The following is a 41,177-nucleotide window of genomic DNA, read 5'->3' on the forward strand; positions in this document are numbered from 1 at the left end:
CAGCGGTGGGGCTGGGTTGGAGTCTGGGTTGGAGTCTGGGTTGGAGGCAAGCCGGCGCCGAAAAGAAAAAGCCCCCTGACGAGTCAGGGGGCTTTCAAATACTGGCGGAGAGGGTGGGATTCGAACCCACGGTACGGGGATACCGTACGCCTGATTTCGAGTCAGGTACATTCGACCACTCTGCCACCTCTCCGTGGCTGGATTCCGTAACGGCGGTTGTCCCTGTCTTTGCAGGTTCCTTTTCTTGCCCGGGCTTCGGGTTTGAAAAAGGTCTTGAAAGACCCAGGCTTTCCGCGATTAGATCCCTGGTCGGAAGGATCTACGTTGTCGGAGCAGCGAAGCCCGCAATTATACATAGATTTTTTTGTTTGTGTAGCCCCTCCTGTGAATCGAGGATGCAGTATGGGAAAAGACGGCGTCCTGGCCGTGCGCGCGGCGTCTTGTCGCCCTGGCAAGGCGGGTCTTGCCGGGCGCGGCTACACTTGACGCCTCGCTTCACCGTCCGCCTCTCGCGCCAGATCACAGGAGAATTCCCATGCTCAAAGGAAAAGTCGCAGTCGTCACCGGTTCCACCAGCGGCATTGGCCTCGGCATCGCCAGCGCGCTCGCCCAGCAGGGCGCCGATATCGTCCTGAACGGCTTCGGCGACGCCGCCGAGATCGAGAAGGTTCGCGCCGGGCTGGCCAGCCAGCATGGCGTGCGCGTCGTGTACGACGGCGCCGACCTGTCCAAGGGCGAGGCCGTGCGCGGCCTGATCGACAACGCGGTGCGCCAGCTCGGTCGCATCGACATCCTGGTCAACAACGCCGGCATCCAGCACACCGCGCCGATCGAGGACTTCCCGGTCGAGAAGTGGGACGCCATCATCGCGCTGAACCTGTCGGCCGTGTTCCACGGCACCGCCGCCGCGCTGCCGTACATGAAGAAGCAGGGCTTCGGCCGCATCATCAACATCGCCTCGGCCCACGGGCTGGTGGCCTCGGCCTTCAAGTCGGCCTATGTCGCCGCCAAGCACGGCGTGGTCGGCTTCACCAAGGTCACCGCGCTGGAAACCGCCGGCCAGGGCATCACGGCCAACGCCATCTGCCCGGGCTGGGTGCGCACCCCGCTGGTCGAGAAGCAGATCACCGCGCTGGCCGAGAAGAACGGCGTGGATCAGGAAGCCGCCGCCCGCGAACTGCTCAGCGAAAAGCAGCCCTCGCTGCAATTCGTCACGCCGGAACAGCTGGGCGGCACCGCCGTCTTCCTGGCGTCCGACGCCGCCGCGCAGATCACCGGCACCACCATTTCCGTCGACGGCGGCTGGACCGCGCGCTGATATCAGGTAGGAACTCCGCTCATGCTGTTTTTGCTTTCCCCCGCCAAGAAACTGGACTACGACTCGCCGCTGCACGTCGAGACGCATACCCAGCCCCTGTTCGTCGATCAGGCCGCCGGCCTGATCAAGGTGCTCAAAACCAAGTCCGCCGACGACATTTCCGCGCTGATGAGCCTGAGCCCGGCGCTGTCCGAGCTCAATGTGCAGCGCTACGCCAGCTGGAAGCGCAGCTTCACCCAGGCCAATTCGCGCCAGGCGGTGCTGGCCTTCAATGGCGATGTGTATGAGGGGCTGGACGCGTCCTCGCTGTCGGCCAAGCAGCTGGACTGGGCGCAGGAACACGTGGCCATCCTCAGCGGCCTGTACGGCGTGTTGCGTCCGCTGGACCTGATGCAGCCCTATCGCCTGGAAATGGGCACGCGCCTGGAAACGCCGAAGGGCAAGACGCTGTACGACTACTGGGGCAGTTCGATCGCGCAGTACCTGAACGAACGCCAGGAAGGCCAGAAGTCGCCGGTCATCGTCAACCTGGCGTCCGAGGAGTACTTCAAGTCCGTGGACCTGAAGGCGCTCAAGGCGCGGGTGGTGCAGTGCGTGTTCCAGGATTGGAAGAACGGCACCTGGAAAATCATCAGCTTCCACGCCAAGCGGGCGCGCGGCCTGATGGCGCGCTACGCCATCCTGCACAAGGTCGCCAAGCCCGAAGGGCTGCAGGGCTTCGACCTGGAGGGTTACGCCTACGACGCGTCGGCCTCGTCGGACGACAAGCTGGTGTTCCGGCGCAAGCTCTGAGCCTCTGGCTTGCTGTCGTGAAAATGGCCGCCTTCGGGGCGGCCATTTTCTTGCGGCGTCGCGATCCTGGCGGGACGCGCCGCCCGCTCAGGCCGGCGCCGCCGCGCCCGGCGCGTGCGCCGGCTCGTCCAGCGCCAGCAATTCCTGGCGGATCATGTGGCTGGCCTTGATCATTTGCTTGAGCGGATACGCCAGCGCCGCCTGCTCGCCGTCGGTGTCGAACTGAGTCGGCAGGACCGGCGCAGGCCCTTGCATCCGGCTTTCGTCCAGCAGCCGGGCCATGCCGTCCAGCGCCTCGCGCACCGGCGCGGGCGTTTGCGGCAGCGCCGCCAGGGTCGGGATGGCGGCCGTGATCTGCGAGGCCAGCACATGGTTCTGGATCAGCAGGTTGTTCAGCTCGGGCACGTTGACCTGATGCGACTTGGGTTCGCTCATCATGCGGTAGAACGCCTCGGCGAAATTGCTGAAGGCGATGTGCACGTTCTTGCGCGCCAGCCGCCAGGCGAGGTCGGCGTCGGCGATGGCCGGGGCCTGGCCGTCCCTGGCCGCGTCAGGCGCGGGATCGGCCGGCGCCTGCATCGCGTCGGCGTAGCGCATGCCCGCCAGCAGGTACTCGCGGTTGGCGCGCGTGGCTGCCGCCGCCAGCGGCTTGAGATAGCGGGCCTCCCACCAGGGCAGGATGTAGCTGCACACCAGCGCCAGCGCGCAGCCGATCAGCGTGTCGATGGCGCGTTCGCCGATCACCGACATGGACACCGTGCCAGGAGAAACGAAGTGGAACACCAGCACCACGAACAGCGTGTTGAAGATGGCGCTGGCCATGTAGTTCAGCTGCACCAGGCTGTTGCCCATGATGCAGGCGGCCAGCAGCACGGCGAACAGGATCTCGGGGCTGTCGGTCAGGTTGAACAGCAGCAGGGCGCAAACGCAGCCGATGACGGTGCCGGTCAGGCGCCAGCCATTGCGCTGCCGGGTCAGCGCGAAGCCCGGTTTCATGATGATCACGATGGTCAGCATGATCCAGTAGTTGTGCGCTGAAAATGCCGGCGACAGCCAGCGGCTGGCCAGCGTCATCGCCAGCGCCGCCGCCGCCGTCACGCGCAGCGCGTAGCGGAAGTGCGGCGAATCCAGGCGCAGGTTGCTGGTCAAGAGGCCGAAGCGGAATTCCTGGCGCGAGATGAAGCGCGTGAGCGACTTGCTGATGCGCAGCACATCGGTGGGCTTGGCGTCGGGCGAGGCGGCGGTGTGGTCGGCCAGCCGGTCGACGATGCGGGTGGAATTGCGCAGGCGGCGCAGCACCTGGATGATCAGCGCCAGCATTTCCGGCTCGCGTTCGCCGAAGCCCTGTTGCTTGAGCTGCTCGATCTCGTACTCGATGGCGCGCAGCTCGGCCTTGGCGCTGCTGCGGTACTGCACCTTGCGACCGCGCGACACGTCCAGCGCGATGCGGTTCAGTTCCAGCGACATCTTCACCAGCGCGTCGCGCATGAAGATCAGGCAGTCGTTGCCGGCCAGCGCGCGCCGCAGCGCGGCGTAGTCGGTGTGCGTGGCCACCAGCGTGTCCAGCAGCTGCAGCATGTCCACGAACATGTTCCAGATCATCACGCGCTGGCGGTCGCCCAGGCCCTTGCCGCGCGGCAGGGCGCGCAGCACCATGTCGCGCGCCGCCTGGTGTTTTTCCGTCATGACGGACTGGCTCTGGATCAGCGCGCGATAGGCGTCGTCCAGGTCCGCGGTCGCGTCGTAGAAGGCGGCGCGCGCGGCCACGTAGTCGGCGGTGGCGAACAACGCCACCGACATGGCCTGCTGTTCCTCGCGCAGCCAGAACAGTCGCGAGAAGCCCAGGCTGAACGCCACGTAGAACAGCGCGCCGCCCAGCGTCGCGGCGGCATGGGCCAGGACCTGGTCGGGCTCCAGCGGCGAATGCATGGTCAGCGTCATGAGCAGCAGGGCGGCGAAGCCGATCAGGCCGCCGCGCTTGCCGAAGACGGTGAACATGGAAAAGACGAAGCACTGGGCGATGACCGCCAGCCAGATCAGTACAGGGTGCGTGGACGCCAGCCCGGTGATGATGACGGTCAGCGTGCCCAGCAAGGCGCCGCCGAGCATTTCGTTGGTGCGGTGGCGTTGCGGACCGCCGGGCTGGTCGATGATGGCCAGGCATTGCGCGCCGAAGGTGGCCACCAGTCCCGTGGCGTAGTGGCCGAACAGTCCGCCCAGCACCAGCACCGGCAACAGCATGCCTATCGCCTGGCGCACCCCTCCGAAAAAGTAGTGGCTGTAGAGGAAGCGGCGAATGCTGGCAATGCGCAAATCCATGGGCGAGCGGCGTGCGGGCTGATTGATGCGACAAGTATAGAGAGCGGCGGGCTTTTCGGGGCCGGATTACTGCGCCAGATTGTTGCCGCGATGGCGCTTTGACGTCGCTTTGGCGGCGGTTCGGATTTGGTTCCTGGTCCGGGTTTGGGGGCCGAGGCAGGACAAGTCCGAGCCGGATTCCGAAATGATGCGGGACCACAATATGGACCTCAAAGGACCAGCATGTGGACCTGCGGTAGCGGCCCGCCCGCGCCGCAAAATCCGGGGTCGGATCTTCCGCGATACCTGGGCGCAACACCGCGCCACGCATGATTTGCTACGGATGACGCAATGCGGTAGAGTCGTTGCCTTGCGCTGGCCTGCCTATCCGAAGCCGGCGCGTTGAGGCGGATTTTCTGGACCACCTTCCAGGATCTTCCGCAGCAGTTACACCTGCCGTTGGCCGCGCCACAAGCGTGTGTTGCCAAGGCTTCCATTTCGACCTCCAGCGTCCCCAAGGGGCGTTCGCGCTGCGTTCTGTCGAACGTATGCCGGGTCGGCAAGGTGTCCGGGTGGCGTGGCTCCGTGAGCCGCAAAGCGCCGGATCATGTTGTCGCAGCCGGTATGGGTTCAGTTGCCGCCGTATCCGGGCGGGCAGCAGGCAGGGTTAGCAGGGCCGGTTTTGAAAGGAATGACAACATGGAACTGAATGGCGCCGATATCGTCGTGCGCTGCCTGGCCGAAGAAGGCGTGGAACACGTTTTCGGCTACCCCGGCGGCGCTGTGCTTTACATCTACGACGCGATTTTCAAGCAAGACAAATTCCAGCATATCCTGGTCCGCCATGAGCAGGCCGCCGTGCATGCCGCCGACGCGTATTCGCGCTCGTCGCAGAAGGTCGGCGTCTGCATCGTGACCAGCGGCCCCGGCGTGACCAACGCGGTCACCGGCATCGCCACTGCCTACATGGACTCGATCCCGATGGTCATCATCAGCGGTCAGGTTCCCACGGCGGCGATCGGCGAGGACGCCTTCCAGGAATGCGACACCGTCGGCATCACGCGTCCCTGCGTCAAGCACAACTTCCTGGTGCGCGACGTCAAGGATCTGGCCGAGACCATGCGCCGCGCGTTCTACATCGCGCGCACCGGCCGTCCCGGCCCGGTGCTGGTCGACATCCCCAAGGACGTCACCGTCGCGCAGTGCAAGTACGCGCCGCCCAAGGGCGAGATCACGATGCGCTCCTACGCGCCCGTCAACAAGGGGCACCAGGGGCAGATCAAGAAGGCCGTGCAGATGCTGCTGGCCGCCGAACGTCCGATGATCTACACCGGCGGCGGCGTGATCCTGTCCAACGCCGCGCCCGAGCTGAACAGGCTCGTGACGCAGCTGGGCGCGCCCTGCACCAGCACGCTGATGGGCCTGGGCGGCTATCCCGCCAGCAGCGGCCAGTTCGTGGGCATGCCCGGCATGCACGGCACGTATGAAGCCAACATGGCGATGCAGCACTGCGACGTGCTGCTGGCCATCGGCGCGCGCTTCGACGACCGCGTGATCGGCAATCCCAAGCATTTCGCCCAGAACGCCCGCAAGATCATCCATATCGACATCGATCCCTCGTCGATCTCCAAGCGCGTGCGCGTGGACGTGCCCATCGTCGGCAACGTCAAGGACGTGCTGGCCGATCTGAGCGCTCAGTACGAGGCGGCCGCCGCCGAGCACAAGCCGGCCTCCATCACGAAATGGTGGGAGCAGGTCGAGACCTGGCGCGGCAAGGAATGCCTGAAGTACGCGGGCTCGGACGAAGTCATCAAGCCGCAGTACGTGGTGGAAAAGCTCTGGGAAGTGACCGGCGGCGACGCCTTCGTCACCTCCGATGTGGGCCAGCACCAGATGTGGGCGGCGCAGTACTACAAGTTCGACAAGCCGCGTCGCTGGATCAACTCCGGCGGCCTGGGCACCATGGGCGTGGGCCTGCCGTACGCCATGGGCGTGCAGATGGCCAATCCGGGCCAGGAGATCGCCGTCATCACCGGCGAAGCCTCGATCCAGATGAACATCCAGGAACTGTCGACCTGCGCGCAGTACCGCCTGACGCCCAAGATCGTCTGCCTGAACAACCGCTTTCTGGGCATGGTCCGGCAGTGGCAGCAGATCGACTACGGCTCGCGCTACTCCGAGTCGTACATGGATTCGCTGCCCGACTTCGTCAAGGTGGCCGAGGCCTATGGCCACGTGGGCCTGCGCATCGAGCGCCCGGCCGACGTCGAGCCGGCGCTGCGCGAAGCGTTCAAGAAGCACAAGGACCGCCTGGTCTTCCTGGACTTCATCACCGACCGCACCGAGAACGTGTGGCCCATGGTGAAGGCCGGCCGCGGGCTGACCGAAATGCTGCTCGGCTCTGAAGACCTGTAAGGAGGCCAACATGAAGCATGTGATTTCCGTCCTCCTCGAGAACGAGCCCGGCGCGCTGTCGCGCGTGGTGGGGCTGTTCTCCGCGCGGGGCTACAACATCGAGACGCTGACCGTCGCGCCGACCGAGGACGCCACGCTGTCGCGCATGACTATCGTCACCACCGGCTCGGATGAAATCATCGAGCAGATCACCAAGCACCTGAACCGCCTGGTGGACGTGGTGAAGGTGGTCGACCTGACCGAAGGCTCGCACATCGAGCGCGAGCTGATGCTGGTCAAGGTGCGGGCGGTGGGCAAGGAACGCGAGGAAATGAAGCGCATGGCCGACATCTTCCGCGGCCGCATCATCGACGTGACCGACAAGTCCTACACCATCGAACTCACCGGGGTGCAGGAAAAGGTACAGGCCTTCCTCGAGGCCCTGGACCGCAGCGCCATCCTGGAAACCGTGCGCACCGGCGTGTCCGGCATCGGCCGCGGCGAACGGATCTTGAAGATCTGAGGCCGGGATTTCCCGGCCGCACCCTGCAACTGAATCAATCGAATATCCACATACTGGAATCTGGAGCACAACATGAAAGTTTTCTACGACAAAGACTGCGATCTCTCCCTCGTCAAAGGCAAGACCGTTGCCATCATCGGCTACGGCTCGCAAGGCCACGCGCACGCGCAGAACCTGCATGACTCGGGCGTGAAGGTCGTCGTCGGCCTGCGCAAGGGCGGCGCCTCGTGGAACAAGGCCGCCAGCGCCGGCCTGGACGTCAAGGAAGTCGCCGACGCCGTCAAGTCCGCCGACATCGTCATGATGCTGCTGCCCGACGAGAACATCGCCTCGGTCTACAACAAGGAAGTGCACGCCAACATCAAGGCCGGCGCCGCGCTGGCCTTCGCCCACGGCTTCAACGTGCACTACGGCCAGGTCGTGCCGCGCGAAGACATCGACGTCATCATGATCGCGCCGAAGGCCCCGGGCCACACCGTGCGCAACACCTACAAGCAGGGCGGCGGCGTGCCGCACCTGGTGGCCGTGTACCAGGACAAGTCCGGCGCCGCGCGCGACGTGGCCCTGTCCTACGCCAGCGCCAACGGCGGCGGCCGCGCCGGCATCATCGAGACCAACTTCCGCGAAGAAACCGAAACCGACCTGTTCGGCGAACAGGCCGTGCTGTGCGGCGGTACCGTCGAACTGATCAAGGCCGGCTTCGATACGCTGGTGGAAGCCGGCTACGCGCCCGAAATGGCCTACTTCGAGTGCCTGCACGAGCTGAAGCTGATCGTCGACCTGATCTACGAAGGCGGCATCGCCAACATGAACTACTCGATCTCGAACAACGCCGAATTCGGCGAATACGAGACCGGCCCGAAGATCGTCACGGACGACACCCGCGCCGCCATGCGCCAGTGCCTGACGGACATCCAGAACGGCGAGTACGCCAAGCGCTTCATCCTGGAAAACGCCGCCGGCGCCCCGACGCTGACCTCGCGCCGCCGCATCAACGCGGAATCGCAGATCGAGCAGGTGGGCGGCAAGCTGCGCGCCATGATGCCCTGGATCGCCGCCAACAAGCTGGTGGACAAGTCCAAGAACTGATGCCCGCCAGGGCGCCGGGCCTGGCCTGCGAGGGCATGCCGCTTTTCTTTTTCCCCGCGGGCGATGCACGCCCGCGCCACGCCGGCGCGTAAGGCCGTCCGGCCCGCAAGCGGGGCCAGATGGGTTAACCTTTCGATCTGTCCGCCGCAAGTTTTCCAGACCATGCCCAATTTCTCCATGCGCGATTCCGAGAACCGCCATCGCAGCATCTACCTGCTGCCCAACGCGTTCACCACCGCGGCCCTGTTCGCGGGCTTCTACGCCGTCGTGCAGGCCATGAACAACCGCTTCGAGGTCGCCGCCATCGCCATTTTCGTGGCCATGGTGCTGGACGGCATGGACGGTCGCGTGGCGCGCCTGACCAATACCCAGTCCGCCTTCGGCGAGCAGTACGACTCGCTGTCCGACATGACCTCGTTCGGCGTGGCGCCAGCGCTGGTCATGTACGAATGGATTCTGAACGACCTGGGCCGCTGGGGCTGGCTGGCCGCGTTCGTCTACGTGGCGGGGGCCGCGCTGCGGCTGGCGCGCTTCAACACCAATATCGCCGTGGTCGACAAGCGCTACTTCCAGGGCCTGCCCAGCCCCGCCGCCGCCGCGCTGGTGGCCGGCTTCGTCTGGCTGGCCGTGGACAACAAGCTGCCCATCCATGACAGCGTGATGGCCTGGGTCGCATTCACCGTGACCATGTACGCCGGCATCTCGATGGTGTCGAACGCGCCGTTCTTCAGCGGCAAGAGCTTCGCCCTGGGCCGCAGCGTGCCGTTCTGGGGCATCCTGCTGGTGGTGGCCGTGTTCGTGTTCGTCTCCAGCGATCCGCCGGTGGTGCTGTTCGGCCTGTTCGTGCTGTACGGCCTGTCGGGCTGGATCATCTGGGCGCTGCGCTGGAACCGCGCGCGTCGCTTGCAGCAGGAACGGCGCGGGCAGGGGTCGTGACATCATTGCTGGGATGCAATTGAAAAACCCGCCGTTGGGCGGGTTTTTTCATGGCCGAGGCATTCAGCGCCACATGAACCTGTCTTCGTCGTACATCGGATCCGGCCCGGGATGGAAATGCGTCACGCCCGAACCGTCGCGGCCCATGTACACGTACATCAGCGAATTCCAGACGCTGTTTTCCTTGTAGCGATAGGACCAGACCACTTCGCGCTTCTCGCCCAGGCCTGCTTCATCGATCCTGGCCGGCGGGCCGAATTCGCAGCGCACCCGGTCCGGACTCCAGGTTCCGGTCTCCAGCACTTTGAAGTGCGGGTCGGTCAGCAGCGGCAGCACCTTGTCCACCCGGCCGTCGGCGCCGACATTGGCGCCCCAGGCGTACTGGCCCATGGGCTGCTGCGTCCAGATGACACGCCGGCCGCCGTTGGCCTGCGGGCATTCGAAGTTGGGCCGGCCGAACTGGGCCTGCACGTCGGCCAGCGGCGTGCCAGGCGCGACCTGGGCCAGGTTGGCGCAGGCCGACAGGGCCAGCAGGGCGCCCGCCGCCAGGGCGATGCGGGCCGTTTTGTAATGAAGTGTCATATTTTGCTCCCCTCGAAGGCGGAAGGGCGCCCCTGGGGCGCCAGTAGGGCAATTCTATCGAATCAGCTATAATCGTCGGGCTTTATCCAGGCATCCGTTTCGCATGATGCCGAATCGCGCCGGCGGCAGCGGCGGCGGGCCAGGCCAAGAGCCAGGTTCCACCAGCCTCTGCAGGCAGCAGTGAGAAAGCGAATACGCCAATCCGGTCCGCGATTTTTTTCCCAACCACGTCAGGGCGCCTCGGCCCTGTCGCATGTCCGAAGAGGTCATAAATGTCTGTTGCTGACATCAAGAAAGCCGATATCGTTGCGCAATTCCAACGCGCTCAAGGCGACACCGGTTCCCCCGAAGTTCAGGTGGCTCTGCTCACCGCCCGTATCAACGAACTGACTGGTCACTTCAAGGAACACATGAAGGACCATCACTCGCGCCGTGGTCTGCTGCGTATGGTCAGCCGCCGCCGCAAGCTGCTCGACTACCTCAAGGGCCGCAATCCCGATTCGTACCGCGCTCTGATCGAAAAACTCGGTCTGCGCAAGTGATCGACGGGGCTGGCTCCCCATGACGCAACCGTGGCCGGTGCGACTCTTGTCGCGGCGGCCACGGTTTTTCATTTGTAAGGAATAACCGTCATGTTCAATAAAGTGACTAAATCGTTCCAGTACGGCCAGCACACGGTCGTCCTGGAAACCGGCGAGATCGCTCGCCAGGCCTCCGGCGCCGTCGTGGTGTCGATCGAGGACACCGTGGTCCTGGCGACCGTCGTGGCCTCCAAGAAGGCCAAGCCGGGTCAGACCTTCTTCCCGCTGACCGTCGACTACATCGAGAAAACCTACGCCGCCGGCCGCATCCCGGGCGGCTTCTTCAAGCGCGAAGGCAAGCCGTCCGAAAAGGAAACGCTGACCTCCCGCCTGATCGACCGTCCCCTGCGTCCGCTGTTCCCCGAAGACTTCTATAACGAAGTCCAGGTGGTCATCCACACGCTGTCGGTCAACCCTGAAATCGACCCCGACATCGCCGCCATGATCGGCGCCTCGGCCGCGCTGGCCATCTCGGGCATCCCGTTCAACGGCCCGATCGGCGCCGCGCGCGTGGGCTACATCGATGGCCAGTACGCCATCAACCCGACCGCCTCGCAGCTGAAGTCCTCCAAGCTGGACCTGGTGGTCGCCGGCACCGAGAACGCCGTGCTGATGGTGGAATCGGAAGCCGACCAGCTGTCCGAGGAAGTCATGCTCGGCGGCGTGGTCTACGGCCACCAGCAGATGCAGGCCGTCATCAACGCCATCCATGACCTGGTCAAGGACGCCGGCAAGCCCGAGTGGGACTGGCAGGCTCCGGCCAAGGACGAGGCCCTGATCGCCGCCGTCACCGCCGCCGCCCAGCCCGGCCTGAACGCCGCCTACCAGGTCCGCGAAAAGCAGGCCCGCACGACGCAGCTGCGCGAAGTCTACGCCAACGTGTCGGCCACGCTGAACGCCGCCGCCGCCGAGAAGGGCGAGCCGGCGCCTGACGCCGTCACCGTCGACAACATCCTGTTCTCGCTGGAATCCGCCATCGTGCGCGGCCAGATCCTGAACGGCGAGCCGCGCATCGACGGCCGCGACACCCGCACCGTGCGCCCGATCAGCGTGCGCCTGGGCGTGCTGCCGCGCGCTCACGGCAGCGCCCTGTTCACCCGCGGCGAAACCCAGGCGCTGGTCGTGGCCACGCTGGGCACCAAGCAGGACGAGCAGATCATCGACGCGCTCATGGGCGAGTACCGCGACCGCTTCATGATGCACTACAACATGCCTCCGTTCGCCACCGGCGAAACCGGTCGCATCGGCGTGCCCAAGCGCCGCGAAATCGGCCACGGTCGCCTGGCCAAGCGCGCGCTGATCCCGCTGCTGCCGGCCCCGGAAGACTTCCAGTACACCATCCGCCTCGTCTCGGAAATCACCGAGTCCAACGGCTCCTCGTCGATGGCTTCGGTCTGCGGCGGTTCGCTGGCCATGATGGACGCCGGCGTGCCGGTCAAGGACCACGTCGCCGGCGTGGCGATGGGCCTGATCCTGGACGGCGGCAAGTTCGCCGTGCTGACCGACATCCTGGGCGATGAAGATCATCTGGGCGACATGGACTTCAAGGTCGCGGGCACCGAGAACGGCGTCACGGCCCTGCAGATGGACATCAAGATCCAGGGCATCACCAAGGAAATCATGCAGGTGGCGCTGGCCCAGGCCCGCGAAGGCCGCCTGCACATCCTGGGCAAGATGAAGGAAGCGCTGGACGGTTCGCGCGGCGAGCTGTCGGCTTTCGCTCCGCGCATGCTGACCATCAAGATCAACCCCGAGAAGATCCGCGACGTGATCGGCAAGGGCGGCGCCACCATCCGCGCGCTGACCGAAGAGACCGGCACGCAGATCGACATCTCCGACGACGGCACGATCGTGATCGCCAGCGTCGACGAAGCGCAGGCCAAGGAAGCCCAGCGCCGCATCGTCGAGCTGACCGCCGACGTGGAAGTGGGCCAGGTCTATGAAGGCGCCGTGCTGCGCCTGCTGGACTTCGGCGCCATCGTCCAGGTGCTGCCGGGCCGCGACGGCCTGCTGCACATCTCGGAGATCGCCAACTACCGCATCGCCAACATCAACGATGTGCTGAAGGTCGGCCAGCAAGTCCGCGTCAAGGTCATCGAGGCCGACGACAAGGGCCGCCTGCGCCTGTCCATCAAGGCCATCGGTGGCATCGAGCAGCAGCAGGCCGCTGCCGAAGCCGCTCCGCAAGCCGAGGCGCAGCCCGAATAAGGCTTGCGCATACGCTGGAGCATGGCGCCGCGCTGAACCGACATCAGATCCTTGAGTCGTCAGAGGCGCGGGGCCGAAAACCCGGATCCGGTATTACACCGGATCCGGGTTTTTTATTGGGTTTCGTCCGTTGACGGGTCCAGCTGTCGCAGCGCCGCCACCGTTACCGGCTTGACGGGCGCCCGCGCCGTGAATGCGCCCAGCTCCGCCACGTCCTTGCCGCGCGTCTGCGCCAGCAGCTGCGCCACGCCATGCTGGCAATAGCGCCCCTGGCAATACCCCATTCCGCTGCGGCAGGCCAGCTTGACGCTGTTGACGTCGCAGGCGTGCGGATTGTCGGCCAGGAATGCGTGTATGGCGCCGGCCGTGACTTCCTCGCAGCGGCAGAGGGTCGTATCCGGCGTCGCCAATCGGGCCAGCGCGTCCAGGCGAGGTTCGAAGAACCGCTGCACGGCGTGGCTGAAATGCAGCGCGCGTTGCCTGGCGCGCTGTGCCTGGCGCAAGCGCGAAGTCAGAGAAGCGGAGCCTGGGCCGCGCAGGTCCAGCGTGGCCTGCAAGGCGGCGATGCGGCCTTCGATCGCGGCCAGTTCGGCGCCGCCGACGCCGGCGGGTTCGCCGGCCACGAAAATGCGCGATTGGCTCGTGCGCATCTGCTCATCATGCACGACGGTCCAGCCGCCTTCGGCCGGCTTCCATTGCATGGCGCAACCGGCCTGGCGGGCCAGCTCGGAGGAGGCCAGCAAGCCATAGCCGACAACCAGCGTGTCGGCCTCGAGCGATCTTTCGCTGCCCGCCACGGGTTCCCACATTGGCGTGACGCGGCTCAGCGTGACGCGCTGCACCTGTTGCTCTCCCTCGGCGCGCGTGATCAGCGTGCCGAAGCGTATCGGCACGCGCTGGCGCCGCAGGTTCAGCAGCGCGCGGGCGGCCTCTTTCAGCGGCGCGAAATGTCCGGGCAGGGCGCGCCAGTGCGACAGCATGTCGGCGAGTCCTGGCGCCGGGCGGGCGAAGGCGACTTCGGCCACCTGCGCGCCGGACTTGAGCAGCAGATCGGCCACCAGCAGCAGCAAGGGATGAGAGCCGGCCAGGACGAAGCGCTGGCCGGGACGCAGGAACTGACTCTTCATCAAGGTTTGGACGCCGCCGGCTGACATCACGCCCGGCAGCGTCCAGCCCGGGAAGGCGACCGGCAGGTCATAGGCGCCGGTGGCGATGAGCAGGGCGGCGCCGTCGATCAAGGCGGCGCCGTCGTCGCGGCTGATGGCGACCCGGACGCCGGGATGCGCCGTCGTGCGAAACACTCCCCAGGCCGTCGTGCCGAACCGCCACTGCACCTGGCTCGACCGGCGGGCGGCGTCGAGCATCGGCTTGCCGAAGGGATTGCTTTCAAAAGCGCTGTTTGGCGGGCCTTGGAACGCGGCCGGGGGCTGTCTGAATATCTGGCCGCCGAGGTCGTGCTGTTCATCGATGACCACCACGCGCAGGCCTTGTTCGGCGGCGGTCAGCGCCGCCGATACGCCGGCCGGGCCCGCGCCGATGATGATGAGGTCAAAGCCCGCGCTTTGCCGGCCCGGCGCGCTGGCGAGTGCTTCAGGCCTCATGGGTGGGTACCTCTATGCGCATGCCTTCCTTCACTTGCGTCATGCAGCCGCGTATGGCCTGCCGTCCGTCGATCGTGACCAGGCATTCGAAACAGACTCCCATGTTGCAGACCGGCGCATGGGCGGCCTGGCCGTGAGAGCGACGGAAAACCGAGACGCCGGCCGCCAGCAGCGCGGTGGCGACCGTTTCTCCAGGGTAGGCCTGTGACGGTGCGTCATTGATATGGATGGTGATCGGAGCGGGCCTGGAGACTCCATCCCGCAGTCGAATCGTGGCGTTAGGCAAAGGTCAGGCTCCCGAATCTTCCGGGGTCATAGGGCGTGGTATCGAACATCCTGGGGTGGTTGAGGATGTCGTCGGCCAGGATTTGAGCGTAGGTGGGACCGAGCGTGAAGGCCGATCCGCCGGTGGCGATGAATAGCCCGGCCGCTTTGGGGACCGCGCCGATCAAGGGCAATTGGTCGGCCACCAGCGCGGTGGCGCCCGTCCAGGCCCGCAGGACCTGCAGCTTGCCGACGTCGGGCGCGACCGCCGCGGCGGCGTTCATGCTGCCCGCCAGGGACGGCAGCAGCAATTCGGGCTGACTCTCCAGGTCGATGACGCCGTCGGTCTGAGCGAGCGCCGCTGGCCAGCCGCCGCCGATGAGCACGTTGCCTTCCTGGGTTTGCTTCATCGACAGTCGGCGTCCCGCGTGTTGAACCAGATGCTTGATGAAGGGCGCGGTTCTTGCGGTCGCCGCCATCGTCAGCCCCACCGCGCTGACGGGAAGCGTCACGCCGGCCATCTGCGCGATACGGCCGGACCAGATGCCCGCGGCCAGCACGACGGCGCCGGCCTGGATCGATGCGCCGTCGTCGATGCCGACGCGCCATCCGTGGCCGTTGCGCCGCAGGGATTGCACGCGGACGCCGCTGCGGATGCGGGCGCCGCGTCGCGTCGCGGCCCTGGCGAATGCCAGCGTGCAGCGCCTGGGATCGGCCTTGCCTTCCCCGGGACAGAACGCGGCGGCCAGGATGGACGGGCCCAGGTAAGGCGCCAGGGTCCGCAACGCGTCGCGGTCCAGCATCTCGACTTCCAGGCCCGCTTCGCGTTCCAGCGCGCTCTTCTGCTCCAGGAGCGTCACTTGTTCGGCCGTCTCGGCGACCATCAGGCCGCCGTGCTGGATCACGCCAAGATCTTCCTGCAGCTCGGTCGCCAGATCGCTCCATGCATGCTGGGCATGCAGATGCAGCGGCAGGGCTTCGGCCGCCTTGCGCGCGCTGTCCAGCCCATGCTCGATCATGCGGTACTCAAGCTGGAAGTGCAGGCTGCCGGCATTGCGTCCCGAGGCCTGGCTGTTGAGCTGGCGCTTTTCGACCAGCATCACGTCCACGCCGGCGCGCGCCAGGTAATAGCTGATGGCGCAGCCGAGCAGGCCGCCGCCGAGGACCAGGACAGCGGGCGATGCGTGCGCGCCGGCGTCGGGCCGGGACGTATCCATCAGGCGGGGTCCAGGGGCGTGGTCTCGATGCCGAGACCTTCGAGCGTGGCGCGCACCCGCTCGATTTCAGCCGCGCTCAAGTCCAGCAGCGGACGCCGCACATGGCCGGCCGGAACGCCGCGCAGGCGCAGCGCCGTCTTGAGGATGGCCTGGGCGCTGCCGAAGTTGCCGGCGAAGTCCTTGTTGAACCAGGCTTTCATGATGACCCGGTCGCGTTCGCCCAGCGTGACCGCGCCGGCCTTGTCGCCGGCGGCGATCCGGCGCCAGAAGTCCGGATGATCGGCGCCCAGCACGCCGCCGGCGCCCATCAGGCCGTCGCCGACGCCCAACGCCGCCAGATCGGCGCCCAGCGCCGAGGTGGGCATGTTGAAGTAGCGGACCTTGTGGCGCAGCCGATATGCGCCTTGCAGGAACATGCCGAAGTCCGGCGTGGAATTCTTGATGGCGACGACATGGTCGATGTCGGACAGTTCCTCCAGCAGCTCCACGTCCATGTCCACCACGCAGCCGCGCGGCCAGTTGTAGATGCAGATGGGGATGTCCGTCGCGTCGGAGACGTCCTGGTAGAACTGAACCAGTTCCCTGCGGCTGGGCACGATGTAAGGGGGCGGGGTGAGGATGATGCCGTCCAGCCCCGCGCGTTGCGCGGCGCGCGCATGGCGGATGGCCTCCGCGGCGGTGTAGGCGTTGCATCCGCCCAGGACGGTGATGCGTCCGCCGATATTGCGGCCTGACTCGGCGAAGAGTTGCGCGCGCTCGGCTTCGTTCAGGCTGAACCACTCGCCCGAGGTGCCGGCCAGGATCACGCCATGCATGCGCTCCTGCACGTACCACTCGAGTTGCTGCGCCAGCGCGGGCCAATCCAGGTTTCCCTCGCGGGTGAACGGCGTCGTGATGGCGGGAATGTAGCCTGTCCAGGCGATGTCATTGCGATCCATGGCAAGCGCTCCGTGTCACTTCAGCGCCGCGTCGGCTTCGATTTCGATCAGGAACTCCGGCAGGGCCAGCGCCTGTACGCCGATGAAAGTGTTGGCGCCCGGCAGCGCGTCGCCATAGAAGGCGCTGATCTGCGCGCAGATCGGTTCGAGCAGCTCGGGCCTGTGGTTGACGACATAGGTGCGCAGCCGCAGCACGTCCGCCGGCGTCGCGCCGGCCTCGGCTAGGACCTGGCGCAGGTTTTCCAGGGCCTGGCGGGCCTGCGCCGCGACATCGCCGGCGCCCACCAGATTCCGGTCCTTGTCCCAGGCGACCTGCCCGGCCAGGTGCAGGCTGCGCGTGCCCGTGTGCTCGGTGGCATGGGAAAAGCCGAACGGCAGGCTGGGGTATAGCGATTCAGGGTTGATGGCGTGGCGTGTCACGAGAGGGATCTCCGGAAGGCATGCGGGCGTGGATGGCCGCGTTTCAATTGGGCCGGGTATGGACGGAAAGCTCGAAGATGTTCTGCCAGGGGTCGAGAAAGCGCTGGAATCGCGAGCCGGCCGTGGGGCCTTCGGAAAACGCGATGCGGTCGAACAGGGTGCAGCCGTTGTCTTGCAGGATCTGCGCGGCCGCCTCCAGGTCCTGCACCTCTATGCCGAGGTGATAGCTGCCGATCTGATGGCTGGGCGCGGGTCGGGTGGCGTGGCTGGCGGGCTGGTCATAGGCAAAGATCTCTATCCTGGCGCCGCCCGGCAGCGCCAGCATCGCAAGCTCGAGCCTGGCGCCTTCGACGCCAAGATGAGCGTCGGTCCAGTCGCGCCCGTCCTGCGCGCGAGGCAGCGCCGCGCTGTCAACCGGACCGAGCCGGTACTGCACGGTGGCGCCGAATACGCGCTCATAGAAGGCGACGACGGGCTCAAGTTCCCTGACGGTCCAGGAGACGTGATCGAGGCGGAGTATGCCCAAGGGGTTGGTCTGCACGGCGTTGCTCCAGGACAGGGTAAAGGATGAACACGGTTGCGTTTGTCCCGCACTGGCGGCGCTGGCGCGGGGAGGGGGGACTCAGGGACTGGGCGGCGTGATGGACAGGATGATCTCCACCGTCCCGGATGAGTCGTTGCGGTAGCGGTGCGCGAGCCGCGCGTCGAAGGAGATGCTCTCGCCGCTCTTGACCAGATGGTCGACGCCCGCGATCTGCGCCACCAATTCCCCCTGGATCACGTAGACACACTCGGTGGACGGATGCCCGCGAGGCTCGTCGGCGGACACCTGGCCGGGCGCCAGGACGGCCCGCAGCACTTCCAGGTCGCTCTGGCCCGCGGTGAGTCGCTCATAGCTGACCCGCCCGGCCGGCGCGGTCAGCTTCGAGCGATTGCCCGGCCGGCTGATCCAGACGGCCGGGGCGTTGGGCTCGGCGAATAGCGATGTGATCGATTCGCCGAAGACGGCCGCCAGCCGGCGGACTGTTTCCAGACTGGGGTCCGTGACCGAGCGTTCGACCTGGCTGAGCAGGGTGGCGGATACCCCGGCCTGGGCCGCCAGGTCGCGTAGCGACAGGTTTCTCGCGGTTCGAAGTTCCTTCAGGCGTTCACCAATCATGCTGCTTGTTTCCGTGGATCATGGGATGTTTGTGCACTACTAATGTACAAAAACTTCATGGGTTGTGCACTTGAATTTTACATGTACAACGTTGTCGATCCCTCTTTTTCAGAAAGTAAAACCCTATCGAAAACACCTATGCCAGGGTTTGGTGTTCTCAGATTAGACTTTTCGTGCAGTTTGACTGCACAAAGATCGCGACGTTTGTATAGCTTCACTTTACGTGAGACCTTCATGACAAATTCGACCTCCACGGCCGGCCATGCTCCGCGCCATTGGTATCGCTGGCTGCTGTTGACGCCCTTCATCTGGCAGGCGGCGTTGGCGCCCCTGGTGAACGACATCGGGTACCAGCCCCTGGGCCTGCCCTTTCCCATGGCCTGGCAAATGGCCGGCATCGTGTACGCGAGCCTGGTGATCGGGCTGGTGTTCCATCTCGACCAGCGCGCCGGACTCGGGGATGAGGAGGCAGGCCTTCTCGCCGCGACGGCGGGGCAGGAAAGGGGACACTCATGACGCTCGCCATTGTTTGCGCCATCCTGTTGGCGACGCTCGCGGGGGCGCTGGGCTACGGCCGGCGCGCGCGCGGCGAGAACACGCTGACTGAATGGGCCGTGGGCGGACGCAGCCTGGGCACGCTGATCTTCTGGTTCATGAACGCGGGCGAGGTATACACGACCTTCGCGGTGCTCGGCATCTCAGGCTATGCCTGGGCGCTTGGCGCGCCTGCCTATCTGGCTTTCTGTTCGGTGTCGTTGAGCTACGCGGTCGGTTACTGGCTCATGCCCAGGATCTGGCGCGCGGGCCGCAAGGAAGGCTTCGTGACGCAGGCGGACTACTTCGCCGCGCGCTACGAGGCGCCCTGGCTGGGTGTGCTGACGGGCGTGATCGGCATTGCCTCGCTGGTGATCTACGTGCAGATCCAGCTCATCAGCCTGGGGCTCATCGTTCGCCTCACGCTGGGCTCGGACCTGTCCACGGTCGCCGCCACGCTCATCGCCGCGGCGCTCATGATCGCCTTCGTCTTCATCGCCGGCCTGCGTTCGGCGGCCTTCGCCGCCGGCGTCAAAGATGTGCTGATGATCGTGGTCGTGGTCGTGCTCAGCGCCACCGTGGCGGGCAAGGTCGGCGCGGCGTCCCTGCTGGACATCTTCCACATGGCCGATCAGGCCTACCCGGGCATCGGCGCCTTTCCGGGCAAGGATCCCGCCTCGCCGACCACGTCCGTCTGGCTCATGACTTCCGCCGTGAACATCGCATTGGGCAATTGGGTGTTTCCGCACCTGTTCCAGATGTGCTATTCGGCGCAAAGCGCCACCGCCATCAGGCGCAACGCCGTGTGGCAGCCGCTGTACTCGCTGGCGTATTTCTTCATCATCCTGCTGGGCTTTGCCGCGCTGCTCGCGGGCGTGCAGCCGCCCGACAACAATCTCAACGCGGCGCTGCTGCAATTCGTCGCCACGTCCTATCCAGCGTGGGTGATCGGCTTGGTGGCCGGAACGGGGTTCCTGTTGGCGCTGGTGCCCGGCTCCCTGTTGCTGCTGTCGGCCGGCACGATCTTCACGCGCAATATCGCGCAGCCGATCTGCGGGGCCCTGTCGGAAGCGGCTTCCCTGCGCCTGTCGCGCGCGGCGCTGGTGTGCTTTGCCGCGCTGGCGGCGTTCCTGTCCATATCCGACGGCAGCTCCCTGGTGCGCATCCTGCTCAATGCCTACGCGGCGATCGGCATGCTGGCGCCGCCGGTGTTCTTGGGATTCCTGTGGCGGCGCGCGACGGCATACGGCGTGCTGGCCGGGCTGGTGGCGGGTTTCGTCGCCTTGCTGGCGCCGTTCGCGTCCAGCTATTGGTCCCGCGCCGTGCCCGAATGGGAGCCGGGATTGATCGCCATGGCCATCAATGCGCTGGTCCTGATAGCCGTGAGTCTCCTGACGCCGATGCCGCGACCGTCCGCGGTGGCCGTCGGCATTCATTCAACGTCGCCCCGAGTCCGCGCCGGAAATCAAACAACCTGACCCGGTAAAGCCCTCGGGATGCGTTCGCCTCCCGAAGCATGAATACGCCGTTGCTCCTGTTGTCCGGGCAGCCATTGCCTGGTGGGGGCGGCTGCGTCCCTGAAAACCTAGTGCTAGAGAGATTTCCATGATTTGTGCTCGAGAATTTTCCATGAAGAACATTGGCTTGTTCCTGCTGTTCCTCGTCTGTGCCAGGCAGGCTGTCGCCGACGAAAACAACGTCCAGCTTTACGGGATGGTGAATTCAGGAATGACATACATCAGCAATGGCGCGGGCGGCAGTTCGGTCCGGACCGACGGCTGCGGTCCGCAGGGCTGCAACCGCTGGGGGCTGCGGGGCAGGGAAAGTCTGGGCGATGGCCTGTCCAGTCTGTTCGTGCTGGAAAGCGGTTTCAATCTCCAGAATGGCAAGTCCGGCCAGGGTGGCCTGATGTTCGGCCGGCAGGCCTATGTCGGCCTTGCCAATCAGCGCTATGGCACGCTGACGCTGGGGCGGCAGTACGACTCGTTGTCGGATACGGTCGGCATGTTCCCGTCGAGCAACAATTTCGCGACGGGCTATGGATCGCATTTCGGCGATCTGAACAATCTGAATCAATCCATCCGCATCAATGACGCCGTCAAGTACGTGAGTCCGGAGTTCGGCGGCCTGCGCATGCATGGCATGTACAGCTTCGGCGGGCAGTTCGGCAACTACGCGGCCAATCGCTCCTGGGCGCTGGCAACGGCCTATACGAGCGGACCGCTATCCATGGCGATCGGCTACCTGGATATTCATCCGCCGGCGACGCGCGCCAACGGTACGGGCGGCGTGTATGAGTCCAACGGCAACTACGTCGGCTCCCTGGGGCAGTATGTCGGCCTGCAGGATGCCGATGCGATGAAGGTGATCGGGGCGGGAGCGTCCTACACGGTGGGGGCGGCGACCATCGGATTCACCTATGCCCACACCCTGCTGCGCAACAGCCGCTATTTCGTGGTGAATGGCTTTCCCGGAGCTGGCAGCGGCGGCGACTTCACGATGGACAGCTACGAGTTGATGACGAGTTATCGGCTGAATTCCGCGCTGTCGGTCGGCGCGGCCTACATCTACAACATCGGCAAGGCGGACTATCAAGGCCTGCGGCCCAAGTTCCATCAGATCAACCTTGGCGCCAGCTACTCGCTGTCGAAAAGAACCGAGTTGTATGGCGTGTTTATCTTCCAGAAGGCGGCGGGCGATGGCATCGCGCCGCTGCGCGGCGCCGCCGGCGCCGTGATCGGGCGCGCCGCGCAAGCCGAAATCGCGGGGGTGGGCATGAGTTCGGACTCCAGTCGGCAGACGCTGATGACGATGGGCATCACCCATCGCTTCTGATGCCCCGTCCCTGGCTCGGAGGCGATCGCTACGGTTCCCATCCTCGCGCTTCTTACGGTAAAGTTCAGCGCACAGGACAGGACGCGGCGCGTTGCGAGCCAGGCGTCCGGACGCGGGATTCGGGGGGAAACGGATGGTCTGGGCATGACGGAACGGCTGAGGGCCGCCAGCATCGCGGCGCTGATGTCGGTGGCGTTTTCCGCGCTGTTGGCCGGCTGCGCCGGCAGTCCGCCGCCTGACGGCAAGGGGCCCCGCAGCGAAAGCATGTCGGCGGACCAGTTCGGCCAGACCGATTTCAACCGCACGGTCACGCTCGAGGTCCGCGACAACCTCGCCAGCCTCTACGTCCTGCTGGACAAGCTCTACCGCCGCAATCCCCGCGAATGGCGCAAGACCGACGCCGCCGACCAGCCCGCCGCCGTGGCGCGGGTCAAGCGCGCCATCGAGGAGCGCCGCCCGCCGCCCGGCCTGTCCGGCCTGCGCGACATCCAGATCCTGGCCGTCTCGCTGGACCCCAACTATTCGGGCGACCGTGTCGCCGCCTTCATCTACGGCCTGGCCGACACCATCATCGCCGCCCACAACGGCAAGACCCGGCTGTACGTGTCCGACGCGCTGGACGGCCAGCGGGTCTACAATGCCGCTCGGAACGTCGAGGCCGCCGCCTGGCTGCTGGCGTCGCGCCATAACAGCCAGGGCGAGCCCTTGCTGCTGGCCAACGAGATGTCGCAGAACGCCACCAACCTCAGCTTCGAGCGCGAGTTCGGCGCCATCATCGGCCGGCTGGACCTGATCGCCAACCTGCTGGGCGAAAACTCCAGGCGCATCGGGATCAACTACGCGCAGGGCTTGCTGCTGTTCAATTTCCTGCCGGTGCGGTAGGGCGCGGCGCGCAGTCCTCTCGATGCCGTCCGCGTTCCACAGGACAACCGCCGCGCAGGCACCCACAGGACCGTTCACCGTGATTGACATCGCCTCCATCCAGACCGCCCGCGAGAACCTGCGCGGCCAGGTGCTCAAGACCCCGTTCACGCTGTCGCGCACGCTGTCCGACATCTTCGGGGCCGAGATCTGGCTGAAATTCGAGAACCTGCAGTTCACCGCCAGCTTCAAGGAGCGCGGCGCGCTCAACCGCATGCTGACGCTGTCCGAGGCCGAGCGCGCCAAGGGCGTGATCGCCGTGTCCGCCGGCAACCACGCGCAGGGCGTGGCCTACCATGCGCAGCGCATGGGCGTGCCGGCGGTGATCGTCATGCCGCGCTTCACGCCCACCGTAAAGGTCGCCAACACGCGCCGCTTCGGCGCCGAGGTGGTGCTGGCCGGCGACACCTTCGACGATGCCAAGGCGCGCGGCTACGAGCTGGCGCAGGAGCGCGGGCTGATCATGATCCACCCCTACGACGACGAGGCCGTCATCGCGGGGCAGGGCACGGTGGGCCTGGAGATGCTGGAAGACCAGCCGCAGCTGGACACGCTGGTCGTGGCCATCGGCGGCGGCGGCCTGATATCGGGCATCGCCACCGCGGCCAAGGCGCTCAAGCCCGGCATCGAGATCGTGGGCGTGCAGACCGAGCGCTTCCCGTCCATGTACGCCGCGCTCAAGGGCGTGACCATGTCGCAGGGGCCGTACACCATCGCCGAAGGCATCGCCGTGAAATCGCCCGGCGATATCACGCGCGAGGTTGCCGGCCGGCTGGTCGACCGCATCGAGCTGGTCAGCGAGAGCGATATCGAGCACGCCATCGTGGTGCTGCTGGAGATCGAGAAGTCCGTGGTCGAAGGCGCCGGCGCGGCCGGCCTGGCCGCGCTGCTGCGCGCCCAGGAAGAGGGCAGCGATCGCTACAGGGGCAAGCGCATCGGCCTGGTGCTCACCGGCGGCAACATCGACCCGCTGATGCTGGGCGAGCTGATCGAGCGCGGCATGGTGCGCGCCGGCCGGCTGGCGCGCATCCGCGTCGACCTGCGCGACCTGCCGGGCGCGCTGGCGCATGCCACCAAGCTCATCGCCGACGCCCAGGCCAATATCACCGAGGTCCACCACCAGCGCGCCTTCACCTCGCTGCCGGTGCGCAACGTGGAAGTGGACTTCGTGCTGCAGACCCGGGGCCACGATCACATCCAGGAAGTGATCGAGGTGCTCAACAACGCAGGCTTCGCCGCCAGCAACCACGACCACTGAGGCCGGCCGAGCGGCCTTACTTGTACGTCAGGGTCACGGTCGCCAGGCCATTGGCCTGGCCCGCCGTCACCGTGCCGGTGGTCTGGATGTAGCGCGCGGTGAAGGACACGACATAGCCCGCCGGCTGCGACGGCCCCACGTCGACGGCCTGGCCGAACACGACCGGGTTGTTGAGCGCATTGCGCACCTGTATGCCCACGCCACCCGCGATCGGACCCGGCCCGGCGGTGGCCAGGCGCAATGTTCCGGGCTGGCCCGACGGGTCGGCGGTCGCGTCCATGGTCATCATGACCGTGTTGCCCTGCCCCGCCGGCAGCGAATTGCAGTTGAGACGGATCGAGAAAGCGCTGGGCGCCGTGGTGGAGCCCACGCCTCCGAACGCATTGCGGTAGACCGATCCGAGCGGCACGGTGATGTTCTGCGAGCCGGCATCGACGCTGCAGGTGGGGGTGAGGATGCTGCCGCCGGCCACCACGACGCGGAAGTACTGATCGAAAGGGTTGCCGGAGACATTGACCCGGCCGTATTCCCCTGGCGTCAGCTGGCCGTTGCCGACGATGGGGGCGGTCTTCACCAGTTCGAACTGAATCTGGCTCCAGCCTATATACACGGCGACTGCGGCGGAGTAGAAGACGCTGGTGGCGCTCGGCCAGATATTCGCGTTGCTGCCCAGCGTGCTGATTCGAAACCCGATGCCCTGGATGTTGGTGCTGTAGACTCTGTTCAGTCCCGCCACGGCCGTTCCCTGGTTGACATCCAGGGCGATGTAGAAACCGCCGTAGCCGTTGGCCGCGCATTGGCCGATCCAGATCAGACCGCCGGTGTTGGGGATTGTGACGGTCTGGCTTCCCACGGTGGCGCCGATGGCGGCGGCCTGGGCGACCCGCACCAGGCCGGGATTGATGACGATGTCGCCGAGATTCATGCGCGGCGAGTAGGAGCAGACGGCCCAGGCCTGCCCGGCGCAGAGCAGGCTCGCCGCGATCAACAGACCGCGCAGCAAGAGCGTGTGTAGCCATTTCATTCGAAAACTCCGTTTTCAGCCACGAGAACCTGGCCAGAGCAGGGCGACGTGGGCGCGGCCGCAAGGCGCAAGCATTCCGGCATGCAGGGATGGACGCGCGGCATCATGAGCAGCTGCCTTCGTACTGGCGGATCGGCGAGGGTTTTTCCTCGCGGGGCAGCGCGTACTTGACCTCGCATTGCGCGGCCGCGTCCTGGCCCCAGATCACCTTCAGCGTGCCGGCCTCGGGCGCGCCGCTCACATAGGCCTGGCCCTCCGGGCCGACGATGCCGACTTCCTGGCCCGCTTCGTTCTCGATGCGCGAGCCGAAGGGCAGCGCTCGTCCGTCACGCCCCTTGAGCGTCAGCATCAGGCGGTAGCCCACGGACGTCTCGAACGGCGCCAGCACCACCGCACCGCGCGTGGGCACCACGTCGCGGGCCGCGTATTTCACATCCACCGAGTCGTCCAGGTCCTGGGTGACCAGCGCCAACCGGTTGCTGCGGTATGGGGTGACGTTCGGAACCACCGCATTGCCCGCGCTGTCCGTGCTGACGCCGGCCTGGGACTCGACGCCCACGCCCGAGGCCTTGGGCGCGCGCACCAGCGCGATGGTTTCTCCCAACGGCTGGGACAGGGTCACGCCGTCGCCGTGGGCGACGATGCCCCCGGCCAACCCCAGGTTGGTCTGGCCGTAGCCCGAGCCCTGGCTGCGGCCCAGCGTCACATTGCCGTAGCGGCCCTTGTAATTGAGGTTGGCGCTGCCGCTGCTGCTGTCCTGGTTCGACTGGTTCGCGGTGATGCCGTAGGTCAGGCGGTAGTCGTCCATCGCGCTGCCGAACAGGCTGGCCTGCTGGGCCACGCGGCCGTTGCTGTCGTGCGAGGCCGAGTACATGGCCGTCGCGCCGGTCTTGCCCAGCGGGATCGACAGCGTCAGCATGACCTGCCGGTTCGATGGGCCGTATTGGTTCGAATACTGGTTGTAGAACAGGTTGTAGTTGACCTGGCCATAGCTGCCGGAATAGCCGAGCTGGACGAGCTTGTCCGTGTGCGAGCTGTTCCAATAGCTTTGCTGGCGCGCCGACACGTACACGGATCCCCAGTTTCCCAGCGGCTGCGAGACGTCGAGGCGGATCTCGTTGCGACGATTGGCGAAGGGCAGGCCGTATTCCTGCGCATAGCGCATCTGCACCGATTCAGGGAACGTGCGATAGCCGCTGGTCGAATAGCGGTAGCCGGCCATGCGGAAGTTGGTGCCGGTCTGTTCCAGCGATTTGGCGTACAGGAAGCGCAGCGACTGGCCGGACAGCGTGCCGCCCTGGTCCTGCTGCGTGCGGGCCTGGGTCAGGTCCAGCGACACCGCGCCCAGGCTGCGCATGTTCTTGCCCGCGCCCGCCAGCAGCGATTGGTAATTCTGCGCCAGCGTCGTGCCGCCATAGAGCGTGAAATCCATCGGCATGCCGCGGGCCGCCGTGGCCTGCAGGAAGTAGGGCCGGCGGATGTCGCCCTGGTTGTAGACGTAGCCGTTGCGATACTGCCCGACCGTGGCGCTGTAGCGCCAGGCGCCGTCGCGCAGCAGCGTGGGCACGGCGGCATAGGCCTGCACGAAATGCGTCTCGCGGCCATCGGCCTCGGTGACGGTCACGTCCAGGTCGCCGCCGGCCGAGGTGGGATACAGGTCGTCCAGCGCGAAGGGGCCGGGCGGCACATAGGTGCTGTAGATGATGTAGCCGTTCTGGCGCACGGTGACGCGCGCATTGGTCTGGGCCACGCCGCGTATGGTCGGCGCATAGCCGTTCAGGCTGTCGGGCAGCATGGAATCGTCCGAGGCGATCTGCACGCCCCGGAACTGCACGCTGTCGAACAGCTCGCCCGGCGTGCTGCCGTCGCCCAGCAGCAATTGGCCCCGGATCGAGCGCAGATCGCGCTGCGCATAGGTCTGCACCGCCTGCCAGCGGCCCTGGCCATACTGGTCGCGGTTGTAGGTCGAGTAGTTGCGGAAGCGCCAATCGCCAAGATTGAAGCCGCCGCGCAGGCCGGCGAACACGGCGTTGTTCCTGGCGGCCCTGTCCGGCTGCGGACCATAGGGGCCGTTGATGGTCGGGCCCGGACCGGCGCTCGGACGCGTGCCGTCGTACTGCGTCAGGTTGAATTGGTAATCCAGCATGGCGGCATTGATGCCCCGGTCCCATTTGGATGGGTCGATCGCGCCGCGCGCCGTGCGCTTGAGCGCCGCCTGCGGAATGCTCAGCGACAGTTGCTGGCGGCCCGCGTCATACGTATACGAGGCATCGGGCAGGCTGGTCGCCAGATCCACGCAGGTTTCCGGCGGCAGCGTCGCCAGGCCGCCGATGGCGGCCGCGTTCACGCCCCACGATTCCAGCATGCTCCGGGTCAGGCAGGGTTGCGCGTCGCGCTTGCCCGGCGCTTCCTCGAAGCGCAGCTGGGACTGGCCCAGCGCATTGCCGTCGCGCACCACGTCGACCATGTATGAGCCGGGCAGCACCTGGTTGCCGAACTTGAATACGGACAGGTCCGCGTTGGGCTGATCGCCGCCGATGCCCAGGAAGCCTTCGTTGAAGATGCTGGCCGCCGGCTGCGCGGTCCTGCCAGCCTGCGGCGCCAGCGCCAGGGCGAGCGCCAGCAAGGCGTAGTTGCGAATCGGCGCGGAGCATGGAGCGGAAGTCACGGCGTACCCTCGATGTATCAGGGTTTCCCCGCGCTGTCGGGCACGGGTTCAGGCTTGAGCGGCACGGGCTCGCTGGCCGCGGGCACGTTCACCATTTCCACGGGGGTTTCTCCGCCGTAGTCGTTGATCGTGGTGTAGGTCACCGTGATCGCCTGGGGCGTCTTGATCGCCTTCAGCGGATAGCTCTGCTCCGCCATGGGCGGCAGCATTTCCGTGCGGATCTCCTGCTGATTCTTGTTGATTCGGAAGCCCGTGAACGTCACGTGATAAGGCGTGGGATTGACCACTTTCAACACGGCGCCCTGGCCATTGGCGCCGGCCGCCACGGCCCACTTCAGGCTGTTGCGCGCCAGCGAGGCGTCGCCGCCGCGCAGCGCCGCCGGACGGTAGTACAGCTTGATGCGCGTGCGCACGGCGATCTGCAGCACGTTCTCGCCCTCGGCCTTTTCGGGGATTTCCTTGACGTTGAGCCAGAAGACCGATTCGCGGTCGGCCGGCAGGTCGCTGGACGACACGCGCATGATGCGCAGCAGGTTCTCCATGCCTGGATCCAGCCGCGACAGGGGCGGCGTGAGCAGGAAGGGGGTCTGGTTCTTGCCTTCGCCGGCGTCCAGCCAGGCCTGCACCACGTAGGGCGCCTTGCCCTCGTTTTTCATCGAGATCGACGCTTCCCGGTCTTTTTCGTTCAGGATCACGCGGGTACCGCCCAGCAGGACCGCGGCATGCGCGGGCGCGGCTATCGCGGCGCACAGGCTGGCAACCGTCAGGGCGCGGGTGACGGCTCGCGTGGTGGTGATGAAGGACATTGCGGTTCTCTGAAGCACGATAAGTCCGGGGCGCCAGCGCGGCGCCGGCGAACATGCACGAATGGGCAGCGCGCAGGATCGTCGCCTGCGGCTCCGTCCGCGCGAGGGAGGGAGCCGCAGGGAAGAGCCAGGCTCAAGCGCGGCTTAGGGATAGGCGACCGTGAATTGCGCGACCGCGTTACCCGTGCCGACCGTGACCGCGGCAGCTGTGGAGATATACGAGGCCTGGAAGCGCAGCGAGTTGTTGCCCGCCACCAGCGGATAGGCGGCCGACGACGCACCCAGGTTGATCGGCGTGCCCGCCGAGTCAGCGATTTCGATGGAGACGCCGGTGGCGAAGGTGCCGGTCACTTCACCTACACCGACGCGCAGCTTGTTGCCGCTGGCGTCGGCCGTGCCCGTGAACGACACGGTGGCATTGGCGCCAGTGGCGGGGCTGCAATTCATCAGATCGATGGTGAACTTGGCGGGCGTCGAGCGCTTGCCCACGCCGCCGTCCAGCGAGGACTTGGCCACGGTGCCCAGCGGCACGGTCAGGTTCGCGCTATTGGGCGAAACCGAGCACGGCGTGTCGATGATCTTGCCAACGAAGTTCACATTGCCGTCGGCGGCGAGGGCGGCCTGGGCGGATGCGGCCAGCGCGACGAGCACGGCGGCCTTGGTGAGGGAGAGGGATTTCATCTGCGTTTCCTGAGAGTGCGTGGACTGAAGGATTTGCCAAATGGCAGCCAAGTCTAGGCAGCGGAAACGCGTTGAAAATCATCGCTTGACGATTGTTCGGAATTCAACCGACGACGCCGGGCAGCGATGCGCGCTTTTTTGAAATGATTCAACGGAAACCCGCGGATAGTTTCCGTTTGATACGCTTTCGTGGAGATTGGGCGTTGCGCGGACGCAAAGGCCGATTTCCCTTTGTCCTAGTCACAGGACTTGCGCCTGCGATGCGCCTCGCGGCACGCGGCGCATCAACGCCATTCAGACTTGCGTGGCCTCGGCGCTGGCAGCGTCGCGCGCGACCAGGGATTTCAGGCGGTACAGGCGCTCGCGGTGCAGCGTCACGGCAAGCGCCTCGGGTTCGCGGCCCAGGGCCACGTAGTCCGCGGGTATCCGCGCCACGGCGGCGCGCATGCGCCCGGCATCTTCCTGCCACCATTGGGCCAGCATGCGGTCGGGGTTGTAGACGTCCAGTCCCTGGCGGCGCAGTTCCGAGCGGTTGAAGTCCTTCAGGTTCCAGGTCATCACCTGCACCACGGGCACTTGCTGCAGGCCGCAGCGCGCGCGCCTGGCCAGCCCGGCCGCGATCACGTGGAAGTCCTTGGGGTCGCTGTAGCGCAGCGAGGCTTCGTAGGCCTGGGCGTCACGCTCCAGGGCCTGCGGAAAGCGCGCGTTCATGTCCGTCCATTGCTCCGCCATGACTTCCGGCGGGATTTCCCAGATGCGCGAGGCGTTGCGTCGCCATTCCTCGCCGATGCGTTCGGTCCAGACAGGCTGGTAGACGCCGGCCTCGGCCAGCCGAAGGACCAGTCGACGGACGATGCCGGACATGAGGACGCAGGCGTCCAGGACGATGAACGGGGGGAAGGGCGGGGTCAAGATGGCGGGATGCCCTGCCCGGCGGCAGGGGCTCGGGCAAGGGGAAATCAAGGGAAGGCGCAAGAATACTGCCTTTTCGATGGCGACGCCTGGGGCGGCGGCCCGCCCTGGGCCAGCGCTATCGATGGCGCTATCGATGGCGCTATCGATGGCGCGACATCGGCCGCGCCGCCGACGCGTCGGGATTCAGGAAAACGACGATGCCCGGCCGTCGCCGCCGCTGCTATGCTGCGCCCATTTCCGGCGTCGCCGGGATGCAGGCCGTCTGTAGCTTGACTTGCGCACAGCGCGAAGGGGGAGACATGCAACGGAAGCTCGGCAGGACAATTCGCGGTTGGGCGTTCGCGGCCTGGGCGCTGCTGGCGGCCGGGCCGGCGGCCGCGCAGGCGGACGCGGCGTTCGCCAAGGCGATCGCCGATTATCCAGACCTGGAGTTCGCGTCGACCTATGCCGATCCCGGCCAGGCCGGGTCGAAAGGCAACAGCCTGTACAAGCCGCAGGGCGCGGGCCCCTTTCCCGCCGTGGTGCTGGCGCATACCTGTGGCGGACTGCAGCCGCATATGGGCGAGCGGGCCCGGGAGCTGGTGGCGGCGGGCTTTGTCGTGCTGCTGCTGGATTCCTACGGCCCCAGGCGGCACACGGCGTTCTGCCAGCCGCGCGGGGTGCGCACGCCACGGGTGTACAAGGATGCTTTCGACGGCATGCGGCATCTGGCCTCGCTCAAGGAGGTCGATCCGGCGCGCATCTATCTGGTCGGCATGTCGCTGGGCAGTTTCGCCGCCAGCGTCGCGGCCAGTCCGCAAATCGCCAAGGCGGTCGGCAGCGAGCGCCGCTTCCGGGCGTCGGTCGGGTGGTACGGCAGCTGCGCCTATGTGCCCAAGAACGCGCCCACGCTGCAACTGCTCCGCCCCGATACGGACCGCCCCGTATTGCTGTTGCTGGCCAGGGACGACAAGGAAACGCCCATCGCACCCTGCTTTCCCCTGCTGGACGACATGAAGGCGCAGGGGCGGCCGGTGTCCTGGCATGTCTATGAACAGACGACCCACGGCTGGGACAAGTCCAACCCGGAGCGCGGCTACGTGTTCAACCAGGATGCCACTGTCGATGCGATGGCCAGGACGGTGGAGTTCCTGCGTCGTAACTGAGAAACGGCGGCGGTCGCGCCGTGCCGGCGGGAGGTGGTGCCCGAGACCGGAATCGAACCGGTACGGCCTTGCGGCCGAGGGATTTTCGTACCACTTCGGCTTTCGCCGCCGGCGCGTCACGCGCCGTTCGTGGTCTGGAGCACGCCTTCGCCATAGCCTTGCGGCCTTAGGCGCCCGCCGTCTGCTCTCTACACCTTCCCGCCCCTTGCGGGCCGGGCTTGGCTCGGTGTCAGCGCGGAACGGGTCCAGGGCCTTCGCCGAGTTTGACGGGCTACACCTTCGGGGTTTCCCCCGGAGGGCTCAAATTGTCTTAAGTCCCTTGTGTCTACCAATTTCACCACTCGGGCGCGGCCGGCCTGACTGCGCCGGCGGCGGGACGCGTCCGCGAGGGGGCGTCCAGAGGGCGTGACTATACCATCACCGCCGGGAGGGTCATGCCGCCCGCGCGGGCGACTCAGGAGAGGTAGCGGACGGCCGGCCGGGCCCGTTCGTCCACCGTCAGACTGAAGATGTCGGGCCGGGCATAGTGCCCGGATACATCGAAGTCGTAGCGCGCTCGGACCAGCTCGGCGGTGTCGATGCGGGCAGTCAGCAGGCCCGTCTGGCCATGCAGCGGGCCGGCCAGCACGTCGCCCAGCGGGCCGATGATGACCGAGCCGCCGTTGATCAGCGGACGCTGGCTGTCCCAGCCCGGCACGTCCAGGCCCAGCTCGGCGGGCGAGGGCTGCACCTGGCAGGCGCTGATCACGAAGCAGCGGCCTTCGTGGGCGATATGGCGCATCGAGCATTGCCAGATGTCGCGCTCGTCCACGGTGGGCGCGCACCAGATCTGCACGCCTTTCGCATACATGGCGGCGCGCAGCAGCGGCATGTGGTTTTCCCAGCAGATGGCGCCGCCGACGCGGCCGGCCGGCGTGTCGACCACCGGCAGGGTGGAGCCATCGCCCTGGCCCCAGATCAGGCGCTCGGTGCCCGTGGGCATCAGCTTGCGGTGCTTGGCGACCAGGCCGGCCGAGGGATCGAAGTACAGCGCAGTGCAATACAGCGTGCTGCCGCCGCGCTCGATCACGCCCACCACCAGGCTGGCGCCGGTGCGCCGCGACAGGCCCGCCAGCGCCTCGGTTTCCGGTCCCGGCACGTCGATGGCGTTGTCGTGATAGCGCGCATAGGCCTCGCGGCCTTCGGGCAGGCGGTAGCCCAGCCGGGTGCCGAAGATCTCGCCCTTGGGATAGCCGCCCAGCAGCGCCTCGGGCATGACCACCAGCGTGGCGCCGGCGGCGGCGATCTCGGATTCGAATGCGAGCACGTGTTCCAGCGTGCGGGTTTTGCCTTCGGGGGACGAGCCGATTTGCAGGGCGGCGACGGTGCTGATGGTCATGGCGATTCCTGGAATGGGGTGGATGTGTTCGTCAGTCTCCCGCCCTGCCTAAAATCAATCAATCCTGTCTGAAGATAATTGATATGAAGAAAACTGATATCGCATCGACGGCCCCGCGCGTGGCGGCTGGGGATCCGACGGACTGGAATCTGCCCGATCTGAATCTGCTCAAGGTGTTCGAGGCGATCTACGACGAAGGCGGCGCGGGCCGCGCCGCCTTGCGGCTGGGCGTGACGCAGTCCGCGGTCAGCGCGGCGCTGGCACGGTTGCGCGCGCTCTATGGCGATCCGCTGTTCACGCGCACCGGACGCGGGCTGGCCCCGAGCCTGCGGGCGCGCGAACTGCGGCCCGTGATCGGCGAGGCGCTGGACAAGTGCCGCCAGAGCCTGGCGCTGGCGCGGCCGGGCCGCGCGGGCGTGGCGGGCCGCTCGGTCACGCTGGGACTGTCGGATGACTTCGAGATCGCGCTGGGACGGGACATCATGGACCGGCTGGCCGTCGAGGCGCCGGGCCTGCGCGTGATCTTCCGCCAGGCGCACAGCCGGATGGCGGCGGACATGCTGATGGCGCGCGAGGCCGATCTGGTGATCGCGTCCGGAGGACTTAGCGCGGCCGCCCTGCAGAAGGCGCTGGTCGGTCATGGCGGCTACGCCTGTCTGCTGGATCCCGCCAGCCTGCGGCGTGGCCAGAAAGCGCTGTCGGTCGAGGAGTTCGTGCGCCGGGAACATGTGCTGGTGTCGTCGGGCGGCTTCATCGGCGTGGTGGACGAGGTGCTGCACGGCATGGGCCTGAAGCGTCGCGTGCAGGCCTCGACCTCGCATTTTTCCGCGCTGGCCTTCCTGTTGCGCGGCGGCGCGGCGCTGGCCACGCTGCCCGAGCATGCCGCGCGCGGCCTGGCGCGGGCGGCAGGCTTGGCGCTGCTGCCGTGTCCCGTCGCCATGCCGGGCTATGCCATCGAGCTGGGTTGGCGCGCCGATGCCTTGCGCGATCCGGCCGCGTCTGCGTTGCGGCGATGTCTGCAGCCGCTGCTGGAGCAGTATCTCTGGCGCACCCTGTCCGTTTGAACGCGGCTGCGCGCCGGTCGCTTCCGTCAAGAAAACCGCGAGCGCTTCGAGCCGTCGTTGCCGATCGTGGACGTGCGCTGCGGAGGGTCAAGCAAAGATGAACACTCGCATTGAAGCATGCGTGGAATTCCGTTCGGTGGAACTTCCGTGCGCGCTTTTTGAACATCCGAATTGAAGATTGAACAATTGTCAAAGTTCAATCTTTGACCCTGCCCGCGCTCCTACACTGCGCCCCACGTCGGACAAGTTCCATGAGTTGTCTTGTCTATGTAAGGTCTTGAGGGCCGCGCCAGCACAAATGTTCCGCGGCCGTATCAAGTGGGCGCCTCGATGGCGTTTTATTCGTAGTGTCGGATCATGAGTCCACAAAGCGTGAAAGTCCTGGTCGCGGATGATCATCCCGCGGTCTGTGCCGGCGTGCGGCATGCGTTAATCCAATCCCCCAACATCAACGTCAGCTGTGCGCCGCGCAGCGCGGGTGGCATGCAGCAGGCGCTCGAAGCCGCGGCCTATGACGTACTCGTATGCGAGTACGCGATGCTGGGCGGCTTGAGCGCCGGCTCAGCGCCTTGTCTGGAGGTGATCAGGCAGCGTTATCCGGGCCTGCGCATCGTCATCCTCACGCGGCTGGAGAACGCTGGCGTCGTGCACATGCTGTTGAGCCGGGGCGTGCATTGCATCGTCAGCAAGGTCGACGAGCTTAGCCATCTGCTGCCGGCGATCCTGCGCGCGCGCGGCGACGGGCGCTATCTGTCGCCGCGCATCGAGGCGCTGGCGCAGGCCGCGGGTTATGGCCGGGCGGGCCTGCTGGCGTTGACCTTGCGCGAGATGGAAGTGGTCCGGCTGTTTCTGGCTGGCCTGACGGTCAACGAGATCGCGCAGCGGCTGGACCGCAGCAAGAAGACCATCAGCACGCAGAAGGGCACCGCCATGCTCAAGCTGGGCGTGCAGAGCGATATCGAGCTGTTGCGTTACGGCATAGAGACGGGTCTGGCCGACGCCTAGGGCGCTGCCTTGCAGATGCGGCCGCACGAACTCCGCGCCTAGCCGCGGGCCCGCGCCGGGGCACGGGTGGTCCGCGCTGCGCCCGAGATCAGCAGGTCGCGATGGCGGCCAGCGTGGCGGGCGGGCGTTGCCGGGTCCGCTGCGTGGCGGCATAGATTTCAAACGCTTCCAGCGTCATGGCCTTGCCGTGCAGATAGCCCTGGGTGATCTGTCCACCCAGGCCGGTCACGAGCTTCAGGTCGTCTTCGGACTCGATGCCTTCGATCACGACCGCGATGCCCAGCCCGCGCGCCATGCCTATCGTGCTGGACAGGATGCGCCGCGCGTGCGGATGGTGGCGCGCCTGGCTGATCATGTGGCGATCGATCTTCAGTTCGTTGAACGGCACCCACAGCAGGCGGTCCAGCGATGAGCTGCCCGTGCCGAAGTCATCGATCGCGCAATTGAAGCCGCGCAGGCGCAATTGGGTCACCGCGCCGGTCAGGGCGGGGATGGCCGAGGCGTCGCCGTCCTCGATGATTTCGATCACCAGGCGGCTGGGCGTGGCGCCAGCCAGCCTCGCCTGCTGGGCCAGCTGTTGTGCCCAGTCGACGGAGCTGGCGATGCCGGTGGGAATGTTGATGCTGATGCTCAGGTCGCGTATCCAGGCCAGCCGGATCTGGGCGGCGAGCGCCTGCTCGATCATGTGGTCGGTCAACGGTCGCATCAGGCCTGCGCCTTCGAACGCCGGCAGGAAGACGGCCGGCTCCAGCAGCGTGCCGTCGTCGTTGCGCCAGCGCGCCAGTATCTCGGCGCCGCGCAGGCGGCCGCTGTCGACATGGTGCTGTGGCTGCAGGTGGCCTTCGATGCGGCCGGTGGCCAGCGCCAGCAGCAGGTCGTCGCGCGACAGCCTTGAAACAGCCGCTTGCGGTTTGCTGACGAGCGCGGCGTCGCGCTGCATGCGCAGCTCGCCTTGCAGCGTCGCGGCCACGGCGCGCACGCGGCCGGACTTCAGCGGCTTTTCCAGCGTGGCCAGGACGCTGATGCCGCGCGATTGCGCGTAGGCCGCCGCGGCCTGGACCAGGCGGGCGGGATGCCCGCTGGTCAGGATGATGCCGCCGGCGCCGCCGTGCCGCGCCAATGCGTCGATCAATTGCAGGCCGGTCATGTCGGGCAGGTCGAGGTCGAGCACCACGATGTCCCAGCGCTGCTGGCGGATCTCGTCCAGCGCGATCCTGCCGTTGCGCGCGGCGATGACGTCCGCGCCAGTGGCCTTGCGCAGCACGCTTGCCAGGCCCACGCGGTGCGTGTCGTATTCATCGACGACGAGGATGGTCTCGATCATGGTTTGCTTGCGCGGTGGCCGCCTTATGAGTCGAGAGCATTCTTCCATCGCGCGTCGCGCGCTTGAATCAGCCTGGTCCTACATGCTTGCAAGATGGATCGGCATGCGCCGTGCGCGCCTATGGCGAGGTGGAAAGGAAAGTTCCTTGCTTTGACTATTGTTCGAATTTCAACCCCTTTCGGTCAGTAGTATTTCGACATGTACGCGGTGTCCACAAGTTTCAAATATCACTGCTCACGGGGCGGCAGACCCCGACGCGGTGTTGGAGCGACAAGGGCCGTGGCGGAGCATTCCGCCCGCAAGCGACTCGCGGGTCGCGGCGCGCGTTCCACGAAAGCGGGATCCGTGAGGTCCGAGATTTGCAGGAAGGTATATGCATTGGAATCGCCATGCCGTTCAGGAATCCCTTGATGTGCGCATGCACACCGGGACACACGCTTCCTATCTGCCCGAGGATCGCGAGGAAGCCCACATCGGGCATAAACCAGAGGATGCTGGCGGAGCCAGAACGGCCGGCTCATCACTGTATGTCGCGCTCGTCGGACATGAGCGGCAGCAGGCGGACCAACTGGCGCGCCTGTTGACACAGCAAGGCTTCCAGGTCGGCGTATTCGATGCCTGGCCGGAGCGAGTCAGCCCGGGTGGCGTGGATCTGATCGTGCTGGACCTGGGGGACGCCATGGCCGGCGATGGCGTGGACCTGATCGCGCGCATCCGTTCTCAGGTCAGGAACATGCCTCCCATCCTGGCCCTGACGGCGGCGGTGGCGGAATCCGAGTTGGCGGACCTGTACGACGCGGGCGCCGACGATGTCATGTTCAAGCCCTTGCGCATCGCCGTGTTCGCGGCGCGCGTGCAGGCGCTGGCGCGGCGTGTCTATCCAAGCCAGGAGCTGCAGACGGACGTGCTGAAGGTAGGCGCCTATGTCATCGACGTGGCCGCGCGCCGGCTCCATCTCAATGCGCAGCCCGTCAAGCTGTCGAGTCGCGAGTTCGACCTGGCCTTGTATCTGTTCCGCAACGTCGGCCGTCTGGTCAGTCGCTCGACGCTGGAGAAGGCGATCTGGGGCAGGGAGCTGGGCGTCGATTCCAAGACGGTGGACACGCACATCTACCGCCTGCGGGTCAAGCTCAGATTGCAACCGGAAAACGGCCTGCAACTGGCCAGCGTGTATGCGCAGGGTTTTCGCCTGATCCAGGTGGTGACGCTGTCTTGAGCAAGCCGCGGCCCGTCCTGGATCGGGCCGTGCGAGATCGGATGAATCCAACCATGATGCGTGCCACTGCCGAAATATTCGTCATCTTCGAGGAGCCTGATGCCAGGACGCGCCAGGCATTCCTGCTCAACAGCCTGGGCCTGCCGTTCCAGGATGTCGACGTCGGCCCCGCGCCGCTGGCCGGCGAGTGGCGCCTGGGGCGCGGGATCACGCACCTGATCCTGCCCGTGGGACTGAATTTCCTGCTTCTGCTGCGTCAGGTGCGCAGCAGCTTTCCGGACGCGACCGTACTGGCGGTCGGCGAGTTCTCCGCCATTGATCGGCGCATCCACGCCTATATGGCGGGTGCCGACAATTGCCTGTCCGCGCAGGCCGGCCCGGAAGAACTGGCCGCGGTCCTGCAGGCGATCCGGCGCAAGGGTGGCGCGGATGCCCGACGTGTCGACATGGCCCAGGCGGTCGCCGTGGCGCGGGCCGACGAGGACGGCGGCAGGCAGGGCGTCTGGGTGCTTTCGGACGGCGGCTGGATGCTGGCGGCCGCCGATGGCACGCGCATAGACCTGCGCAAGTCGGAGCGCACGCTGCTGCAATGGTTCGCGCACCATGAGGGGATGGAGGCGCGGCGCAACGACACGATATCGGCCGCCGATGGCTCCAGCATCACCGGGCGCTCGATCGACGTGGTGATCAGCCGCCTGAAGCGCCGGGCCGAAATGCTGGGCGTCACATTGCCGATCAGGAGCGTGCGAGGCCGTGGCTATGTGTTCGTCGGCCACCTGAGCGTGGGCAGGAACGAACACAGCCTGGCGGAAGGGCTGGCGTTGGGGCCCTGACGGCTGCCGGGCCGGGAGTCAGAAGTCGTTCAGATCCTGCTGCGCGCGGCGCTGCAGCCATTGCGAGAACGCGTCCAGGACCGGATCGTCGCCGCGCGAGCGCAGCATGCAGAAATAGTAGCCGCCGTGAGAGGGCACCGGGTGCGGGAAGGGCAAGGCCACGCGCTGCGTCTTCAGGTCCGCGTCCAGCAGGCAGCGCGGCACGATGCCGACGCCGAAATTGTCGGCCACCGCGTCGATGATGCCTGCGACCGTGCTGAAGCCGGAATCCACCGAGAAGGATTGCACGCCGCTCTGCGTCTCCAGCCAGATGCGCCAGTCGTCCGGTTGCTCCAGGTGATAAAGCAGCGGATGGCGCAAAAGGTCTTCTGGCTTGAGGATCTGGGGCGCGAGATCGGGATGGCAGATCGGCACGATGTGTTGCCCCGCCAGGTACGTGGCCATGACATGACGCGGCCAGGGATTGCCCTTGGGCGGCCGAGGCACGATCCAGCAATCCGTTTGGGTATCGAGGAAATCGTCGTCGGGCGCGTAGGGCTGCAATACGACACGCACATTCGGAATCTGCTGGTTGAACTCCGGCAGCTTGGGGATCAGCCAGCGCGTGGCCAGCGTCGATACGGATCGCACCGTGAGCCGGCTGCGCGGCGAGGCCTGCGTATCGATCTCCATCATCGCGTCGCTGAGCACGCGCAGCGACGGCTCGACCCGATCGAACAGCTGGCGTCCGGCTTCGGTCAGCGTGACGCCGCGGCCACCGCGCAGGAACAGTATGACGCCCAGCCGTGACTCCAGGCGCCTGATGCTGCGGCTGACGCCGCCCTGTGTCATCTCCAGGCCGTCCGCGGCCGCGGTGATGCATCCGGAGCGCGCGACGGACACGAAGGCGTGCAATTCTGGCATGGGGGGAAGCTGCAGGCGCATGGCGTATTGCGTATGTCGGACGACGTCAGGCATGCGCCCTGTGCGTGCAGGCAATGCGCCTGCAGGAATCTGGACGGACGCCTGCGCGCCGGGCACGCGGCGGTTAAGGGCCTGGTCAGTGTAGGCGGGCAATTCGCGTTGAAATTCAAATTCTATCGGCCATGAGAATGGCCGGGCCTGCCCGCGCGTGCGGACCCTTGCTTCAGTCTTGTTCGAAGTCGGTGGCCGCGCATTCCAGCAGCCAGCTGCGGAATGCATCGATCAGCGGATCGCCGTCGCGCGTTTTCGGCGTGCACAGGAAGTAGCCACGGCGGCTCGAGATCGACATGCCGGCGGGGACCGCGACGCGGCCTGCCTGCTCATCCATCTGCACCAGGCAGCGCGGCGACAGCACGACGCCGAAGTTGTTGGCCACCGCGTCAATGGCGGCGGCCATGATGTTGAACTCGGAATCCAGCATCTTGGGAGCGGGCTGTCCGTAGGCCTCGCACCATTGCTGCCACATCTCCGGCGCTTCCACGTGATACAGCAGTGGCTGGCGCAGCAGATCCGCGGGCGAATGGATGCCGGGCAGGACCGAAGGATGGCAGACGGGCACGATCTCGCGGCCGATGATGTAGGTGCTGCGCAGATGCCGGGGCCATTGACCGGTGGCCGATTTGCGCCAGTAGAGCCAGCAGTCGACGTCCTTTTCGAGAAAGTCGTCGTCCAGCACGTTGGGCTGGATGATCACGCGCACGCCTGGCATGCGCGCATGGAATTGGGGCAGGCGCGGCACCAGCCAGCGCATCGACAGCGTGGAGACGGTGCGCAGGCGCAGCACGCCGCGCGGCGATGCATGGGCCTGGACGCTGGCGACCGCGTCCGCCAGCGTGCGCATCGCGGGCTCGATCTGTTCGTACAACCGTTGCCCTGTCGGTGTCAGCGAAACGCCACGGCCGTTGCGCAGGAACAAGGGCATGCCGAGGCGGCTTTCAAGGCGCTGCACACAACGGCTGACGCCGCCTTGCGTAACGCACAGGGTCTGTGCCGCGGCGGAGAAGCTGCCCACCTGCGCGACGGCGAGAAAGGCATGGAGTTCGGGCATGGAAGGGAGCAGCAATCGCATGGAAAAAGCCCGAAAGGTATTCCGTTAGGTCATAGGTTGGAGCTGCATTGTCGATTGTTACGCGCTGAGACTCTGCTTAGATTAGTAACCGTTGCGTAATTCAGATATTGAAAACGCACGCATCTGCTTCGAATGCCTTGCATCGTCACTTTATGTCGTTTTGTTTCGAAGTGGGTGATCGAGGGTCCGAGGCGGTTTCAGGAGGGGCGTCGGGCTTGTTCCGGGCCCTGGATGTTGGGGGTGTCGAAGCGGCGGCTGAATATTTTTCAATTTATATCAATTAACGCAGCTTTAGGCAGTACAGGGTTTATCCCGAATTGTGGATTAGGCGCACGGGCCGGTTGGTCATGCGGCGCATTGAGGTGAATCATGAAGATCGCAGTGTTGGGTGGCAAGCGCGAACAGGCTGAAGTGACGGCCATCTTGTTGAACGCGATTGGGCACGAGTGCTCCGTCCACGGACAGGGCAGCGTGTTCCTGCAGTCCGGGCAGGCGCAGGACTACGACTTTTTTGTCGTGGATGCGGGCCTGTCGACGGGGGGCATGGATCCGCTGCTGGTGGGCAAGGTCCGCGCGGCGGCGGGGCGCGCCCAGCCCATCCTGCTGCTGGCGGAGGCGGCGGATCTGGAAAACTGCGTGACCTCCTCGTTGGAAGACGGCGCGGACGATTGCATGAGCAAGCCGGTGCGCGCCGGCGAGCTGGCGGCCCGGGTAGGCGCGCTGCTGCGCCGGGCGTATCCCGATCAGGCGTTGCCGGCCGATCTGATCCGGGTCGGCGACTATGAAATCGATCCCGTGGGCCGGACCGCCATGTTGCGCGGCCAGCCGGTGAAGCTGTCGCGCCGCGAATTCGATCTGGGCCTGTACCTGTTCCGGCATATCGGACGCCTGGTGCCGCGCATCGTGCTGGAAAAAGCAATCTGGGGCCGCTCGCTGGAATTCGATTCCAAGACGCTGGACACGCATGTCTACCGCTTGCGGGTGAAGCTGCAGTTGCAGCCTGAAAACGGGCTCCAGCTGAGCAGCGTCTACGCGCAGGGATTCCGCCTGATGCCCGTGATGGCGCTCGCCGCCAGCCAGAAAGCCTATGCCTAGCGTGTCGCCCATGTATCCGAGGGGCGCGACGTGGTGAGTCTTAGCGAACTGACCGTGCTCGATCTGTTGATCCGGATCTGCGCCGAGGCCGAGGCGCATTCCGACGGCGCGAGCGCGCCCGGT

37 protein-coding genes and 1 tRNA gene are annotated in these 41,177 nt (G+C 66.2%); 19 read left to right on the forward strand and 19 right to left on the reverse strand.

What is annotated here, in order from left to right:
• Nucleotides 1–102 precede the first annotated feature (102 nt).
• Nucleotides 103–193, reverse strand: a tRNA-Ser gene (locus AC6LJ5_RS18235).
• A gap of 342 nt (nucleotides 194–535) precedes the next feature.
• On the opposite strand from AC6LJ5_RS18235, the gene AC6LJ5_RS18240 reads away from it, so the two are divergent.
• Entirely contained in the window at nucleotides 536–1,318 is a 783-nt protein-coding gene (locus tag AC6LJ5_RS18240) for a 3-hydroxybutyrate dehydrogenase (protein WP_498141221.1), read from the forward strand.
• Nucleotides 1,319–1,339: 21 nt separating this feature from the next.
• Nucleotides 1,340–2,110 (forward strand): peroxide stress protein YaaA, encoded by a 771-nt coding sequence (yaaA, locus tag AC6LJ5_RS18245; RefSeq protein ID WP_498141222.1) that lies wholly within the window; start codon nucleotides 1,340–1,342, stop codon nucleotides 2,108–2,110.
• Nucleotides 2,111–2,197: 87 nt separating this feature from the next.
• Here yaaA and AC6LJ5_RS18250 read toward each other — a convergent pair whose 3' ends face one another.
• The gene (locus AC6LJ5_RS18250; RefSeq protein ID WP_392411925.1) at nucleotides 2,198–4,429 is read right to left on the reverse strand and encodes an FUSC family protein; all 2,232 of its coding nucleotides are present in this window, start codon (nucleotides 4,427–4,429) and stop codon (nucleotides 2,198–2,200) included.
• A 603-nt stretch (nucleotides 4,430–5,032) separates the two neighbouring features.
• Here AC6LJ5_RS18250 and AC6LJ5_RS18255 point away from each other — a divergent pair.
• The 4 genes from AC6LJ5_RS18255 to pssA all read left to right on the forward strand — a co-directional run bounded on the left by AC6LJ5_RS18255 (nucleotide 5,033) and on the right by pssA (nucleotide 9,350).
• Nucleotides 5,033–6,823: an acetolactate synthase 3 catalytic subunit gene (locus AC6LJ5_RS18255; protein WP_392411923.1), complete on the forward strand. Its 1,791-nt coding sequence runs from the start codon at nucleotides 5,033–5,035 to the stop codon at nucleotides 6,821–6,823.
• A 10-nt stretch (nucleotides 6,824–6,833) separates the two neighbouring features.
• Nucleotides 6,834–7,325, forward strand: coding sequence for an acetolactate synthase small subunit (gene ilvN / locus AC6LJ5_RS18260; RefSeq protein ID WP_103272923.1), 492 nt, complete (start codon nucleotides 6,834–6,836; stop codon nucleotides 7,323–7,325).
• A gap of 72 nt (nucleotides 7,326–7,397) precedes the next feature.
• Nucleotides 7,398–8,414, forward strand: coding sequence for a ketol-acid reductoisomerase (gene ilvC / locus AC6LJ5_RS18265; protein ID WP_103272924.1), 1,017 nt, complete (start codon nucleotides 7,398–7,400; stop codon nucleotides 8,412–8,414).
• A 162-nt stretch (nucleotides 8,415–8,576) separates the two neighbouring features.
• Complete coding sequence (gene pssA, locus AC6LJ5_RS18270) at nucleotides 8,577–9,350, forward strand: CDP-diacylglycerol--serine O-phosphatidyltransferase (RefSeq protein ID WP_103272925.1); 774 nt, start codon at nucleotides 8,577–8,579, stop codon at nucleotides 9,348–9,350.
• A gap of 63 nt (nucleotides 9,351–9,413) precedes the next feature.
• Here pssA and AC6LJ5_RS18275 read toward each other — a convergent pair whose 3' ends face one another.
• Complete coding sequence (locus AC6LJ5_RS18275) at nucleotides 9,414–9,932, reverse strand: hypothetical protein (RefSeq protein ID WP_103272926.1); 519 nt, start codon at nucleotides 9,930–9,932, stop codon at nucleotides 9,414–9,416.
• A 272-nt stretch (nucleotides 9,933–10,204) separates the two neighbouring features.
• Between AC6LJ5_RS18275 and rpsO the strand changes: the two genes are divergently transcribed.
• Together rpsO and pnp are read left to right on the forward strand one after the other, a co-directional pair.
• On the forward strand, nucleotides 10,205–10,474 hold the full coding sequence (gene rpsO / locus AC6LJ5_RS18280) for a 30S ribosomal protein S15 (protein ID WP_012248532.1): 270 nt from the start codon (nucleotides 10,205–10,207) through the stop codon (nucleotides 10,472–10,474).
• Between the two features lie 90 nt (nucleotides 10,475–10,564).
• Nucleotides 10,565–12,721: a polyribonucleotide nucleotidyltransferase gene (gene pnp / locus AC6LJ5_RS18285; RefSeq protein WP_103272927.1), complete on the forward strand. Its 2,157-nt coding sequence runs from the start codon at nucleotides 10,565–10,567 to the stop codon at nucleotides 12,719–12,721.
• Nucleotides 12,722–12,834: 113 nt separating this feature from the next.
• Here pnp and AC6LJ5_RS18290 read toward each other — a convergent pair whose 3' ends face one another.
• The 7 genes from AC6LJ5_RS18290 to AC6LJ5_RS18320 all read right to left on the reverse strand — a co-directional run bounded on the left by AC6LJ5_RS18290 (nucleotide 12,835) and on the right by AC6LJ5_RS18320 (nucleotide 18,320).
• Complete coding sequence (locus AC6LJ5_RS18290; RefSeq protein ID WP_498141223.1) at nucleotides 12,835–14,322, reverse strand: FAD-dependent oxidoreductase; 1,488 nt, start codon at nucleotides 14,320–14,322, stop codon at nucleotides 12,835–12,837.
• A complete protein-coding gene (locus AC6LJ5_RS18295; protein WP_498141224.1) occupies nucleotides 14,312–14,608 on the reverse strand; it encodes a (2Fe-2S)-binding protein in 297 nt (98 codons plus the stop codon). Before AC6LJ5_RS18295 ends, AC6LJ5_RS18290 begins: the two co-directional genes overlap by 11 nt.
• The gene (locus AC6LJ5_RS18300; protein ID WP_498141225.1) at nucleotides 14,601–15,803 is read right to left on the reverse strand and encodes an NAD(P)/FAD-dependent oxidoreductase; all 1,203 of its coding nucleotides are present in this window, start codon (nucleotides 15,801–15,803) and stop codon (nucleotides 14,601–14,603) included. Before AC6LJ5_RS18300 ends, AC6LJ5_RS18295 begins: the two co-directional genes overlap by 8 nt.
• Nucleotides 15,803–16,741: a dihydrodipicolinate synthase family protein gene (locus tag AC6LJ5_RS18305; protein WP_498141226.1), complete on the reverse strand. Its 939-nt coding sequence runs from the start codon at nucleotides 16,739–16,741 to the stop codon at nucleotides 15,803–15,805. Before AC6LJ5_RS18305 ends, AC6LJ5_RS18300 begins: the two co-directional genes overlap by 1 nt.
• Before the next feature lie 15 nt (nucleotides 16,742–16,756).
• Nucleotides 16,757–17,161 (reverse strand): RidA family protein, encoded by a 405-nt coding sequence (locus AC6LJ5_RS18310; protein WP_103272932.1) that lies wholly within the window; start codon nucleotides 17,159–17,161, stop codon nucleotides 16,757–16,759.
• Between the two features lie 43 nt (nucleotides 17,162–17,204).
• On the reverse strand, nucleotides 17,205–17,702 hold the full coding sequence (locus tag AC6LJ5_RS18315) for a VOC family protein (RefSeq protein WP_498141227.1): 498 nt from the start codon (nucleotides 17,700–17,702) through the stop codon (nucleotides 17,205–17,207).
• Between the two features lie 81 nt (nucleotides 17,703–17,783).
• Nucleotides 17,784–18,320, reverse strand: a complete 537-nt coding sequence (locus AC6LJ5_RS18320; protein ID WP_103272934.1) for a helix-turn-helix domain-containing protein — start codon at nucleotides 18,318–18,320, stop codon at nucleotides 17,784–17,786.
• Between the two features lie 234 nt (nucleotides 18,321–18,554).
• Between AC6LJ5_RS18320 and AC6LJ5_RS18325 the strand changes: the two genes are divergently transcribed.
• The 5 genes from AC6LJ5_RS18325 (at nucleotide 18,555) to AC6LJ5_RS18345 (ending at nucleotide 23,868) form a co-directional block, all read left to right on the forward strand.
• Nucleotides 18,555–18,836 (forward strand): DUF3311 domain-containing protein, encoded by a 282-nt coding sequence (locus AC6LJ5_RS18325; RefSeq protein WP_498141228.1) that lies wholly within the window; start codon nucleotides 18,555–18,557, stop codon nucleotides 18,834–18,836.
• A complete protein-coding gene (locus AC6LJ5_RS18330; protein ID WP_498141229.1) occupies nucleotides 18,833–20,332 on the forward strand; it encodes a sodium:solute symporter family protein in 1,500 nt (499 codons plus the stop codon). Before AC6LJ5_RS18325 ends, AC6LJ5_RS18330 begins: the two co-directional genes overlap by 4 nt.
• 166 nt (nucleotides 20,333–20,498) lie before the next feature.
• On the forward strand, nucleotides 20,499–21,689 hold the full coding sequence (locus AC6LJ5_RS18335; protein WP_498141230.1) for a porin: 1,191 nt from the start codon (nucleotides 20,499–20,501) through the stop codon (nucleotides 21,687–21,689).
• Nucleotides 21,690–21,833: 144 nt separating this feature from the next.
• Nucleotides 21,834–22,571 (forward strand): hypothetical protein, encoded by a 738-nt coding sequence (locus AC6LJ5_RS18340; RefSeq protein ID WP_498141231.1) that lies wholly within the window; start codon nucleotides 21,834–21,836, stop codon nucleotides 22,569–22,571.
• Between the two features lie 79 nt (nucleotides 22,572–22,650).
• Nucleotides 22,651–23,868, forward strand: a complete 1,218-nt coding sequence (locus tag AC6LJ5_RS18345; protein ID WP_498141232.1) for a threonine ammonia-lyase — start codon at nucleotides 22,651–22,653, stop codon at nucleotides 23,866–23,868.
• Between the two features lie 16 nt (nucleotides 23,869–23,884).
• On the opposite strand, the gene AC6LJ5_RS18350 is transcribed toward AC6LJ5_RS18345, so the two are convergent.
• The 5 genes from AC6LJ5_RS18350 to AC6LJ5_RS18370 form a co-directional block, all read right to left on the reverse strand.
• The gene (locus AC6LJ5_RS18350; RefSeq protein ID WP_498141233.1) at nucleotides 23,885–24,892 is read right to left on the reverse strand and encodes a fimbrial protein; all 1,008 of its coding nucleotides are present in this window, start codon (nucleotides 24,890–24,892) and stop codon (nucleotides 23,885–23,887) included.
• A 103-nt stretch (nucleotides 24,893–24,995) separates the two neighbouring features.
• A complete protein-coding gene (locus tag AC6LJ5_RS18355) occupies nucleotides 24,996–27,560 on the reverse strand; it encodes a fimbria/pilus outer membrane usher protein (RefSeq protein WP_498141234.1) in 2,565 nt (854 codons plus the stop codon).
• Nucleotides 27,561–27,577: 17 nt separating this feature from the next.
• Nucleotides 27,578–28,366 carry a fimbrial biogenesis chaperone gene (locus AC6LJ5_RS18360; RefSeq protein ID WP_498141235.1) on the reverse strand — a complete coding sequence of 263 codons (789 nt, stop codon included), beginning with the start codon at nucleotides 28,364–28,366 and terminating at the stop codon, nucleotides 27,578–27,580.
• 144 nt (nucleotides 28,367–28,510) lie between these two features.
• Nucleotides 28,511–29,047, reverse strand: a complete 537-nt coding sequence (locus AC6LJ5_RS18365; protein WP_498141236.1) for a fimbrial protein — start codon at nucleotides 29,045–29,047, stop codon at nucleotides 28,511–28,513.
• 294 nt (nucleotides 29,048–29,341) lie between these two features.
• Nucleotides 29,342–29,911: a PIN domain-containing protein gene (locus AC6LJ5_RS18370; RefSeq protein WP_498141242.1), complete on the reverse strand. Its 570-nt coding sequence runs from the start codon at nucleotides 29,909–29,911 to the stop codon at nucleotides 29,342–29,344.
• A gap of 350 nt (nucleotides 29,912–30,261) precedes the next feature.
• On the opposite strand from AC6LJ5_RS18370, the gene AC6LJ5_RS18375 reads away from it, so the two are divergent.
• A complete protein-coding gene (locus AC6LJ5_RS18375; RefSeq protein WP_498141237.1) occupies nucleotides 30,262–31,107 on the forward strand; it encodes a dienelactone hydrolase family protein in 846 nt (281 codons plus the stop codon).
• A 454-nt stretch (nucleotides 31,108–31,561) separates the two neighbouring features.
• On the opposite strand, the gene AC6LJ5_RS18380 is transcribed toward AC6LJ5_RS18375, so the two are convergent.
• Nucleotides 31,562–32,485, reverse strand: coding sequence for a carbon-nitrogen hydrolase family protein (locus AC6LJ5_RS18380; RefSeq protein WP_498141238.1), 924 nt, complete (start codon nucleotides 32,483–32,485; stop codon nucleotides 31,562–31,564).
• Nucleotides 32,486–32,568: 83 nt separating this feature from the next.
• On the opposite strand from AC6LJ5_RS18380, the gene AC6LJ5_RS18385 reads away from it, so the two are divergent.
• Together AC6LJ5_RS18385 and AC6LJ5_RS18390 are read left to right on the forward strand one after the other, a co-directional pair.
• Nucleotides 32,569–33,549 (forward strand): LysR substrate-binding domain-containing protein, encoded by a 981-nt coding sequence (locus AC6LJ5_RS18385; RefSeq protein ID WP_392411906.1) that lies wholly within the window; start codon nucleotides 32,569–32,571, stop codon nucleotides 33,547–33,549.
• 372 nt (nucleotides 33,550–33,921) lie between these two features.
• The gene (locus tag AC6LJ5_RS18390; RefSeq protein ID WP_498141239.1) at nucleotides 33,922–34,554 is read left to right on the forward strand and encodes a LuxR C-terminal-related transcriptional regulator; all 633 of its coding nucleotides are present in this window, start codon (nucleotides 33,922–33,924) and stop codon (nucleotides 34,552–34,554) included.
• Nucleotides 34,555–34,642: 88 nt separating this feature from the next.
• Here the strand turns inward: AC6LJ5_RS18390 and AC6LJ5_RS18395 are convergent, their stop codons facing one another.
• On the reverse strand, nucleotides 34,643–35,878 hold the full coding sequence (locus AC6LJ5_RS18395) for an EAL domain-containing response regulator (protein ID WP_498141240.1): 1,236 nt from the start codon (nucleotides 35,876–35,878) through the stop codon (nucleotides 34,643–34,645).
• A 418-nt stretch (nucleotides 35,879–36,296) separates the two neighbouring features.
• Between AC6LJ5_RS18395 and AC6LJ5_RS18400 the strand changes: the two genes are divergently transcribed.
• Nucleotides 36,297–37,094 (forward strand): response regulator transcription factor, encoded by a 798-nt coding sequence (locus AC6LJ5_RS18400; RefSeq protein ID WP_498141241.1) that lies wholly within the window; start codon nucleotides 36,297–36,299, stop codon nucleotides 37,092–37,094.
• A 53-nt stretch (nucleotides 37,095–37,147) separates the two neighbouring features.
• Nucleotides 37,148–37,927 (forward strand): response regulator transcription factor, encoded by a 780-nt coding sequence (locus AC6LJ5_RS18405; RefSeq protein ID WP_103272949.1) that lies wholly within the window; start codon nucleotides 37,148–37,150, stop codon nucleotides 37,925–37,927.
• 18 nt (nucleotides 37,928–37,945) lie between these two features.
• On the opposite strand, the gene AC6LJ5_RS18410 is transcribed toward AC6LJ5_RS18405, so the two are convergent.
• Entirely contained in the window at nucleotides 37,946–38,830 is an 885-nt protein-coding gene (locus tag AC6LJ5_RS18410) for a LysR substrate-binding domain-containing protein (protein WP_158658353.1), read from the reverse strand.
• Nucleotides 38,831–39,053: 223 nt separating this feature from the next.
• Nucleotides 39,054–39,959 carry a LysR substrate-binding domain-containing protein gene (locus tag AC6LJ5_RS18415; protein WP_103272951.1) on the reverse strand — a complete coding sequence of 302 codons (906 nt, stop codon included), beginning with the start codon at nucleotides 39,957–39,959 and terminating at the stop codon, nucleotides 39,054–39,056.
• Nucleotides 39,960–40,328: 369 nt separating this feature from the next.
• On the opposite strand from AC6LJ5_RS18415, the gene AC6LJ5_RS18420 reads away from it, so the two are divergent.
• The gene (locus tag AC6LJ5_RS18420) at nucleotides 40,329–41,054 is read left to right on the forward strand and encodes a response regulator transcription factor (RefSeq protein ID WP_103272952.1); all 726 of its coding nucleotides are present in this window, start codon (nucleotides 40,329–40,331) and stop codon (nucleotides 41,052–41,054) included.
• Nucleotides 41,055–41,177: the final 123 nt, after the last annotated feature.

Source organism: Achromobacter sp. 1011791174, from assembly GCF_059760925.1.

Coding starts and splice junctions, on each gene's coding strand:
- AC6LJ5_RS18255 (WP_392411923.1), top strand. CDS start 5,033: ATGGGTTCAGTTGCCGCCGTATCCGGGCGGGCAGCAGGCAGGGTTAGC.
- AC6LJ5_RS18395 (WP_498141240.1), bottom strand. CDS start 35,878: ATGATCGAGACCATCCTCGTCGTCGATGAATACGACACGCACCGCGTG.
- AC6LJ5_RS18375 (WP_498141237.1), top strand. CDS start 30,262: ATGCAACGGAAGCTCGGCAGGACAATTCGCGGTTGGGCGTTCGCGGCC.
- AC6LJ5_RS18305 (WP_498141226.1), bottom strand. CDS start 16,741: ATGGATCGCAATGACATCGCCTGGACAGGCTACATTCCCGCCATCACG.
- AC6LJ5_RS18350 (WP_498141233.1), bottom strand. CDS start 24,892: ATGAAATGGCTACACACGCTCTTGCTGCGCGGTCTGTTGATCGCGGCG.
- AC6LJ5_RS18380 (WP_498141238.1), bottom strand. CDS start 32,485: ATGACCATCAGCACCGTCGCCGCCCTGCAAATCGGCTCGTCCCCCGAA.
- AC6LJ5_RS18360 (WP_498141235.1), bottom strand. CDS start 28,366: ATGTCCTTCATCACCACCACGCGAGCCGTCACCCGCGCCCTGACGGTT.
- rpsO (WP_012248532.1), top strand. CDS start 10,205: ATGTCTGTTGCTGACATCAAGAAAGCCGATATCGTTGCGCAATTCCAA.
- AC6LJ5_RS18290 (WP_498141223.1), bottom strand. CDS start 14,322: ATGAGGCCTGAAGCACTCGCCAGCGCGCCGGGCCGGCAAAGCGCGGGC.
- pssA (WP_103272925.1), top strand. CDS start 8,577: ATGCCCAATTTCTCCATGCGCGATTCCGAGAACCGCCATCGCAGCATC.
- AC6LJ5_RS18365 (WP_498141236.1), bottom strand. CDS start 29,047: ATGAAATCCCTCTCCCTCACCAAGGCCGCCGTGCTCGTCGCGCTGGCC.
- AC6LJ5_RS18400 (WP_498141241.1), top strand. CDS start 36,297: ATGCACACCGGGACACACGCTTCCTATCTGCCCGAGGATCGCGAGGAA.
- AC6LJ5_RS18410 (WP_158658353.1), bottom strand. CDS start 38,830: ATGCCAGAATTGCACGCCTTCGTGTCCGTCGCGCGCTCCGGATGCATC.
- ilvN (WP_103272923.1), top strand. CDS start 6,834: ATGAAGCATGTGATTTCCGTCCTCCTCGAGAACGAGCCCGGCGCGCTG.
- AC6LJ5_RS18240 (WP_498141221.1), top strand. CDS start 536: ATGCTCAAAGGAAAAGTCGCAGTCGTCACCGGTTCCACCAGCGGCATT.
- AC6LJ5_RS18340 (WP_498141231.1), top strand. CDS start 21,834: ATGACGGAACGGCTGAGGGCCGCCAGCATCGCGGCGCTGATGTCGGTG.
- AC6LJ5_RS18325 (WP_498141228.1), top strand. CDS start 18,555: ATGACAAATTCGACCTCCACGGCCGGCCATGCTCCGCGCCATTGGTAT.
- AC6LJ5_RS18320 (WP_103272934.1), bottom strand. CDS start 18,320: ATGATTGGTGAACGCCTGAAGGAACTTCGAACCGCGAGAAACCTGTCG.
- AC6LJ5_RS18385 (WP_392411906.1), top strand. CDS start 32,569: ATGAAGAAAACTGATATCGCATCGACGGCCCCGCGCGTGGCGGCTGGG.
- ilvC (WP_103272924.1), top strand. CDS start 7,398: ATGAAAGTTTTCTACGACAAAGACTGCGATCTCTCCCTCGTCAAAGGC.
- AC6LJ5_RS18300 (WP_498141225.1), bottom strand. CDS start 15,803: ATGGATACGTCCCGGCCCGACGCCGGCGCGCACGCATCGCCCGCTGTC.
- yaaA (WP_498141222.1), top strand. CDS start 1,340: ATGCTGTTTTTGCTTTCCCCCGCCAAGAAACTGGACTACGACTCGCCG.
- AC6LJ5_RS18275 (WP_103272926.1), bottom strand. CDS start 9,932: ATGACACTTCATTACAAAACGGCCCGCATCGCCCTGGCGGCGGGCGCC.
- AC6LJ5_RS18420 (WP_103272952.1), top strand. CDS start 40,329: ATGAAGATCGCAGTGTTGGGTGGCAAGCGCGAACAGGCTGAAGTGACG.
- AC6LJ5_RS18330 (WP_498141229.1), top strand. CDS start 18,833: ATGACGCTCGCCATTGTTTGCGCCATCCTGTTGGCGACGCTCGCGGGG.
- AC6LJ5_RS18250 (WP_392411925.1), bottom strand. CDS start 4,429: ATGGATTTGCGCATTGCCAGCATTCGCCGCTTCCTCTACAGCCACTAC.
- pnp (WP_103272927.1), top strand. CDS start 10,565: ATGTTCAATAAAGTGACTAAATCGTTCCAGTACGGCCAGCACACGGTC.
- AC6LJ5_RS18370 (WP_498141242.1), bottom strand. CDS start 29,911: ATGTCCGGCATCGTCCGTCGACTGGTCCTTCGGCTGGCCGAGGCCGGC.
- AC6LJ5_RS18415 (WP_103272951.1), bottom strand. CDS start 39,959: ATGCGATTGCTGCTCCCTTCCATGCCCGAACTCCATGCCTTTCTCGCC.
- AC6LJ5_RS18405 (WP_103272949.1), top strand. CDS start 37,148: ATGATGCGTGCCACTGCCGAAATATTCGTCATCTTCGAGGAGCCTGAT.